The organism is Pseudoalteromonas sp. SS15 (assembly GCF_049257195.1).
Taxonomy (GTDB): domain Bacteria; phylum Pseudomonadota; class Gammaproteobacteria; order Enterobacterales; family Alteromonadaceae; genus Pseudoalteromonas.
In genome coordinates this window covers 346,029-403,699 of record NZ_JBMMUD010000004.1, presented here as the reverse complement: position 1 = coordinate 403,699, position 57,671 = coordinate 346,029, and the positions used below count along the sequence as shown (strand labels likewise).

At 38.6% G+C, this 57,671-nt stretch carries 46 protein-coding genes and 1 pseudogene (2 of these 47 cut by a window edge); 37 read left to right on the top strand and 10 right to left on the bottom strand.

The window, feature by feature from the left end:
• Positions 1 to 459, bottom strand: the beginning of a protein-coding gene (locus tag AAEU28_RS11015; RefSeq protein WP_421964153.1) for an ATP-binding protein. Its footprint begins 1,524 nt before the window's first position; the window shows 459 of its 1,983 coding nt (coding positions 1-459); the start codon lies at positions 457 to 459; its stop codon lies beyond the left edge, outside the window.
• A 112-nt stretch (positions 460 to 571) separates the two neighbouring features.
• Complete coding sequence (locus AAEU28_RS11010; RefSeq protein ID WP_421964152.1) at positions 572 to 1,465, bottom strand: LysR substrate-binding domain-containing protein; 894 nt, start codon at positions 1,463 to 1,465, stop codon at positions 572 to 574.
• 157 nt (positions 1,466 to 1,622) lie between these two features.
• On the opposite strand from AAEU28_RS11010, the gene AAEU28_RS11005 reads away from it, so the two are divergent.
• The 8 genes and pseudogenes from AAEU28_RS11005 to AAEU28_RS10970 all read left to right on the top strand — a co-directional run bounded on the left by AAEU28_RS11005 (position 1,623) and on the right by AAEU28_RS10970 (position 12,672).
• A complete protein-coding gene (locus AAEU28_RS11005; RefSeq protein ID WP_421964151.1) occupies positions 1,623 to 2,105 on the top strand; it encodes a DoxX family protein in 483 nt (160 codons plus the stop codon).
• Positions 2,106 to 2,217: 112 nt separating this feature from the next.
• Positions 2,218 to 3,165 carry a glutathione S-transferase family protein gene (locus AAEU28_RS11000; protein ID WP_421964150.1) on the top strand — a complete coding sequence of 316 codons (948 nt, stop codon included), beginning with the start codon at positions 2,218 to 2,220 and terminating at the stop codon, positions 3,163 to 3,165.
• A gap of 313 nt (positions 3,166 to 3,478) precedes the next feature.
• Positions 3,479 to 5,365, top strand: a pseudogene (locus tag AAEU28_RS10995) (M6 family metalloprotease domain-containing protein).
• 217 nt (positions 5,366 to 5,582) lie between these two features.
• On the top strand, positions 5,583 to 6,791 hold the full coding sequence (locus tag AAEU28_RS10990; protein WP_421964149.1) for an NYN domain-containing protein: 1,209 nt from the start codon (positions 5,583 to 5,585) through the stop codon (positions 6,789 to 6,791).
• Positions 6,792 to 7,021: 230 nt separating this feature from the next.
• The gene (locus AAEU28_RS10985; RefSeq protein ID WP_421964148.1) at positions 7,022 to 7,573 is read left to right on the top strand and encodes a hypothetical protein; all 552 of its coding nucleotides are present in this window, start codon (positions 7,022 to 7,024) and stop codon (positions 7,571 to 7,573) included.
• Positions 7,570 to 8,808 carry a hypothetical protein gene (locus AAEU28_RS10980; RefSeq protein ID WP_421964147.1) on the top strand — a complete coding sequence of 413 codons (1,239 nt, stop codon included), beginning with the start codon at positions 7,570 to 7,572 and terminating at the stop codon, positions 8,806 to 8,808. The genes AAEU28_RS10985 and AAEU28_RS10980 overlap by 4 nt, the downstream gene beginning before the upstream one ends.
• A gap of 304 nt (positions 8,809 to 9,112) precedes the next feature.
• Complete coding sequence (locus AAEU28_RS10975) at positions 9,113 to 9,727, top strand: class I SAM-dependent methyltransferase (protein WP_421964146.1); 615 nt, start codon at positions 9,113 to 9,115, stop codon at positions 9,725 to 9,727.
• A gap of 14 nt (positions 9,728 to 9,741) precedes the next feature.
• Complete coding sequence (locus AAEU28_RS10970) at positions 9,742 to 12,672, top strand: DEAD/DEAH box helicase family protein (protein ID WP_421964145.1); 2,931 nt, start codon at positions 9,742 to 9,744, stop codon at positions 12,670 to 12,672.
• A 38-nt stretch (positions 12,673 to 12,710) separates the two neighbouring features.
• On the opposite strand, the gene AAEU28_RS10965 is transcribed toward AAEU28_RS10970, so the two are convergent.
• Positions 12,711 to 13,118: a hypothetical protein gene (locus AAEU28_RS10965; RefSeq protein ID WP_421964144.1), complete on the bottom strand. Its 408-nt coding sequence runs from the start codon at positions 13,116 to 13,118 to the stop codon at positions 12,711 to 12,713.
• A gap of 141 nt (positions 13,119 to 13,259) precedes the next feature.
• Here AAEU28_RS10965 and AAEU28_RS10960 point away from each other — a divergent pair, with 141 nt between their 5' ends.
• The 13 genes from AAEU28_RS10960 to AAEU28_RS10900 all read left to right on the top strand — a co-directional run bounded on the left by AAEU28_RS10960 (position 13,260) and on the right by AAEU28_RS10900 (position 29,020).
• Entirely contained in the window at positions 13,260 to 13,631 is a 372-nt protein-coding gene (locus tag AAEU28_RS10960; protein ID WP_421964143.1) for a helix-turn-helix domain-containing protein, read from the top strand.
• Positions 13,632 to 13,676: 45 nt separating this feature from the next.
• A complete protein-coding gene (locus AAEU28_RS10955) occupies positions 13,677 to 14,060 on the top strand; it encodes a hypothetical protein (protein WP_421964142.1) in 384 nt (127 codons plus the stop codon).
• Positions 14,061 to 14,198: 138 nt separating this feature from the next.
• Positions 14,199 to 15,413 carry a hypothetical protein gene (locus AAEU28_RS10950; RefSeq protein WP_421964141.1) on the top strand — a complete coding sequence of 405 codons (1,215 nt, stop codon included), beginning with the start codon at positions 14,199 to 14,201 and terminating at the stop codon, positions 15,411 to 15,413.
• A gap of 333 nt (positions 15,414 to 15,746) precedes the next feature.
• Entirely contained in the window at positions 15,747 to 16,043 is a 297-nt protein-coding gene (locus tag AAEU28_RS10945; RefSeq protein ID WP_349287656.1) for a hypothetical protein, read from the top strand.
• Entirely contained in the window at positions 16,040 to 17,623 is a 1,584-nt protein-coding gene (locus tag AAEU28_RS10940; protein ID WP_421964140.1) for a PepSY-associated TM helix domain-containing protein, read from the top strand. The genes AAEU28_RS10945 and AAEU28_RS10940 overlap by 4 nt, the downstream gene beginning before the upstream one ends.
• Entirely contained in the window at positions 17,620 to 18,012 is a 393-nt protein-coding gene (locus tag AAEU28_RS10935; protein ID WP_421964139.1) for a DUF3325 family protein, read from the top strand. The genes AAEU28_RS10940 and AAEU28_RS10935 overlap by 4 nt, the downstream gene beginning before the upstream one ends.
• Before the next feature lie 259 nt (positions 18,013 to 18,271).
• Positions 18,272 to 20,422, top strand: a complete 2,151-nt coding sequence (locus AAEU28_RS10930) for a winged helix-turn-helix domain-containing protein (protein WP_421964138.1) — start codon at positions 18,272 to 18,274, stop codon at positions 20,420 to 20,422.
• Between the two features lie 176 nt (positions 20,423 to 20,598).
• Positions 20,599 to 20,802: a hypothetical protein gene (locus AAEU28_RS10925; protein WP_421964137.1), complete on the top strand. Its 204-nt coding sequence runs from the start codon at positions 20,599 to 20,601 to the stop codon at positions 20,800 to 20,802.
• A gap of 1,047 nt (positions 20,803 to 21,849) precedes the next feature.
• Positions 21,850 to 22,767 (top strand): WD40 repeat domain-containing protein, encoded by a 918-nt coding sequence (locus AAEU28_RS10920; protein ID WP_421964136.1) that lies wholly within the window; start codon positions 21,850 to 21,852, stop codon positions 22,765 to 22,767.
• Between the two features lie 11 nt (positions 22,768 to 22,778).
• Entirely contained in the window at positions 22,779 to 23,765 is a 987-nt protein-coding gene (locus tag AAEU28_RS10915; RefSeq protein ID WP_421964135.1) for a WD40 repeat domain-containing protein, read from the top strand.
• Between the two features lie 91 nt (positions 23,766 to 23,856).
• Positions 23,857 to 25,188 carry a nuclease-related domain-containing protein gene (locus AAEU28_RS10910; protein ID WP_421964134.1) on the top strand — a complete coding sequence of 444 codons (1,332 nt, stop codon included), beginning with the start codon at positions 23,857 to 23,859 and terminating at the stop codon, positions 25,186 to 25,188.
• A gap of 103 nt (positions 25,189 to 25,291) precedes the next feature.
• The gene (locus AAEU28_RS10905; protein ID WP_421964133.1) at positions 25,292 to 26,182 is read left to right on the top strand and encodes a cation diffusion facilitator family transporter; all 891 of its coding nucleotides are present in this window, start codon (positions 25,292 to 25,294) and stop codon (positions 26,180 to 26,182) included.
• Positions 26,183 to 26,257: 75 nt separating this feature from the next.
• The gene (locus AAEU28_RS10900; RefSeq protein WP_421964132.1) at positions 26,258 to 29,020 is read left to right on the top strand and encodes an ATP-binding protein; all 2,763 of its coding nucleotides are present in this window, start codon (positions 26,258 to 26,260) and stop codon (positions 29,018 to 29,020) included.
• A gap of 85 nt (positions 29,021 to 29,105) precedes the next feature.
• Here AAEU28_RS10900 and AAEU28_RS10895 read toward each other — a convergent pair whose 3' ends face one another.
• Positions 29,106 to 33,602 (bottom strand): EAL domain-containing protein, encoded by a 4,497-nt coding sequence (locus tag AAEU28_RS10895; protein WP_421964131.1) that lies wholly within the window; start codon positions 33,600 to 33,602, stop codon positions 29,106 to 29,108.
• Positions 33,603 to 33,870: 268 nt separating this feature from the next.
• Here AAEU28_RS10895 and AAEU28_RS10890 point away from each other — a divergent pair, with 268 nt between their 5' ends.
• Together AAEU28_RS10890 and AAEU28_RS10885 are read left to right on the top strand one after the other, a co-directional pair.
• Positions 33,871 to 34,065, top strand: coding sequence for a bacterioferritin-associated ferredoxin (locus AAEU28_RS10890; RefSeq protein WP_349286917.1), 195 nt, complete (start codon positions 33,871 to 33,873; stop codon positions 34,063 to 34,065).
• 139 nt (positions 34,066 to 34,204) lie between these two features.
• On the top strand, positions 34,205 to 34,786 hold the full coding sequence (locus AAEU28_RS10885; RefSeq protein WP_421964130.1) for a thymidine kinase: 582 nt from the start codon (positions 34,205 to 34,207) through the stop codon (positions 34,784 to 34,786).
• A 9-nt stretch (positions 34,787 to 34,795) separates the two neighbouring features.
• Here the strand turns inward: AAEU28_RS10885 and rlmF are convergent, their stop codons facing one another.
• Positions 34,796 to 35,692: a 23S rRNA (adenine(1618)-N(6))-methyltransferase RlmF gene (gene rlmF / locus AAEU28_RS10880; protein WP_421964129.1), complete on the bottom strand. Its 897-nt coding sequence runs from the start codon at positions 35,690 to 35,692 to the stop codon at positions 34,796 to 34,798.
• Positions 35,693 to 35,813: 121 nt separating this feature from the next.
• Between rlmF and AAEU28_RS10875 the strand changes: the two genes are divergently transcribed.
• On the top strand, positions 35,814 to 36,719 hold the full coding sequence (locus tag AAEU28_RS10875; protein WP_421964200.1) for an alpha/beta fold hydrolase: 906 nt from the start codon (positions 35,814 to 35,816) through the stop codon (positions 36,717 to 36,719).
• On the opposite strand, the gene AAEU28_RS10870 is transcribed toward AAEU28_RS10875, so the two are convergent.
• The 3 genes from AAEU28_RS10870 to AAEU28_RS10860 form a co-directional block, all read right to left on the bottom strand.
• Positions 36,679 to 38,136: a tetratricopeptide repeat-containing sulfotransferase family protein gene (locus tag AAEU28_RS10870; protein ID WP_421964128.1), complete on the bottom strand. Its 1,458-nt coding sequence runs from the start codon at positions 38,134 to 38,136 to the stop codon at positions 36,679 to 36,681. The two genes, AAEU28_RS10875 and AAEU28_RS10870, sit on opposite strands and share 41 nt — an antisense overlap.
• A 93-nt stretch (positions 38,137 to 38,229) precedes the next feature.
• Positions 38,230 to 40,836 (bottom strand): TonB-dependent receptor plug domain-containing protein, encoded by a 2,607-nt coding sequence (locus tag AAEU28_RS10865; RefSeq protein ID WP_421964127.1) that lies wholly within the window; start codon positions 40,834 to 40,836, stop codon positions 38,230 to 38,232.
• Positions 40,837 to 41,112: 276 nt separating this feature from the next.
• The gene (locus AAEU28_RS10860; protein WP_421964126.1) at positions 41,113 to 41,274 is read right to left on the bottom strand and encodes an oxidoreductase-like domain-containing protein; all 162 of its coding nucleotides are present in this window, start codon (positions 41,272 to 41,274) and stop codon (positions 41,113 to 41,115) included.
• Positions 41,275 to 41,360: 86 nt separating this feature from the next.
• Between AAEU28_RS10860 and AAEU28_RS10855 the strand changes: the two genes are divergently transcribed.
• Together AAEU28_RS10855 and AAEU28_RS10850 are read left to right on the top strand one after the other, a co-directional pair.
• Entirely contained in the window at positions 41,361 to 41,732 is a 372-nt protein-coding gene (locus AAEU28_RS10855) for a hypothetical protein (RefSeq protein ID WP_421964125.1), read from the top strand.
• Between the two features lie 59 nt (positions 41,733 to 41,791).
• Positions 41,792 to 43,156, top strand: a complete 1,365-nt coding sequence (locus AAEU28_RS10850) for a leucyl aminopeptidase family protein (protein WP_421964124.1) — start codon at positions 41,792 to 41,794, stop codon at positions 43,154 to 43,156.
• 63 nt (positions 43,157 to 43,219) lie between these two features.
• Here AAEU28_RS10850 and AAEU28_RS10845 read toward each other — a convergent pair whose 3' ends face one another.
• A complete protein-coding gene (locus AAEU28_RS10845) occupies positions 43,220 to 44,689 on the bottom strand; it encodes an aminoacyl-histidine dipeptidase (RefSeq protein WP_421964199.1) in 1,470 nt (489 codons plus the stop codon).
• Positions 44,690 to 44,761: 72 nt separating this feature from the next.
• Complete coding sequence (locus AAEU28_RS10840) at positions 44,762 to 45,826, bottom strand: ketoacyl-ACP synthase III (protein ID WP_421964123.1); 1,065 nt, start codon at positions 45,824 to 45,826, stop codon at positions 44,762 to 44,764.
• A 130-nt stretch (positions 45,827 to 45,956) separates the two neighbouring features.
• Between AAEU28_RS10840 and AAEU28_RS10835 the strand changes: the two genes are divergently transcribed.
• From AAEU28_RS10835 to AAEU28_RS10785, 11 genes are all read left to right on the top strand, one after another.
• Positions 45,957 to 46,358, top strand: coding sequence for a DUF4440 domain-containing protein (locus AAEU28_RS10835; RefSeq protein ID WP_421964122.1), 402 nt, complete (start codon positions 45,957 to 45,959; stop codon positions 46,356 to 46,358).
• A 98-nt stretch (positions 46,359 to 46,456) separates the two neighbouring features.
• On the top strand, positions 46,457 to 47,686 hold the full coding sequence (locus AAEU28_RS10830) for an ATP-binding protein (RefSeq protein ID WP_421964121.1): 1,230 nt from the start codon (positions 46,457 to 46,459) through the stop codon (positions 47,684 to 47,686).
• Positions 47,683 to 48,210 carry a response regulator transcription factor gene (locus tag AAEU28_RS10825; RefSeq protein ID WP_421964120.1) on the top strand — a complete coding sequence of 176 codons (528 nt, stop codon included), beginning with the start codon at positions 47,683 to 47,685 and terminating at the stop codon, positions 48,208 to 48,210. Before AAEU28_RS10830 ends, AAEU28_RS10825 begins: the two co-directional genes overlap by 4 nt.
• 68 nt (positions 48,211 to 48,278) lie before the next feature.
• Entirely contained in the window at positions 48,279 to 48,683 is a 405-nt protein-coding gene (locus AAEU28_RS10820) for a DUF1761 domain-containing protein (RefSeq protein ID WP_421964119.1), read from the top strand.
• 217 nt (positions 48,684 to 48,900) lie between these two features.
• The gene (locus AAEU28_RS10815; protein WP_138479577.1) at positions 48,901 to 49,161 is read left to right on the top strand and encodes a CBU_0592 family membrane protein; all 261 of its coding nucleotides are present in this window, start codon (positions 48,901 to 48,903) and stop codon (positions 49,159 to 49,161) included.
• Positions 49,162 to 49,285: 124 nt separating this feature from the next.
• A complete protein-coding gene (locus AAEU28_RS10810) occupies positions 49,286 to 51,280 on the top strand; it encodes a TonB-dependent receptor plug domain-containing protein (RefSeq protein ID WP_421964118.1) in 1,995 nt (664 codons plus the stop codon).
• Between the two features lie 422 nt (positions 51,281 to 51,702).
• Positions 51,703 to 53,136 carry an imelysin family protein gene (locus AAEU28_RS10805; protein ID WP_421964117.1) on the top strand — a complete coding sequence of 478 codons (1,434 nt, stop codon included), beginning with the start codon at positions 51,703 to 51,705 and terminating at the stop codon, positions 53,134 to 53,136.
• 72 nt (positions 53,137 to 53,208) lie between these two features.
• On the top strand, positions 53,209 to 54,912 hold the full coding sequence (locus tag AAEU28_RS10800; RefSeq protein WP_421964116.1) for a di-heme oxidoredictase family protein: 1,704 nt from the start codon (positions 53,209 to 53,211) through the stop codon (positions 54,910 to 54,912).
• A 53-nt stretch (positions 54,913 to 54,965) separates the two neighbouring features.
• Positions 54,966 to 56,315, top strand: a complete 1,350-nt coding sequence (locus tag AAEU28_RS10795) for a di-heme oxidoredictase family protein (RefSeq protein WP_421964115.1) — start codon at positions 54,966 to 54,968, stop codon at positions 56,313 to 56,315.
• A gap of 12 nt (positions 56,316 to 56,327) precedes the next feature.
• The gene (locus AAEU28_RS10790) at positions 56,328 to 57,503 is read left to right on the top strand and encodes an imelysin family protein (RefSeq protein ID WP_421964114.1); all 1,176 of its coding nucleotides are present in this window, start codon (positions 56,328 to 56,330) and stop codon (positions 57,501 to 57,503) included.
• Between the two features lie 13 nt (positions 57,504 to 57,516).
• Positions 57,517 to 57,671, top strand: the start of a protein-coding gene (locus tag AAEU28_RS10785; RefSeq protein ID WP_421964113.1) for a DUF1513 domain-containing protein. Its footprint extends 940 nt past the window's final position; the window shows 155 of its 1,095 coding nt (coding positions 1-155); its start codon is at positions 57,517 to 57,519; its stop codon lies beyond the right edge, outside the window.

The following is a 57,671-nucleotide window of genomic DNA, read 5'->3' as shown; positions in this document are numbered from 1 at the left end:
AAAGTGTAGAAACTGAGATTCAATACCACCTCGCATTACCGCTTGGCTTTCATTTAAAAGTTGCCACTCAAATTTAATATTTTCAATCTGAGTTTGTATATTTATACTTGCTGGTTGTTGATGAAAAAGGTTATTCGATAACTGTTCGATTTGTGTGCTGATAAAGTGCTTTTCATCTGAAATGAATTTTATTAGTTCGCTATCTAAATTAACTTCTTGTAAAACAGCATGGTCTCGGAAGTCTTGTATTCTATAAATAGTGGATATGAGCATTTCGAGAGATTGAATGCCCTGTATTTCTTTTTGGGTTTTCTGTATTGAACTATTGGTGTCAATTAAAAGTACAACCAAGAGAAACAGTAAAGGGATAGAGAGCATGGCAATAATAGCCATAAACTTTTGAGCAAATGACATTTGCTTACTGACATTAATTGCAATATCAAAGAAGCGTTTGTTCAAAATTAAGTCATGTAAATTTATTCACTATAGCTAAAGCATAGGCTAGTTCTTCATAGTTACAATGCTGCTTTTGTAATGATTTAAGCCATACAGCGTTCTGAATAAAAGGCAATTAGCTAAACTCGGTTTCAATACACTCCACCAAGGCTCTTAACCCTTTTCCTTTATTCACTACTTTCCAGGCAATGTTTAATGGTTGTGGTGTTGAAGGCTCGACCAAGGTTAATGCTTTTAATGTACCAGATTGAATCTGAGCACTTATCTGATCAACTGGTAAAAAACCAACACCGACACCGGCCTCTATGGCGAAGATTTTCTGCTGTAAATTGCTTACATATAAATGCTTTGAACCTTCAATGATGTTTGACGACTTCGCAATGGCATTTCGACTTGAGTCATGAACAACTACAGTACGATATTTCAAAATATCAGATGCTTCTATGTCTCTGTTCAGTTTTAGAAGCGGGTGTTCTGGCGCTGCAACAAAGACGCTACGGTATTCGGTCAGGGTTTTTGCGCGTATGCCTTGCTGCGCAGGGATAGGATCTGATGCACCGATCACCAAATCAACCTCGTCTTCTATTAATGCTTCCCATGTACCATTTAATACTTCTTCTTTAAAGTCGAGTTCGATGTTTTCGTGTACAGCTAAAAATGCATGGCAGGCTTTAAAAACTTTGCGCTCGTCCACAATGGTATCAATGGCGATACGTATTTTGGGCTCCCAACCGTGGGCGATTGTTTGCGTCTGCTCAGTCAATTTGCCAACAGCGAGTAAAACTTTGCGGCCTTCTTCAAGAAGATGCAAACCTGCTGGAGTTAGCACTGAGCGTCGACCTTGGCGCACAAATAAGGTCACACCCAGTTGTTCTTCGAGTTTCTGCACAATATACGAAATAGCTGATGGAACTTTATTAAGCTGCTCAGCGGCACTGGCAAAACTACCACGTTGGTCAATGGCATCGAGTACCAGTAAAGCTTCTAATGTTAAAGGAGAGTGCTGCATATCTCTTAAAAACATGTCCAAAGTAATTGTTCAAATATTTTGAACTAACTTGTCAAATTCTGCCAGTTATTTGTTTTCTCATGCTTACCTATAATGAACTCACTTCTTCAGAGAAACACTGAAAAACACAATTAACTAAATTTAAGAGAGCAGCAAAATGAACACATCAACTTTACTAAACGTACTAAAAACTGACGAGCAACTATCAGCCTTACCACTTCGCGTAGTCGCAGGTATTTTATTTATTGCCCATGGCGCACAAAAGTTATTTGCTTGGTTCGGTGGCTATGGCCTTGAAGGCACTGGCCAATGGATGGAGTCAATCGGCTTAGCGCCGGGCTATTTAATGGCACTTATGGCGGGAAGCGCAGAGTTCTTCGGCGGAATTTTTTTATTAGTCGGCTTACTTATTAGACCAACCGCCGTCGCACTTGCTTTTACTATGCTGGTGGCCATTTTTGCAGTGCATTTCCAAAACGGTTTATTTATGTCGAACAATGGGTATGAATTTGCGTTGTCACTGTTTGCTATCAGCGTTGCTTTGGTATTTCAAGGTGGTGGTAAGTTTTCGCTAGACCGTGTTTTAACGTCTAAGTTGAGTAGCCAAAGTAACGCGCAGCTTCAAACTGCCAGTAACTAAAATCGAAATATAAGTTCGAAAGTTATTAAATTGTAGAAATTAAAGTAAAGAAGTCACAGCTCATACGTGACTTCTTTCAAGCAAAATATTTAAAGCATTAAGAGGATTTATTATGGGTTTATTGCAAAACGGCAAATGGGTTGATAAGTGGTACGACACCAAAGAAAGCAAAGGCGCATTTAAACGCCAAGATAGCAAATTTAGAAACAGGATTAGCACAGACAGTGATAACCCTTATCAACCTGAAGTTGGCCGCTATCACCTTTATGTTTCTTTAGCGTGTCCTTGGGCACATCGAACACTGATTTTTAGAGCACTGAAAGGGCTTGAATCTTTCATTGATGTCACAGTTGTGCAAGCTCAAATGCTAGAAAATGGCTGGGAGTTTGATGATGAAAAAGACCCGCTTTATGGCTTTAAATATGCTTATGAGCTGTATTTAAAATCAGATCCAAGTTATGAAGGTCGCGTGACGGTGCCAATTCTGTGGGATAAAAAGACCCAAACCATAGTCAATAATGAATCGGCGGAGATCATTCGTATTTTTAATACCGCGTTTAATGAACTCACTGGCAACACAGATGACTATAGCCCAGAAGCTTTGCTACCTGAAATTGACCAGATGAACACTCGCATTTATGACACCATTAACAACGGTGTTTATAAAGCGGGTTTTGCAACGACACAAGAAGCGTATAACGCAGCGTATGATGCTTTATTTGAAAGTCTAGATTGGCTGGAAGATCATTTAAGCAAAAATCGTTATTTAGTTGGCGAGCAAATTACCGAAGCCGATTGGCGTTTATTCACGACGCTTATCCGCTTTGATGCTGTGTACTTTGGTCATTTTAAATGTAATCGTACTCAGCTGAAAGACTTCGACAATATCAGCAATTATGTTCGAGAGCTGTATCAGGTGCCGGGAGTAAGCGATACGGTTGATATCGAATATACTAAAGAGCATTACTACGCGAGTCACAAGACCATTAACCCAACTGGGGTGATCCCAAATGGTCCAGAGCTAGATTTTAACGCGCCACACAATCGCGAAACTCTTTGAAACACTCACAGGCGCCACCGACTTGAGTTAACTCGGTAGCACCGACTTTACGTCGGGTAAAAGTTTCAAAAAAGACGCGAAATGAATTCACTGCTACCGGGTGTTTAGCACGGTAGCACCGACTTTACGTCGGGTAATAGTTTCAAAAAAGACGCGAAATGAATTCGTTGCTACCGAGTATTTAGCGCGGTAGCACCGACTTTACGTCGGGTAAAATTCTCAATTCCTTTCACAAAAAATTTGCCAAATGTAAATTTTAGGTTAATAGTTTATTTGTCCGATTTGGGGGACAAATAAACTGAAAGGAATAATCATGAACTTAAAACACACCGCAATAGCAACCTTGCTATGCAGCAGCACGGCATTTGCAGCTATTCCATACAAGAATGAGCAATACCAGTTCACTCAACCTAATGGTGAAGTGATCACCCTAACACTCAATGGTAATAGCTATTACGCAGAGCAAAGAACGGCTGATGGTCGCCTTGTTATTTTTGACAATGCACTTAAAGGCATGGCGTATGCCAAATTAAATGACGATGGGAGCGAGTTAATCTCAACTGGCGTTTTAGTCAATGCTAAAAATCAGTTGGGCATTCAAAGTGCTCAGCTTCGAACTCAACAAGCAGGGCTAAGTACCGAAGCCAAACAACGCTTAGTTGAAGCACAGCAGCAGCGTATGTTGGGCGAGCACGATATACATACTCACTCAGTACAGTCACGCTTGCAATCCACACAGGTCGATGCACAAATATCAGGGCAGGTGAAAGGCCTTACTATCATTATCGACTTTCCTGATGAGCGAGGCACGATCAGTAAGGCGCAAATTGAGCGCTTTTTAAATAACGACACTTATACTGAATTTGGCAATGCACAGTCGGTAAGAGGCTATTTCAAATCAGTCTCGGGTGGCAAGCTTGATTACACCAACACAGTCACTCAGTACTACACGGCGAAAAAGAACAAAGCTTACTATGCCGACTCAAGTTTGAGCTCTACGGTTCGCTCACAAGAGTTGATCAAAGAAGCGTTAGATTGGCTTGAGTATCAACAAGGTTTCGACTTCTCAACTCTCACTACCAACAGCAACAAACAGATTCGCGGTTTAAATATCTTTTATGCAGGTAACTCCGACAGTAGTTGGTCGAAAGGCTTATGGCCACATATGGCGCGTCTCAGTCCAAGATTTTGTGCCGACGGTGTGTGTACCGACCGCTACCAAATCACCGACATGCGCAGTAGCTTATCAATCGGCACCTTTGTGCATGAGTCTGGTCACTTAATTACCAATTGGCCCGACTTATACGATTACGACGGCAGCTCAGAAGGCTCGGTCGCCAGTTTTGGTGTAATGGGATATGGCGCAATCGGGCAAACAAATCGCTTTAAGCCCACCCCGCCAGTCGCGCATTTTAGGGCAATTGCAGGGTGGGACACCGTTACTGAATTAAACCCAGCAATCAATGCAAACGCACCAAAAGGCACGCTCAGTCATACTTCAGGTTCTAATGCGTCATATAAATGGACAAACCCAAGTAATCGCAATGAAGCGTTTTATATAGAGGCCATTCATCAAAGTGGCCAAAATTCAGAGCAGCCAGATCAAGGCCTAGCAATTTGGCACGTTGACAGCTCGGGCAGTAACTCAAATGAATGGAAACCCTATATTCAAATGGAACACGCAGATGGCAATCGCGATCCTGAGTACAAACGCAATCGTGGCGATGGCTAAGATTTATTTGATTATGCAGGAGAGTTTTCAAACACCTTGCCTAATGCGCAAGCTTCACGCGGCACCAATGCATTATGGTGGAATGGTAGCGATTCGGGATTAAGTATTTCGAATATCAGCAGCCCAGCACAAACAATTAGCTTTACTGTTAACGACCAAATTATCGACCCACCTAAAGGCACCATTTACACAGGCAACTTAGCTGATAAACAACAAGCCATAGAGCCAAATGGCAGTTGGTTTCAGTATGGTGGTGGTTCAATAAGCTTAAAGCTAACTGGCCCAAGCGATGCTGATTTTGACTTGAAAATAGAGCGTTGGCAGGGCGGAAGCTGGCAGCAAGTGGCTATTTCTGAAACGCCAACATCAACAGAGTCAATTAGCTACCAAGCAAGCTCAGGCTATTATCGATATATTGTTTATTCATACTCTGGCGCAGGCGATTATCGTTTAGAAGAGATTAGATAACCATAACCAGTAATGGTGCTACTAAGCTCGGTAGCACCGACTTTATGTCGGGTAAAACCTAAACAATAAAATCAAAATAACCTTTTAGCAAACCCTCCCTGTAAACACTCAAAAACAAAACTCACTAGTCTGATGAGTAATTCATTTGTACCCGCTTCCTTGCGAAAGCCATTTTTATAAACAACATTTATATTAATGAGCTGTAGAGGAGAATTTTATGCTAAGCGCTGCATTTATAGATTTTGACAACCTTTACGGTTGCTATATTAATGAATTTTCACGTAATTTCTCTTCAGAATTACTCATCGAAGTTTTTAAAAAGCTTGAGTTTAGCGCGCCTATTTCGATAAAGCGGGTTTATATTAACTGCGCTATGTTTAGCAAATATGCTAAAGAGCTCAAAAAAGCAGGCTTTGAAATAATAGATTGTCCTCCGCTCACATACCACGGAAAAACCGCAGCTGATCAAAAACTTGTCATTGATGCTATGAAAGTGCTTTTATCCGATGCTCCATTGAGTGAACTTTATGTTTTAAGCGCTGATGCTGATTTTACCCCGTTGGTAAATGAAGCAAGTGACAAAGGTGTAAAAAGCACAATTGGCTACTTTGGAAGAAAAGTGAGTGAATGCTATCTGTTATCTGCTAGTCGAAGTCTAAAGCTAGACAAATTACTGAATGATTCTGCGCCAAAAGTAGATGTCATTCATAGTCAGCATCTCGGAGATGCGCTGGCATACATTACTCAGTTAATCGAGCAAGGTAAGCCTGTTCACATTAACGAGTTTATGCACACTCCTTTATTCAAAGGGATCTCAAATAACCTTCCTCGGTATGGTTTCAAAAAGTTTGGTGATTTTATAAAAGCACTCCCGCTCGACGACATTAAGTATCACAGTGGCTACTTATATGATCCAAGCGAATATAGTTTAAAGGGTAGCTATCCAAACGTTGTGATTAGCAAGACGACCCCAGCAATGCAGACAGTGCAAAGCAACCTTCAATGTGGCACCAAAAAAATAAAACCAAAATTAACGACGCCTGTAAAAAAGTCGGTGAGTTTAATCAGAACCTTATTCAAAAAGCTTAAATCAATTACAGGTTTACCTACAACCAATTTGCCATTGATGAACCGCTTGTTTACCTCACTTGAGAAGGGCTTAAAGAAGCAATGTTTTAAAACCCGACGACTTGTGCAGTTCGTAGCACAAAGACTTGATAGCGAGCTGACATTTAATCAAATCGAAAGTGTGATCATACGGATCAGAACGTCAGGGCATCAGCTCTCATACAATGACGATGCGCACAGCTTAGCAATTGCATTTAGCCAATTTGTATTTAAGAAATGCCAACTAAGAGCTGTGAGTTTAACTTCAAAAGAAAGAAGTTTAATTCAGCGCTGGATCAACCATTTGTCGACGCGTTAATTAAGGGAGCTTCTATAATGTTTAAGCGATCCAGAAAGCCGCATGATTATTTAACGCGCTCGCAAAATCGCTGGCAGTCAAACCAAGTTTATAAACCGCGCACGAATAAAAGGCGCCTTTTTAACCTTTTAAAGAGGCTCCTTAAATACAGAGTAGTATTTTTTCTATTCACAATAGTCATTACTTTTGCAACTTACACCGTGTTTCACAAAATTGACCAGTCGCCGTTTTTGAAAGATTTACTCGGCGAGCAGATCGTTGAAAAGATAAAACAGCAGCAAAAATATCTGAGTAAATTACAAAAAAGTTTTGATTTACACAGTTATTTTGGTGAAACCGTCTTTTCTTTAGTGAATGAGGATAAGCCCGCCGAAGAGATTGTTACTGACAACTTAAAGGGGAGCATTTCAGATACATTAGAAGAAATTGATGCGGTGATCGGAATTACTGTTCAACTAACCAAAGTAAGTGAATTACTTCTTTTAGAGCAAGCCAATGGCGAACACAAAGACTCAATCGCGATGTTCAAAGAAGGTGCTGGTAAATTACGAGAAGTGTTACCCAAGATAAAGCCAATCGCCAATCATTATATTGATAGTGGTCAGGAAAAATTCAACAGTTTAGAACTGCAAACACATCTTCAGCAGCTGAAAAATTCAACAGTACCTGTTACCAAAGCGTATATCGCTGCAGTCGACGAGCAGTTGCAGGCGTATCTACTAGAACTAGAAAATTTACGAACGAAGTTAAGCATTGCATTGAAAGCAAAGGAGTCGAAATGAGTAAAACAACATTGAAGCTTGAATCAATCATATTAACTTCAGTTATTACGTCTTGTATCACGATATTTGTAATGGGCAACCTAGTCACTTTTATTAACGTTGAGCAAAATGTGTCGAAGCAAAACAAACTTCGACCTTTTCTTTTAAATTTGCAACATCATTTTAGCCATCATGGACTGACAAATTTAGGTGCAAAATTACGTCATTATATTGATGAAAAAGAAGAACTTGTAACTGATGTTCAAAGTACTAAGCATACAGCGCCAACAGAATTGTATAGCGATTACAGTGTTACTTTTAAACATAAAAACTTCAATAGCAGTAATGATGAATTAAAAGCAGACATCACGAGCAAAGAAGGTAATGACGCTATTAATAAATTAGACGATAACAGTCGAGCTGATACAGAGTTTTCAGTTAAAGACAGTGTTTATGTAAAAGGTTATGTAGATGGCTGTGATATTACAAACAGAGTGCGGATAGCAGAAAACGATGGCGAGATATTGAAACCCACGTATTACTTTAATGGTGACATACTAACTCCTCAAAAAGCCTTTATTGTAAAAGGGAATGTCGAGAACATTCTGCGAATTTATAACAATATGCGTCTCTATGGTGTAAAACTAAAATACACTACGTTTATGAGTATTTATTTTTATGCTGAAAAAAGTAGATATTTAAACGTTGTTAATAACATAAGCTCTGGCAACACAACTAATAGTGTCGGTGTTTACTTCCATAGTCTAAAAGAAGCTTATGTATTAGCAAGAGTCGATGATAACGAAACGTTAAAAACTACGACTCATGAAGTGGTACACGGTATGGTTGCCCAAAATATGGGGGTTTTACCAGTCGCATTAAATGAAGGTTTGGCGACTTATTTAAGCGCAATACGCAGGAATGATAATCAACCAACCGAAGTTAATGCGATTAATTGGTATGAATTTTCATCCAAGAATTATCAGCCTCTCAAGTTTTATGAAGTTTTTAGCAAAGATAGAAAGCAATGGAGGGCACATGGCGTTCGCCACAACTATGCAAGCAGTTGGGTGTGGGTTGCTTATTTATTTGAAAACCCAAAGACAAGAACCATATTAGCAAACGCGCTTAATCAAAAAATAGCGAACCCTTGTATGCAGCTAGACATAGACGCATTGGCATTAGATTTTCTGCATGTAAGCCCATTTATTGAATACGATTTTGAGCAATGGTTTAAGGCTAGAACAAAAAGATAAGCTAGCTATCAACGACTTTACGTTGGGTAAAGTTTAACTCGGTAGCACCGACTTTATGTCGGGTAAAAAATAACTCGACAACATCCACTATATTTCGGGTTATCTGCTTATATTAAAAGCAATTTAAAATAATCAGACCAAACATGAATAACTTATTGATTCTTATCACTACTCATCTACAAAAAATTAAGCTAAATTAGCAAACAACTAAGTTACAAAGAAACTTGGCGAGCAGCAGCTATATTAAAACTGCACAGGCGTGAAACCCAACGTCACCACTCTCACACTGGTAAAGAATAAACACATGACACAACAAACGCTCGACTACTACGCTCAGAACGCCAGCGCATTCGCCAACAGCACGCTCCATATAGATATGGGCGAGTTTTACAACGCATTCTTACCGCATATACCTTCAGCCGAAGGTTGCCCGAATGGCTTAAAACCGCATATTCTAGACGCAGGCTGTGGCTCGGGCCGAGACGCTCTGCATTTTAAAAAGCTCGGTTACAAGGTCACTGCATTTGATGCGGTTGCCGAACTGGCAGAAATCGCCAGCTTTCACCTAGAGCAGCCCGTTTACGTCAAAACATTTCGCCAAATTAACGACCAAAACCAATATGACGGTATTTGGTGCTGTGCAAGCTTACTTCACGTTGCACACAGCGAATTACCCGATCGTTTCACCAAACTTGCCAATGCCTTAAAACCAAACGGTGTGTTGTACGTTAGCTTTAAGTACGGTGAAGGTGAGCGAGACATAAATGGCCGTCACTTCACAGACTTAACCGAAGAAAGCTTAAAAGCATTGATAGACGCAGAGCCACAGTTAACCCTTGAAAAAACATGGCAAAGTGAAGATCAAAGACCAGAACGCAAAGGCGAGATTTGGCTGAATGCACTAATAATTAAAAAATAAAAATCATAAGTAGTATGGAAAAATTTAAGGATAATAATTTTCTTCAATTAAATGGAGAAAAACTGACTATTGGCGGCGAAAATCCGTTATTGCCTCATCTTATTCACGCAATTAATCATGCAACAGAAATTGAAATAACAGTTTCATTTATTCAGCCTAGTGGTTTAGCGTTGTTATTTGATCCACTGGCCGAAGCGCTCAAAAGTGGCGCATCAATTCGTTTATTAACTTCAGATTATCTAGATATAACTCATCCGACAGCATTGCGTGAATTAATGGCTTTGGTCGATAGAGGAGCACAAGTCAAAATTTTTGACTCCAAGCAATATGTTAGCTTTCACATGAAGTCATATATCTTTGTAAAAACGACTAAAAATAAAATAACGCAAGGCTGTGCATTTATTGGTTCAAGCAATATTAGTAAAAGTGCGCTTACTGTAGGTTTGGAATGGAATTATCGGCATGATTTTAGAGCTCCAGACACAAGTGAAGACGCAATGCAGTTTTTTAAAATCAAACAGGCGTTTAAAACACTATTCACCGATGAGGCCGCTAAACAACTTACTCATGAATGGATTAATGCTTATTGTAAAAGACGAAAAGTTCATAAGCTAGTAACTGTTCCGCAGAATGATATTGAACAATTACAAGAAATTGCGCCAAGAGAAGATCAACTATTGGCATTAAATGCGCTAAGAAACACCAGAGCTGAGGGTTATAAACGAGGCCTTGTTGTACTCGCAACAGGAATGGGGAAAACTTGGCTAAGCGCTTTTGATGTGAAACAGTTTGCAGCCAAGAAAATATTATTTGTTGCACATAGAGAAGAAATATTACTCCAAGCTCAGCGCACTTACGCTCAAATATTGCCTCATTCAACAGGGTTTTATAATGGCTCAATAAAATCAAAAGATGCGGATTGTGTTTTTGCGTCAGTTCAAACTATTGGCAGGGCAGAGAACATAACTCAGTTTGATGTAGATTCTTTTGATTACATTATTGTTGATGAATTTCATCATGCCAGTGCTCCAAGTTATCGATTAATTCTAAATTATTTCCAGCCTAGATTTTTGCTTGGACTCACAGCAACTCCAGAAAGAACTGACCAATCTGATATTTTAGGTTTATGTGATAATAATTTGGTATTTGAAAGAACATTGACCCAAGGGATAGAGTCAAATGCGCTAGTGCCATTTCATTACTACGGCATTTGGGATGAAAATGTTGATTATGAGGCAATCCCTTGGAGAAATGGTCGCTTTGATCCTACTGAATTAGAGAATAAGTTTGCTACAGAAAAACGCGCAAAACATGCAATCAAGCAGTGGAAACAATACAAGCAAAGAAGAACACTCGCATTTTGTATTTCTACAAAGCATGCGGACTACATGGCAGACTATTTTAATAAAGCGGGAATAAAGGCATTAGCAGTTCATAGTCAATCAGAAGTGCGTCGAAATGAGGCTTTAAAACAGTTAGATGAACAAAAAATAGAGATACTATTCACGGTAGATCTATTTAATGAGGGCACTGACTTGCCAAGTATTGATACGGTGATGATGTTAAGACCGAGTGAATCTAAAATTCTCTTTTTACAACAACTAGGACGAGGTTTAAGGTTATTTGAAGATAAAACCCATTTGGTGGTGCTTGATTTCATCGGAAACCATCATAGTTTCTTAAATAAACCGTTTGCATTACTGAACTCAGATTCAATTAAGTCTTTAATAAGTAAAGTGAATAATCTAACTTTAGCCGAGGGGTGTTTCGTAAACTATGACATTCAACTTCTTGATTTTTGGAAAAAGTTAAGTAGGTTACAAAAAGCAAGTGTCATGGATGATGTAAAGGAATTAGCAGAATTATTAGGGCATTTACCTACTGCGAGTGAATATTTTTATCACTTTGGCGATATTAAAAAGGTAAATAAAAAATACAATGGATGGTTTGACCTAATCAGCAAAATATCTGAGATTGACGAAGAAAAGCAAAATAGTGCAATCTCAATTAGTGGATTTCATAGTTTTCTTAACAAGGGCATACAAAGTACAAGTATGACTAAGAGCTTTAAAGCTATTTTGCTTGAAGCTTTTATAAAATTAGATGGCTTTCGAACACCGCCTAAGTTATTAAACTTAGCACGAGAAAGTGCTTTGATCTTGAAGCGTTACCCGCATATCCAACAGCACGATCTTAAAAAAGAATTAATCGATTCTGAACCGACTTCGTCAAAATGGCTGAAATATTGGAAAGATAACCCAATCAAAGCCTACACGACAAAGAATAAGGATGGTACTCAATGGTTCATTGTTGATGGAGATACACTTAAATTTAATGATGTTGTTGAGCCAAATTTGATACCAGCTTTAGAACATGCAGTTCTGGAACTTACGGAATTAGCTTTAGCTAAATATTCACAACGTATTAAGGCTCAAAGCGATAATTTGACTGTTCCAACTGAACCTATTGATACGGTGGATTCTGCTAACAACAACTTAATAAGTATTGAGCAGAATAAACCGCAACTACTTTACTTCCCTAATTTAAAAATTGCCTGCGGACACTTCAAGACTGGTGATGAAAGTGATGCTGAGTACATGGATATACCCGATGGGATCGGTAAAGTAGATTCTAATAAGCATTTTTTTGCTAGAGCCAGCGGTAATTCGATGAATGGTGGCAAGAACCCCATTGTTGATGGTGATTTATTGTTGCTGGAATTTATTACGCCTGAAAGTGCTGGGTCTTTACAAAACCAAACAGTAGCGATTGAAAGACTGGATGACGCAGGCGACAGCCAATATTTGTTGCGAGATATTAAAAAAGCAATGGATGAAAATGGAGACTCGTACTATCAGCTTATTGCGAAAAATCCTGACTACAGCATTTTGGTCGCAGATGAAAGTATGAAAACCTTTGCAAGGCTTAAACAGCGAATTCAATAAATCAGTTATGGGCTAGGTTTTAGCCTAGCCCATAATTTTTAATAATTTAAACCTTCGCACAGGTACTTTCTAGTTGTTTCAACCTCATGGCCACTATTAGTTTGGAAGTTTACTGAGGTTATAGTCCCTGTGTTGTAGTGACCTAAGAAAACTTTTGTTTGATCATACGTATTTTCATGAGTACCTAAGTCTTTCAATCTATATATATTCCCATAGTTGTCGTCATTTATTTCTACTTTAAGATCCAAGTGGTGAACATAGCCAGGCTTATTGTTTGAAGTCCAACCTTGATGTCTTACGGTAAGAAAGTTTTTTGAACCTTCTTGACTGACAGAGCATGATTTAATTTCAACTTTAGCAGCAGGTAAGTATGAACTCGTAGCATGAGCAGTGAATCCAATTGTTGAAAGTAATAATAGTGAAGCTAATTTAAGCTGTAATTTCATTTTTCATTCCTTTAAAAGTTTCTAAATCATCTGCCCGATTGCAGATGTTTCAATATGTTAACCTTGAGTTTCTAAAAGTAAATTTGTACTATCCATAGCGCTCTATCTAACTCTACTTTACTGAATATAAAGGATATTATTTTGAAAAGTGCAATTGAGATACGGATAAAGGAATACATTGAGGCTCAAGGACTGACCAATCGGAGATTTGCTAAAGACGTGGGAATGGGGGAGTCAACCCTGTATAAAAAATGGCGTGAACCACAGAGTTTTACTGAATTTGAGCTACGACGTATAGCCAATGTACTCGGCATTAGTTACGAACAAGTCAATGCATTGTGTGTCGAAGTAAAAAATAGAGACTCTATTCACGCAGAGCAGCAAATAGAGAGTGTAAAAGGCTTTCATGGCCGCTCTGGCATTTTGTTGGTAATTGTCGTTTTGGGGGTTGTGCTGTTAAGCGTTGTACTGCACTTATTATCTGAAATCAGACTAGCTAGTGGTGAGCCGTAATATCTACCTGAATATAGGGCGCGTTATATTGGCGCAGGGGTTGATTTGGCTCCAAGTGATTTAGGTGAAGAAACGGCATTTCATTCTTCTTTATACGATTATGAGTTTTTAGACATTACTGTTGAAACGCTCGGTGAAGATATAAGTTTAACCGGCAAAATGCGTTGGACGCTCAAGCGAGATAAGCAGCTTACAAGGTTGAGTGAGTTTTCAGCCCAAGGTAAACATTTGGGCGATACTGCGGCCTTGGTTTACACGGTTAAAGATCCGGTTGATTCTGACGTATGGATTGGTACGGCGATGATGCATATGCCTCGCTCTGGTGATTCAAAAGGGTATTGGATGACCATTCACAACGATAAAGACCCTGCGGGAACCGGGCCATTTGCAATAGGAACGATCGATCTGATACGCCGAGAAATAAATTAGTTTTACTGAATGATATGCCTGTATTTTGGCTAACTTATTAGCATTAATTTAGCCATTTACAACTCTGATGTGTTTTTAGTTGTTGAAAATATTCAGCCGTGTAATGCTTGATTTAAGAAGTATTTATGAGGTTGGTAGATGGCTGATTCTAATGTTAAGGCTGGGTTTTCGAAAGCATATATATTTATAGCTGTTCTACTTATCAGTAGCATTGGCATTGTTATATTCGTAACAACTTATAAACCAAAGAAAGTTAAAATTGACGTTGAAACTCAAGAGTTAGTGCTTTCTCCAGAAAGGCCAGAACCTGTTGAGTATGAAGAGCCTAAACCCGTTGTAATTAAAGAAGCACCAACGCTTAAGAGATATGATGCTGAAGCCAAAAAGCCGAAATTAGATCCTCACGCGCCTCATCCTTGGTTAAGAGTGACCCCTTCAAGTGATGATATTAAAGCATGTATGGCAATTGAACGTAAAAAGCTGCCATATACAGAAGTGTATAATCCTGAATCTGAACAAATTGAAAAATACTATGATTTTGAATTACCTGTACGTATTCTCGTAGTTGAAGATGGAATTTTTAAAAATTTAAATGCACATTTTGAACAAGATATTGCTGAACAAATAGAATCAGTAGTCAATAAGACTATTCAACGTATGTTCATAGACTATATCAGGGTACTTGGAGGTCATAGTTTATATGTTGCTGAGATCAAACTTTGGATTGCTGCAACTGATTCAGACTATGCAGATATTCTGACTAAAATAGGTGCAGAAGATCATATTGAAACTAGTGCAGGCTTGTATTCACCAACAAAGCATCTAGCCATTTCACGGACTCGTCTTGATTATCGAGGTCAAATTGATCTAACGTCATTCCTGGGAACTATAGCGCATGAAACTGCACATGCATTTAACTTTATTCAATTTGGTTATATGAATAGGTGGTCAACTGAGGGTATTGCTGAATATTATGAGTATCAGTTTAAAACGAGATATCCTGGCTATTTTATGAGTCAAAAAGAGTGGGATGATGCAACTGGTTTAGTTTATTATCCATTAGAATTTGACAAATTACTTACTGAAAACGAAAGTTGGAAAGATGAAAATAGAGGGTTACTCTATGCTTCAGCTCATGCTTATATCGATTACTTTCAGAAAGATAGGCCTGATTTATTAAAACAAATCTTAGATTTTGAACAGCGACAGCTATGCCGACCTGCCCGACGAGAGAAAGTTGCTGAGATTGTCGATCCGCATAATATGCTATTTTCTGATATTCAAACAAGGCATGAACGTTTGATGAGGGATTACGAAATTATGATAGAACAAAGAAAACTTAATAATCAGTAGTAAATTAAGTTTTCTTTGCATTGGGCTAATAAAAAAGCCTTACCAAACTAGGTTTGGTAAGGCTATAACTAAGTAGCTTATCTGCTCTAAGAGCACAGTTGTTGTAATACAACATCAACTTAGTGGGTGAACGACAGTGTTCCCCGCTTTTATTCATCCATTCACAAAAGCCACACTAGTGTGACTAATAATGTCTTACTAAGCAATTACACAACCTTACAGCTGTTACATTTGTAAAAGTTGCGCTTATTCAAGATTATTGCAAATAAATTATTGATATAAAAACTGAGAATTATTATCATTTTGCTTCTTGTGTTTTTTCCTTGGATTGTCATGCGCTTAGTTTTTGATACCCATAAAATAGAAGTAATGAATAGAACGTTACTTGCTGTGATTGGTGGCTCTGCTTTTTCGATTTTGTTGTGTTTATGCGTGTCGTTTTTACTCCCAATTGAGAAAATGCATGCAGTTGCGTGGTCGACCATGCTGGTTTTTATTGTTTTTCCAGCTGTGGTTATGTGGTCTTTCGGGGTGAATAATCTTAAAAAAGCCGCGAGTTTTCTATCTATCTTAATTCTCTTTTTAGGCGCTATTTGTTGGTTGCTTTTAAATTTCGGTGAAGTTTTATGAAAAGCGCATTTAGACAATCAATGGCCTGGTTGCATACTTGGGTTGGACTGTTATTAAGTTGGGTGCTGTTTTTTATCTTTTTAACTGGCACAGTTGGCTATTTTGATGACGAACTCGACGACTGGATGACGCCCCAAACACCTACATTTTTTGCAACTGCTGATGATTCGTTGCCAGTACTTGAACAGTTTTTAGCTGCTAAGGGCGCAGATTTAAAAAACTATTCAGTCAGCTTTCCTGTTGATAGAACGCAGCCGTTTTTGACGATTTCATACCGTGATGCAGATAATAAGCGCCAACGCATAAAGTTAAACCCTTATACTGGTGAGGAGTTAAACCCACGTGCGACGGCTGGTGGGCAAACACTGTATAGAATGCATTATCGACTTAGATATATTCCCACAAAAATTGCTTATTATATTGTCGGTGTTGCAACTATGTTTATGTTTTTGGCTTTGATCACAGGTGTGGTGATCCACAAGAAAATCTTTAAAGAATTCTTCACTTTCAGACGTGGTAAAAAGCCAACAGCATGGTTAGATGGGCATAATTTGATGAGTGTTATGTCTTTACCTTTTCATTTCATGATCACTTTTACCGGCTTTTTACTGCTTCTTTATACTTTAATGCCACTCATAATGAACGCGCATTATGGCGAGGGTAAAGAAGGCAGAGATGCGTTTTTTAAAGAGTATTTCAATCGTACAAGTGTTAAAGCGTCAGGTATTAGTGAGCCCTCGTTAGAGTTAAAAACGTTATTAGAACGTGCTGATGCAGAGATGGCTGGTAAGCCTATAGCCTGGCTTTCTGTGTCGAATGTAGGCGATAAAAATGCCATTTTCGAAGCTGGAAGTATTCACAAAAATTTAAGTGACAGCAGAGATAAATGGGTATTTGATGCAAATACTGGTGAACTCATCAAAGCGAAAGTAGGTCATGAGTCTTCAAAGTCGTTTTATTACGTACTTCGTTCTTTGCATGAAGGCTTGTTTGCGTCAACGTCTCTAAGGTGGTTGTACTTTTTAACAGGGTTATTGGGTACAGGCATGATTGCATCTGGCATGGTACTTTGGACCGTGAAAAGAAGAGCTAAAGCGATAAAAAGTGGCGGTGGAAGTTTTGGTTATCGCTTTACGGAAGGACTAAATTTAGCTTGTTTGCTAGGCTTGCCAGCTGGTATCGCTATGTATTTGATAGCAAATAGGGTACTGCCAACCGAGTTATCTGAACGTGCGTTGTGGGAAGTGAACTCGCTATTTATTACTTTCACAGCGTTTATTTTAGTTGCCGTTGCAAAGGCTATTGCCAAAAAAGCTGATAGCGCTTGGGTAAGCTTAACTTTCTTGACGGGCTTTTTGTACTCCTTAGTGCCAATAGTGAATGCTATTACTACGGAACACAATTTACTGTTTAGTCTACTTAATCAAAATTGGGTATTTGTTGGGGTAGATGCAGTTTGTATTGCCGTTGCAATGGCATGTTTTGTCTTAGGTAACTATCTAAATAAAATATTCAATGTAAAAGTTAACCAACAAGAACACTCAGCAGGCCGTGATTTTAAAAGAGGTCATGCATCATGATTATACTTTTATCGATGTTAATTATGTTTCATGCGTTGCTTTGTTTATTGCTTGCAATGCCGAAGTACAATAAAAAAATCTCAAATTTTCCTAAAAGAAACAATAAACTTGAATCTCGTTTTAGACATGTTGGTTACGCATTGCTGGCTATGTGTATTGCACTATTAATTTTTGATAATGGAGTCGGTGTTGGTATTGCATGGGTGTGCGCCTTACTCACATTTTTAGGTAGTCTCGTGAGTGTGATGTTTGCATTTAACCCGACAAATACTGTGGCTAGTTTAATTTGGTTACCAAAAATGATTTTTGGTGTGATTTCATCTAGCTCGGCTTATTTCTACTTAGTAGGTTATGCGCTGTTAGTAGCAAGTTTTACTCTGTTCTTATAAAGCTTATCCTAAGATTTAACTAACGTTATTGATAGTTTTTGGTGAGAGCGCTATGAAATTATTAATAATGCACTCAATTTAACATAATTTGTTTTTTGGGGGTGTTCTAGTGTTTATGTTTTCCTGAGTGATTGTTGAGTAAGCTACATAATTCATTTACATAGATTTGCTTTTGAGTGTATCAAAGTATGAATAACTGATTGATATGCAATATTTTAAATTTATAATAATGCTGCTTAGTTAAAAAGGTGGTGTGATTTTGTTAGATGCTAATATTACTCAGGTTAAATTTGCAGACTGGTTGCTTTTAACAAGAAGTTGTAGCTTAGTCAGCGATGGTACAACACAAGAGCTAACGCCACTTAACTATAAAATTCTCTGTTATTTCATTTTGAATCCTAATCGTATCGTTTCACGAGATGAGTTCATCAGTAGTGTCTGGGAGAACCACTATGTGGATGATAACGCAATTAATAAAGCTATATCAGACTTAAGAAGGATCCTAAAATCTTCTGATAGTGCACAAATTTTAATTAAAACGCATTACAAAAAAGGGTATAGCTTTGTTGGAGATGTGGAGTTTGTCAGAGAAACAAAAGTCGATGATGAAGATAAACGTTTAAATCAGGTATTAGAAGAAAATGCGCAACAAGATCATCATATTGAACCCATTTTAACTTCATACGAACAAGAAAAGAGTGCAAGCGCGCAAATAAAGTTTTTTCAAATTTTTTCCACTCAGTTTTTTCTATCAATTCTAGTAATTTTTATATGTGTTTCAGCAGGCAGTTATTGGTATCTAAAAGAACCTGAGCCTATTCAGTTCGAATCAAAAAAACTCTCCATTTCGGATGATAGTATTTATTTTTCTCTTAGCCCTTCACCTTCAAATGAAAAATTAGCGGTAACAAAAGAAAATGTGAAAACGGGGATTGATGAAATATTTCTCATTGATTTAGATACGCATAAAAACACCAAAATCATTTCTGAGCAACACGACAGCTATCCAATTGGTTGGGCTTCAAATAGTAATAGTATCTACTATCAAATTATCAATAACGCTATGAAAGTTTGTGAAATTTGGCGAGCTGATTTTAAAGTAAGTAATGAAGTTTCTTTTAAAGAAAAGGTTTTAGACTGTGACTCACAATATATCTTGAGCATGGTAACGGATGAGCAGCACAATAGAATAATTTATACAAAATTTAGTTATCGAAATGTACCTAGTTTGTCAGCTCTCGTTGCCAGAGACTTAGAAACTGGCGAAGAGTTTCAAGTTACCTCACCAAATATTGATTCTTATGGAGATAGATTTGTGTCACTTTCTCCCAACAAAGAAAAAATTGCATTCGTAAGAAGGCAAACAGGGATTAGTCAAATACACATTGCCAACCCAGATGGAAGCATGCAAAGAAAAGTACATGAGTCTAATGAAAGTATAAATAGGGTTGAGTGGGATGAAGGCTCACAATTACTCTTATGGTACGAGACAAAATCACGACAATTGTTTTCTTATGATGTGAATTTAGCTTCTTTGAGCAAAACAGCAGTTTCATCGAGAAACTACAGCAATATTGTTGTGAGCAGTGATTCGTTTATTGCAACTACTAAGTCTTCAGACGCTGATATTTATACTTATAACACGATTGCTAACACATTTGAGCAGATAACCGATACGAGAAATAATGAATTTTCACCTATGTCTAGTGATAACGGGTTCTATTTTTTCAGTGAAAATGAAGGTTTAAAACTAAACTCTTATTCCAGTGGAGAATTAACGGTATTAGCAGACGCTTTGGATATGGATAGTCTCGTAGGAGGGGATTTTAATAAGAGTAATGGGTTAATGGCTTTGCATCAAAGCGATCAAGTTGTTCTATTTAGACCTGAAGATAAGAAAGAGGTAGATAGGTTTAAACTAGACAATCAAGTTGTGCACTTAGCATGGTTAAATATGACAAAACTTTTACTCATATTGGAAGGCAACCAAAGTGAACAACATATTTGGACATTAGATTTAGAGACCGAAAAGCTTCAAAAAATTATTCATCATGATGCTCGTCGGGTTTTTAAATCATCTTCTAATAAAATCATTTATCAAGATTTTTACAATAACCTTCACATATTTGATCCTACCGAGGGAACTTCACAAATTCTACTTTCTTTGAAAGGTTATCCGTATATAAACTGGCGTTATTTGGATAATCATATCTACTATTCAACGGGAAAAAACCTTATGAAATACTCTTTAGAGACACAACAGGAGACAGTTGTGTTCAGTGAGTTTTCAGAAAAGGATAGTTTTATTTTTGATTTTTCGATTGTGAAAAAGTCAGATTTTGAAAATATTATCCTTCAAATTCATAGGTTAATGAGTAATGAGGTTGTTTTACTTGAGCGTGCGAAATAGTTACTGAAATGTGAGTTTGCTCTATCAGGTATTTGTAACTAATCCCTCATGACAATTTTCATAATCCCTCGCTATTATGTACACAGCTTCTAAAGCTAGCTCGTGTTTGAATGCAGTTATATTTAAACATTTTAAATAAACTTAATTCTTCATTTTTATCAATAATGAGGCGAACCATGTTCTTAGCCATTAATAAGAAAAAACTCAAAGAGCTCTCTAATACCAAGCTTACTTATTCACAAACGGCTGTAATAAACGGCGGTGAAGTTGCTAACTCAAACCAAGACACGCTTGTTCCTTCTCGACCTACTACTGGTATTAAGTGTGTTGTTGAGCCATTACCAGGCAAAGCCGCTCCCAATACTTCAGTATGCTTTTAGTTTATTGAGTTGACGAAAGGTTAGAGTAATCAAGGAAAGGTTAGAGTAATCAAGGACAGGTTAAAGCAATCAAGGAAAGGTTAGAGTAATCAAGGAAGGGTTAGAGTAATCAAGGAAGGGTTAGAGTAATCAAGGAAAGGTTAGAGTAATCAAGGAAAGGTTAGAGTAATCAAGGAAAGGTTAGAGTAATCAAGGAAAGGTTAGAGTAATCAAGGAAAGGTTAGAGTAATCAAGGAAAGGTTGAAGTAATCAAGGACTGGTTGAAGTAATCAAGGAATGGTTAAGGTAATCAAGGAATGGTTAAGGTAATCAAGGACTGGTTGAAGTAATCAAGGACTGGTTGAAGTAATCAAGGAATGGTTAAGGTAATCAAGGAATGGTTAAGGTAATCAAGGACTGGTTGAAGTAATCAAGGAGTGGTTGAAGTAATCAAGGAATGGTTTAGGTAATCAAGGAATGGTTTAGGTAATCAAGGAATGGTTTAGGTAATCAAGGAATGGTCTAGGTAATCAAGGAATGGTCTAGGTAATCAAGGAATGGTCTAGGTAATCAAGGAATGGTCTAGGTAATCAAGGAATGGCCACTACTCGCAACTTCGCAAGGATGGTAATCGCGATTTATTGACAAGGATTGACCAAGGAGACTATATGGCAAGGACGCATAATGTTTGCAGTTGAATTCGATTAAAGTTTGCATAGATTGAGTCATAAACATTGTTGTTCCTAACTATAATATTAATCTACAAAAGTTAGGCGCATAACCGTAACAATAAATGGTGCTAACTTTATTAATGCTAGAGTCATTAATCTTTGCCAGTCTCATAGATTGGCTTTCTTCGTTTAATTTACCAATTGTTTAAACTCTAGCTATTTTTATCTCTTCATAAAACATACAATCACATCATTCATATTTAATTTTATTTTCAGCACTAAAATTGCATATCTGTGTCGGGTTTTCGGCTTTGTCTTGAGGTTTGTTTTGCATTATTTCACTATTTTCTGCATTTTTATCATCATTACTTTATCTGGTTGTGATAGAGAGGTTGTCTTGCAACAAGGTGTCATATCAGATCTCAATAAGCGGCAGTTACTCCATGCTCAATTTGCAAAGCACGGTGGGTTGTTAATGACATTAGATTTTGATGGCCAAGTGGTTGTTTTAAATGCTAATGATTTTTCAATAGAGTTTCAGATCGCTAAAAAGGAGCAATTGGAGAACACCAGACTTGCAAGACTTTCTTCAGACGGAACTATACTGATTGTTGCCAATGAAAATGAAGTTGCAATATGGTCGGTTGTTGGAAAAGCGTTAATTGGGAAAACAAATTTCGCAGGTCTGCAAACTCTTGCCACTATATCGTCTATTGCAATTTCGGATGACAACGACAAATTAATTGTAGGTATGTCTGATGGCGCAATTAATATGGCGACTATTTCTACAAGATTAAATAACCGCTTTAAACCTCACACCAGGCCTGTCACGCATATTGTGTTCACAGATAATGATCATTATTGGTCAGCATCACAAGATGGTTTGTTGGCTCATCGTGTTTTTGCTTCTCCCGAACCATTAACAGAGCAGGAGTTCTCACATAGGATCACAACACTTGCTATGGACGAACAAAAAGAGCGTTTATTTGTTTCTGATGCATTAAAAACACAGTTCATCAAATCTAAGAAAGGCGAAAATGCGCATGTTCAGCTTAAATATATGGCGCGTTTTATGGTCTTTAGACAGGCTTACTTTATTAATTATGCCAACATACTCGCTACTTCATCATCTAAAAATCACTTAACATTTTGGGATACAGTAACGGGTGAAGAACTAGGGACTTGGACGAGTGAAGTACAAACTCCTTCAGCTACAATTTTGGCAATGTACAGCAACGATAGAGGGGAATTGCTGACAGTTAACTCTGATGCAATGGTTGAAAAGTGGGATCTAACTCAGTTGAATAAACTGTAATGGGAGGTTACATGATAAAACCTACAGGGGTTGTAATCACGATATTGATATTACTTTTAGCTGGATGTGAAGACTCTAACCAGTATGAGGTAAAGCAGTTAAATAATCATCGTTTCAGTCAAAGCCTTGTTTACAAAGCACAATTTTCTGATGACTTAGAGCAGTTATTGGTGATTGATGAAAAGAGACTGGTCAATATATGGCAAGTTAATAGCAAGCAAAAGATATTTACTTTACCTCCTTCAAAAACACCTGAAGACTTAAGGGCTACTTTTTTCAAAAAATCCGAAAACCTTCTGCTTCTTAGTGGCGCAAATCATGTAGATTTTTGGGATTTAGAACAAGGTGTTCAGATTGGTACTTTAAAAGTACAAAGCGACGAGCCCCTAGCAAAAATCTCTTCAATAAACTTGTCACGTTATGGTGGGATTATTGCTGTTGGCATGACAGATGGGACCGTTTTTCTTTATAACAAAGCAAGTAACTCATCGATTAAGAAAAAAATACATGAAGGTACGGTTAACCATATTTATTTCAATAGCGCTGATAGTTATGTTGTAACGAGTGGAACAGATGGTAAAGTCGTTAAGTCGTCAGTGAATAACCTAGAAAAACGCTACTCAAAACAATTGAATACAAGAATAAGTTCACTCATTATTGATGAGCAGAGTAACAAGCTATTTGTTTCGGATGTTTTAGACAACCAACAAGTTCACAAGCTAGATAATGGAGAATTATTATCTAAACTAAGTTATACCGCTAGATTCAGGTGGTTTAGAAGTGGTCAATTTTATGATGGTGCGCGACTATTGATAACGACCACTCCGAAAACCGATATATCTTTGTGGGATACGTCTTCTGGAAAAGAGATATTTACATGGCATAGTGAAACTTTATCTCTGGGGAGCACAAATTTGGATATTAAAGCGTTGGATAATAAGATTGTCACTATGACAAGTGAGGGCGTTTATCAGGAGTGGGCTCTTAGGAAAAAATAATTAAACTACTAAAATTAATAATTTGGTTCTAAAATGAAGTTGTAGTTTAAGGTTTCAAGGGTAAGTAGGCTAAACAAGTTGAAGGACAAACATGTCAAATAGAATCGCGTTGTTTTTTTTGGTTGTTATTTCGTTTACCTCAACCGCTTTTCAATCAAATTTATCTTATGAGCAATGCGCTCGCTTTTATAAAGAATATCAAAGTATTGCTGTGAAGATGGGCACTGCCACAGGTGTTGAGCTTCAATCTCTAGGGAATCGTTATGGCCGATTGCAAGAGAGGCTCGAAGCATTCTGTCAACACACTGAATTCTCAGATTCTGCAAAAAGCAAAACAAGTCAAGAGATTCAAACTCAGCCACAAACACAACGGTTATTTTCAGATGACATGAAACAACAAGCATGGGAAGCATTTTATACTGCTCCTAGCTATTGCTTGTCTAATCCGCTCAGCTCAATCAACAAACTCCGCTGTAATAACGAATTAACCAGATTTAAGGAGTTGTTTGAGCAGCAGTGGCAACAAAACAAAGATATAAGCCTTACTCAGTTGGACACAGAGCCAAATGGGGCTTTGGAGCTTGAACAACAAGGTGCAAGCTCAAAAGGCTCTGAGCCAAACAAGTCGCCTGAAATAAATGACACAAGCACACAAGTCAATCTCGCTGATCAGTCAAATGAAAACTCAAAACCTAAAACCGAGCAAATTGCTACGGTTACTCACTTAGCCACAGAGCAAGAATATCAAACTCCAACGACAGGGTTAGATACGCTTTTTTACTATGTTGATGATTACTTGTATTTGCTCATTTTATTGTTACTACTCTTACTTTCTATTAAATATATTGTTCCAAGCGCGAAGAAACTGTTTACTAGACATTTTAGTTACGTGGCGGTTAATAAGTATTTGATGAAACATTTATCAGTTGATGACTATACACTGTATAGCAAAATCAGTTTACCAATCCCGAGTGGTATGGCAGACATTGATGAGCTTGTTTTATCTCCTTATGGTATTTTTGTGATTAGTTGCCAGTCACAAACAGGCCGAATTTATGCTGATACGACATCAGAAGTTTGGTCAGAGCAAGTTGGAAAAGATAGAAACAATTTTCCAAATCCAAGCAGGCAATTACCAATGAAGCTTGCCGGTGTAAAACAACTCTTTGGTATTGAAGAGCACATTCATGGCTTGATAGTGTTTGACCAAGAGGCAGACTTCAGAACGAATATGCCAAATAATGTGTTTCATACTGGTCAGTTGCTTGCCAAAATTGAGCATTATGAAGAAAAAGTATTTACGGAAGAGCAAATTTCACATTTTGTTCTTTTATTGAGTGAATATAAACCGAGTAATCCTTTTAAGGATATTTTGAGCAAAATAGGGGATAAGACTTCTCAAAATTCTGAGTGGGAAAGTTAAGATATCTAAGTTTTGTATCTATATTTTTGTGCACAACGACTGCATTTTAAGATACAATTGCGACTGTATATCATTTCTCTTTGCTCAGGTACTCGCTTCTTAAATGACTGACATCACTACTCACCAGGCTTCCAGAAGACGTCTTTTAATCGCTCTGTCTATTACCTGTACTTTCATGTTGATCCAACTGGCAGGCGCGTATTATTCAAATTCTCTTGCTGTATTGGCGGATGCCGGCCATTTGTTTGTTCATAATAGCTCTCTTTTTATTGCGCTCATCGCATCTTCTGTCGCTGTTCACTTAGCTAAAAACTACAGCGATGGTTACAAAAAAGCGGAATTCACCGGTGGCTTGATTAATGGCATGCTTTATTTGATGATTTCTGTCGTGATTTTGTATGAAGGCAGTGAAAGATTAAGTCATCACCATGACGGAAATGGTGATGTTGTAAATACTTATCTTATGTCAGTGATAGCTGCGTTAGGGTTTTTATTTCACGGTTTGTCTGCTTGGGTACTTTATAAAGGCCGAAAAGAAAGCATCAATGTTTATGCTGTATTTCTTCATTCATTCTTCGATTTGTTATCGACGGTCTCAACATTTATTGCAAGCATCTTAATTTACCTCACAGGTTTTCAGGTGATTGATATTATATCTAGCATGCTAATTTCTTTGTTTGTGATGTTTACGGGTTTTAAAGTAGTTAAAACTTGCTTAAAAGGTATTTTAACTAAAGAAATGCATCTTCCCACTTCTGATCAAATAGAAGAGAAAATCTTAACGACAGATCATGTTGAAAGTGTACATAGTGTCACGATTTCGCGAGTCGATGACGAGATTGCTGTTGGTGCGCATATTGTTTTAAAGCATCACTGTACAATTGATTTGCATGATCAATCCTGTCGAGAGCAGGTCGAGCAAGTATTAAATGATACTTTTGGTGTATCTCAGTGTGTACTTCAAGTAGAAAGTCATAATTGCCCTGAACATTAACTTAATGAATGCTTGGCAGAGAATGATTTTTATTTTACTTTATTGATACATAGAAAAAACAAGTCTTGATTTGCTTTGAATAAAACTACTTCACCTATTTTACTTGCATTTGTGTTGGGTATCTTGGGTGGTGCTATCAATCTATTACCCCTATGGTTCTTAGATAACTCTGAGTTTCTATTTGGGCAAGCGTTTGTGCTTGGCGCATTGGTAACGATTGGTTTTAGATATAGCTTATTGGTGCTGACAATTGTTACTGCATTTATTTTCTATCGGTGGGGCCACTCTTGGCCGACAATTGTTTTTCTTCTTGAAATCATTTGGTTGAATCAGTTTGCTTTATCAAAAGGCAAAATGGTGTTTATCCGAGGCATATTATTTTGGCTTATATGCGGATTGCCTTTATTGTATTTTCTTGGCCATTTCCAATTACAGCTTCCAAACTTAGTCATCTTCACTGCGTTATCAAAATACTTGGTGAATGCGATAGTCTGTTTAGCAATCGTTGATTTAGTCAGTCTATTTGTAAATAAAGCTAGGTGGCAAGAAATGCCGCTTTACTCCATTCTCAATCGAACAGTTAATTTGCTGGTTATACTTATTATTGTAACGACTTCGATTGTCTTGACGAATAATCACTACAACAGAGTAGAGTCTGAAGTGAAATCTAAGTTGTTAGACTCTGCTGAAAACATTAATAAGCAAATTGATGATTATTTACAAAGCTACCTTAGAGCTGTGCGTATAAGTGGACATAGTATTTCTCAAGGTGTCGATATCAACTTAACCCTAGAGCAGTTGGTTGAAATGCATGAGGGTTTCAGAACTAGTATCTATATTTCACCTGAAGCTGAAGTATTGAATTATTATCCTCAATTGTTGGGAGATAGTTTTGTAGGTGACTTTCCTAGCGTAGCAGACCGTGAGTACTTCATTGAAGCACCCAAACACCCTGAAGGTTATATTTCAAGCGTGTTTAAAGGGCGAGGCTTTGGTGATGAGCCTATTGTGGCCTTGTCGGTGCCTGTTTATGAGTATGATAGTTTAGTTGGCGTACTTGAGGCATCGCTTAAATTTGAGTCTTTTGAGCAGTTTATTCCAACTTTATTATCTCATCACGGTGAATTAGTGGTACTAGATACTAAACATCAGGTTGTTTATAGCTCTTTAGAAAACGAGTTTAGCACTTTAGATGTGCTTGACTCGACAACTTACGCTTCAATAGCCAATTCGCAGCAGGATATTTATACAGACAAACAGGGAACAGTTTTTTATCAAAAAGTATTTGAGTCTGATAAGTTAGGTTGGACAGTCGTCACTTTTTTAGACAGAGCGCACGTTAATATTACAACGATAAATTCTTTACTTACTCCTTTATTCCTTACGCTCATTATTATCATTATTTGTCGTTTCATCATTGGTATTTTAACAAGACAACTGGTTGCGCCTATTACAGCACTGAGTTCTGCAATCAATAAATTTGATCCTAGTAAGCAAAGTGATAATGGGTACAAGAATGGCAATGACTTTTTAGAAATTTTGACATTACAACAACAATTCAATCAATTAACGAAGAAGTTGACGCTCAGCTTTACTAAAATTGATAAAGCAAATTCGGAAAACCAAAAACTGAATGAACGCCTCACTGAATTTAATCTAAGATTAGAGCAGCAGGTTAACGAAAAAACCAAAAAACTGACAGAGGCTGTCGCGGATGCTAAAAATGCCAGTAAGGCAAAAAGTCAATTTTTGGCAAATATGAGCCATGAAATAAGAACACCGTTAAATGGCATTATAGGTCTAACAGAGTTACTAATTAATGAGCGCGAAGGTAACTCAGATGATGTAAAGCAGTTAGGAATCATTCAAACATCAGCTAAAAACTTGCTTCTAATATTAAATGACATTTTAGATTATTCCAAGATTGAAGCTGGGGCTTTAAAGTTGGACATTCGTGCAATTAGCCCAATAAAAATATTTGATGATTTATCAGCAATTCACCGCTCTTACGTGTCTCAAAAGCAAGTGAACTTCAATTATCAGATCAAATCTGTTCTACCAGAGTTTTTAGAATTAGATTCACTTCGAGTGACGCAGATCACTAACAACTTGTTAAGTAATGCAATTAAATTCACTGAAGAAGGTGAGGTAAGTTTGTTAGTTGAGTACCGAGACAATCATTTAGTCATTTCTGTAAAAGATACTGGCATCGGTATCTCTAAGCAACAGCAACAGTTACTATTTAGTGAATTTACTCAGGCAGATGTGTCAACAACTAGAAAGTATGGTGGCACAGGCTTAGGCTTAACAATTTGCAAGCGTTTAGCTGAACGCATGGGCGGAACAATTGAGCTTGAAAGCAATGAAGGGGTTGGGAGTACTTTTGTTGTAAGTATTCCTGCCAATGTATCTACACCAAAAAATAATACCGAAGAAGCGACGAAGCTTGCAGATCTTAATGGTCAGGATGTGTTGTTAGTTGAAGACAATTTGGTAAATCAGATTGTCGCCACAAAGATGCTAGCAAAGTTTAATTGCCAAGTTTTTACTGCTGCTAATGGCGAAGAAGCACTGCAAAGGTTAGCTGATAAACCTTTCTCTTTAATCTTTATGGACTGCCAAATGCCAGTTTTAGATGGCTTTGACTGCACGATTAGAATTAGAGAGCAAGTTTTAAATTATGGCACGCCTTATATCATTGCAATTACTGCAAATGCTTATAACGAAGACCGAAAGCGTTGCTTAGAGGTGGGGATGAATGATTTTGTAGCTAAACCAATTGAGTTTGAACTACTTAACAAAGCCATTTCTAAATACATATCAAAAGCTTGTTCATGACTTAATATTCAGAATAAAAGTGATAACCTAAAGGCTATTAGTTCTTTTCAGTGTAACTAGCAATTAACAGCTGGAGAATGGTAGATTACCTCCAGCTTGTTGTATTCTCATCCCTCTCTAATAGTGCTTCAATAGGCTGCGGTTTTGAGAAGAAGTAGCCTTGCATATAGTGACAGCCTAAGTCAGTTAAGAATTTTAATTGAGTTTGTGTTTCTACCCCTTCCGCAATACAAAACATATTTAAATTGCGGGCCAGTGAGTGGATAGTTTTTACAATCGACTTATTTGTGTGCTGCTCATCCATTTTTCTCACAAAAGATTGGTCAATTTTTATAATATCAATTGGAAATTGATTTAAGTAAGTAAGTGAAGAGTAGCCTGTACCAAAGTCATCAAGCAAAAGTTTAAAGCCTGCATCTTTCAACATATTAAGAGAAGCCTTGGCTTTTTCTTTATCTTCCATTAACGAGGTTTCTGTAATTTCAAGCCTTAGCCTTGATGTTGGTAACTGGTAAGAAGTCAAAATATTACACAAGTTTTCAGCCGTTTCAGCTCTAATGATGTGAATCGGAGATAAGTTCAACGATAGATAAAACTGGTCATTCTTATCAAATAAAGGCTTAAGCTCAACAAGCGCTCGTTTTAGGGCTTGCTCTGTCATTAGTTCAATTAATCCGGTTTCTTCGGCAATCGGAATGAAATCTGCTGGCGAAATATTTTCGCCATCTAACTGCCACCTTAATAGCAATTCAACGCCTATCATTTTACCACTGGAGGTATTAACGATTGGTTGATAGTGGTTATAGAAAGCGCTGTCTTTATATGCCGTTTTTAGGGCGGTTTCTAACACCATTTTACGGTTATACTGTTCGATCATAGAGGTTGTGAAGTATTTATAACCATTACGTCCCAGTTGTTTAGCTTGAAACATGGCTATATCAGCATGTCGAATTAGCTCTTCAGATGATTTTGCATCAAATGGGTAAAGTGCCACGCCGATACTGGCTGAAACACTCACAGATATACCGTCTAAATCAATCTTCTCTGGTAACACAGAAATAAGGTTTGATGTTAAAGCGGTTAAGCTTTCTGGGGTCATCACATCTTTGACTAATACCAGAAATTCATCTCCGCTTTGTCTACCCAAAATGCAATGCTCAGGTAATAGCTCGTTTATTCTTTCAGAAATCTTAATTAATAATTTATCACCAGCTTGATGTCCATAGGCATCATTAATCGGTTTAAACTTGTCTAAGTCAATGAATAATAGTGCACACGTCGAGCTACTATTTTGCGCATCAAATATCGCAAATTCAATGTGTTGCAACATTAAATTACGGTTAGGAAGATTAGTTAAGCTGTCATAATTTGCTAAATATCGCAGCTCGTTTTCAGCTTTCTTTTGCTCAGTCAGATCTGACATAACAATAACATAATGCTCAATCACGCCTGCATCATTGGCAATGGCGTTCACACTGACATGAATTGGTTTAACGAGGTGATTTTTCGTTTCAACCGTTAATTCCATCTTAAAGTTCTGATTCGCATTTAATGTTTTAATTTTATTGATAAGCTGCCTAAGTTTCTTTTTTCCTAATATCTTGGCAAACGTCATAAAGGTTAAGTCATTTAACGCATTTTCTTCGTTTAAGCTAAATGCATCGCAAAAACTGTGGTTTACTGAAATAGGGGTGAGCCGAGTATCGAGAATGAGGAGCCATTCATCAATTTGTGAAAACGCTTGCCCTAATATGCTTGCTTGTAAGTTAGTTGCTTTACTGTCGGTAATATTTGAATAAATACCCGATACAATGCGCGGGTTTCCTTCATTATCCCACTCTGTTACCTGACCAATATCTTGAAACCATAACCATTCTCCGATTAAGTTCTGCAATCGATACGTTAAATTGATATTTGGATTTTTAGATGCTGATAAAGCCCCCCATTGTGAAGATACCTTTTGTCTATCTTCTGGATGCACCAATTCGATAAACCGATTGAGTGGCAACTCATTTTGTTGTCCTGATTCTCTTGTTGACGTTTTATTTCTGTACTGATAAATCAACTCTTTGTTTAAATCGACCTTCCATGTGCCACTTTTAGTAGACTTTAGCGCCATCTCTGTTTGCTGCTTAGAGGTTGTTACGGCTAAAAGAGCTTTTTGAATGGTTGTTTGTCTATTTTTTCCTTGCCTATATGAAAGCAATAATACTGATGCCACGACAATAAAATAGATCAGCCATGATGTTGGAGAGTTTAAAAAGTAGTATTCGACCTCTATCGGAATGGTCAAACTATCTATAACGCTGTTACCGTCTAAACTTGTTTCGCTTATGGTTAAGATGTAATTGCCTGGTGCTAACTTTGGGAAGAATAACTTAGTTTTGTCTAAGTTGTTTAATACAACATCTTCAGCACCACTTATACGAGCATTAAATTTGCTTATACGTTGCTGAGTAAAATCAAAATTCGTGAACTTTATTTCTAGCCCAGCATCGTCATGGGACAACTTGAGCGGATTTTCTAATAAAAATGAGGGGCTATAATTAAGCGTTGAAGACATGAGTTTGATGTCTGTCACACTTAAAGGGGTTTTGATCATGTTACTGTAATCAATAAAGTCTTCTGTATTTAACCAAGTTAAACCTGAGACTGTACCAAACACAAAGGTTTGATTATTCAGCTTTAAACTGGCGCCTGCATTAAACTCATTATTTGGTAAGCCGTTTTTAATCGTGTATTTCTCGAGGGAACCAGTGTTTAACTCGTAGCGAAACAATCCTGATTGTGCCGTAAACCAAAGAAAGCCATAAGGATCAGACATTACTTCATACAAAGCTTGTTTATCTAAGCCATAGTCTTCGTTCAGTGATTTAATTACTTGAAAAGTGGCTAAGTCTAATTCAATTAAGCCATGGTGAGATGAAGTTAACCAAAGACTTTCGTTTACAATCTCCCAGTCATCAATAACTTGGAAAACTTTGTCGTTTGCATTGTCAAATTCAAAAATTGGGGTTAAGGCCTTCGAATCGACTGAATAAGCATATAAGCCTTTAATCGTGCTTATAATTATATCGTCTGGCCTAGTAGGTAGAGGAGCAAGGAAGCGATAAGCAGACGAAATTGGTAACAGTTCAGCCAAACCTTCTATGGCTACTACAGTTTGGTTTGACGTATCGTATATGTAGTAATCGCTTTCAGTTAAAAAAGCGATTTGTTTAGTATTAATGCGTTGTGCAGCACTATTTAAAGAGTCAAACGGTTCATCTATGCTGCTTTTGACAACCGATGGGTTCGTTACTGTTTTAGTTTCTAGATCTAGTAACTTTAATCCTTGAAATGTATCCAAATACACAAGCTGAGAATCTATGTCAGTTTGAAAAATCTCGTATACCGCATTAGCGCCATATACATCCTTTTTATTTTGAGATTGGAAGTAAAATTTTGGCTCAGAAGGGTCACTTAAAGACGATATATGCACAACACCATTATCGGTACCATATAAAATCGAACCGTCGGAAAGCTGATAAATAGACCAGACGTTATTGTTTATAAACTCAGAACCTGTTTGGCTGACTGTATTAAACATTAATGAAGATAAGGGCCAATAATATGTCCCATTATGCGTTGCCATCCAAAGCACATTATTGGCGTCTAGTTCAAGCGCCAGAATGTTTGGTTGATTCAGCTTAAATTTGGTTTTATCTAGGGATAGCGCTTTTGTCAGCTCTTTTGTCTTTCGATTAAATTTATACAGGCCAAACTCTGTAGCGATAAACTCACCTGCGGGGGTTAATTCATGATCCCAGATATTCAACGACGCGATCAGGTTTGTAGTTTGTTCATAATCAAAACCCACATCAAGTATTGGTGTGGCATATAAGCCCTCTACTGTGCCAATAAGTAAGCCAAGCTCTTCATCTAACTTCAATAATTTTACATTCTGATTGAGTTCATTGGCTTCTTGTTCATTTAAAAAAGTATGCTTAGTTAAAACTTCTGCATCGGCAGATAGAGAATAAAGGCCATCAGTGGCGCCTACTAATAAATGTTTGCCATGATACAAGAATGTTCTAATGGATTGCCCTGTTTCAACGGAGCCTATGAGTTGAGATTCATAGCTGACAAGACTAATTTTATATACATGATTATTAATTGCAGCGTATAAATGTTTATCAACCTTGAGTATGGCATTAATTGGAGATGTAAAGCTCTGGCTGTCAGACAACCTACCAGAGTAAATTTTTTTCTTTTCTAAAGTGTGAACATTAATCAGGTAGCTGCCATCAAAGCTGGTAGACACAAACAAAAAAGTGTCATCTACCATTTTGATATGAAAGATTTGTTCATGGAGAAAGTTTTTTATTTGTTTCGGTAGGGAGACGTCTATACCATCATATCGGTTTAAGCCTTGCTCAGTTGCAATCCAAATATAGCCAAGTGGGTCCTGAACTATGTTGTTTACATTTGCTTGAGAGAGGCCTTCTTCTGTAGATAGGCGATAGATTTGCTGATTTGAAAGCGTATTAAAGCTTATAAAAAATAAGGAAATTATAAAAAAAAAGTAAGGCTTTAAATGCATTAAACTCTACCAAGCAAATATTCATAGTTTTAAATTATGAATTTTGTCGAAAACAATAGTTAACATTATGGTCATAAATTTAGCATAGTCATTTAAGCAGAGCTAGATTAATACACTTTTACATCATTAACTGCTTATATATACACCACATACCTGAGCAATAGTTGCAACAATAAAAATAATTCTTATTAAATACCTGGTTTGTTATTGATAATTGTTTTTGTTTAGAATAAAATTCACGTAGTTTTTAAAGTAAAGAGTAGCTCTAATGTATATTTGTATTTGCCACGGTGTGACTGATTCAAAAATTGAACAGGCGATTGAGTCTGGTTCTACAAGTATGCGTGATTTGAGTAAAGAGCTTGGTGTTGGTACACAATGTGGCAAGTGTACAAATTGCACAAAAAAAATTCTTAACCAGAAGCTGATTGAAATTGTCGATATAACAGAACAAGTTGCCTAATTAGCCTTAGCATACCTATTTTTTGGGCATCAGAGACAGTTTCTTTCAGTGTCTTACATACCATAGAAACCTATCCCTCGTAGTATTCAAGTCGAGTTTTATGTAGACTCTCATCCTCATTTATTTTCAGTGTTCTATTATGGCTCAGCTTTATTTCTATTACTCGGCGATGAATGCCGGAAAATCAACAACACTTTTACAATCTGCATTTAACTACAGAGAAAGAGGTATGACACCACTCATACTAACCGCTGCCATAGACAACAGAGCTGGAGTTGGGAAAGTGGCCTCTAGGATTGGCCTTGAAGCTGATGCGCATATCTATGACAGAGAAACAGAAGTATTTACTTTAGTTGAGCGGTTAAACGATGAAAATAAGCTAGATTGTTTATTAGTAGATGAATGCCAATTCTTGAGCAAAGCGCAAGTTAACGCCTTAACAGATGTTGTCGATAAGTTGAATATCCCTGTGTTGTGCTACGGATTACGCACTGATTTTAAAGGTGAGTTATTTGAAGGGGCTCAGTACTTGTTGGCTTGGGCCGATAAGTTAGTTGAGCTTAAAACTATATGCCATTGTGGTAGAAAAGCGAACCGTGTTTTACGAACGGATGAACATGGTAACGCTATTCATGACGGTAACCAGGTTGAAATTGGCGGCAACGATAGATATGTTTCAGTTTGCCGCACCCATTATAAAGAAGCCTTGTCTCTATTATAAATAATATCTTTATTTAGGATCGTACATTGCTTGTCGCTCGGAGTGAGTTTGAAAGCTCCAAGCGATGAATCGGCTTGTTTTTTGACCTTGCGTCATTTTTACAACCTTCACTTCAACAGCGCCAATTTTCTTTAGTGAAAGCTTTAAACTACTTAGTGAGTCTTTTTTAGATACCAAAGAAGTAAACCACGCACATTGCTTGGCATAATGCTTACTTTCCTTAATCATTCTTTTGATGAACAACACCTCACCACCTTTACACCATAGCTCAGGTGAATGGCCGCCGAAATTAAGTGTATTTTTGGGTTTTTTACCTAACTTTTGCCATTTGCTCTGTGTTGCTTTATTTGCTGAGTGCTCACTGTCATGGAAAGGAGGATTACATAGCGTCACATGTAATGTTTGGTCTTTTTCAATCACACCATGAAAGTATTTTTCATTGTCTTTTTGTAAAACGAGTTTGGTACTTAACGCATTTTCGATGCGAATTTTGTCGGCGTTTTGCAATGCTTTAGGGTTTATATCTGATGCTGTGAATGACCATTTATAAACTCTTTCTCCAAGAATAGGGTAGATCAGGTTTGCACCTGTGCCGATATCTAGTGCCCTAACATTGTTGACTATCTTATTTTGGTTATCGCTTTTTAATAGATCTGCCAACGCGTGAATATAATCGACTCGGCCTGGTACTGGCGGACATAAAAACTCTTCGGATATGTCCCAGTAATTAAGTTTGTAATGATGTTTAAGTAGCGCTTGATTTAAGCTCTTGACAGCAACCGCATTACTAAAGTCTATGCTCTTTTTACCTGCAGGTGTTCTTATGAGGAATTTTTTCAATGAAGGCGTTACATTGATGAGCTTATCGAAGTCATAGCCTTGTTTGTGCGCGTTTCTTGGGTGCATATCATTACTTTTATTGAATTTAAGTGTGGATTATACCTATTTCTTGAAACTGCTTAAATAGTGTTGAAATGACAATTGCTATCAAATACAGTAACTGGTAAGACAAGTTAAAATAACTTAAATCATGATCACGCAAAATTCACACTTTATTCCCTTTGAAAATGACCAAGTTCTTCATCTGAGACACATTTATAATCCTGAAAATAAAGGGGATGCTGTTTTTTTCCTGCATGGTGCTGTCGAAAATGGCAAGATTTTCTACACAGAGTCAAATAAGGGCTTAGCGCCGTTTTTAGCGGCGCAAGGTTATCAATGTTTTGTCGCTGATTTACGTGGTCGTGGACAAAGTTTGCCTAAAATATCTTCTTCCTCTCAATACGGCCAAACAGAAGCCATCCTTGAAGATATACCCACTATGCTCAATTTTGTTAAAGCGCAAACAGGTCACTTTCCGAAGTTTTGGGTTGCGCACTCTTGGGGGGGAGTTTTACTTAATAGCTATTTAGCGCGTTATCCTGAGCATAAAGAGTATGTTTCAGCATGTGGCTATTTTGGAACAAAAAGAAGTTTATTTAACAATCACCCAAGCAAGCTCTTACAAGCCAATTTAATTTGGTACACGTTGGCGCCACTATTGAGTAAACGCAAAGGTTATTTAGATGCGCGCAAATTGAAATGGGGCAGTGATAACGAGACTGTTAAGTCACATTATCAAAGCATGCAGTGGGCGAAAAAGAAGCCTTGGATAGACAGTGATGATGGTTTTGATTACGCAAGCGCAATAGAAAATATATCGTTACCACCTATCTTACATATTGCAGGTACAAAGGATAAAGCCCTCGCACAGCCAATTGATATTCAGGCTTTTATAGAAGAGTCAGGAAAAGGCATACAAGATTTGAGAATATATGGAAAAAAATATGGTCATAAAATTGATTATGACCATATTAATATGCTGACAAGTCCGCATGCTCACAGCGACCAGTTTAAGGAGTTGTTAGATTGGTTTGCTCAGCATCGAGCATAGCCATCATTTCTTTTTCATAAACATGCCAGTTTGATCTTGGGCCTTGATCTAAAGGCCTTCTAACTTGAGCTTTGCTAAGTGTCGATACTGGGCGCTTAGATTTATAAAACTCCAAGCATTCAGGCTCAAATTTTTGATATAGGAAATTAAGTAATTTATTCAGCTCTTTTGGGGTCTCATCTAATAAATCTTCATAACTGAGGGTATAAATGTTTCTAGGTAGGTAGCGCTTAAAATGTGCCATCATTTCTTCTTGAAAATCAGCATACTGCTTATATTCTGTCAATGAGCAAAAGTAGGGTTCGTTTTCAGCGAAATGATTACTATAAACAGACCAAGCATTGGCATTAAACGAGCGGGTCAAATGGATGATCCTTGCATCGGGAAATATCTTTTGAATTAGTCCTATATTTTGAAAGTTGGCTGGTAATTTATTAATGACAACTTCTTCGCCAACGCGATGTTTCTTAATTTCATCTACATACAAGCTACGGCAATGGTCAAGCATGGATGTGTTTAATGTATGAAGGCATTGTGGAAATGGCGCTTCATTACGCATCTGTAAATAAGGTACAATTTTGTCGCTGATGACTGTACTTTCTCCCATGCTGCCAATGTTACTATGCTGAACGAGCATTTGTTCTAGCAATGTAGAACCTGTTCTTGGCAGTCCAACTATAAAAGTAGGGGTGAATGTTGCCTTTACTTTATCATTGGGTTGGCTAAAGAATGCTTCTGAACACTGTTCTTTTAGTTCGTCAAAAAAAGACCTCATATCAGCAGTTTTAAACTCACACAGACTGAGTTGTAGTTCGTTAGCAAGTCTAAAATAGTCAAATGCTTGAGTGTGATCTTGTAACCTGTGATTACATCTTGCTAAGGAATAATAAACAACAATTTTTAAGCGTTTGTTGTCATATTCAGTTAACAGTGTATGGAGTTTTTCAATATGCGCTTCTAATTTATTTGTGGCTGAAATCTGAGAGAGTTCATGTAACATGAAGGCGGTAACCGCACTAGGCGGGCACGCTAAGCCAGCTTCAAAGGTGCGCTCTGCATTTTCAATAAAACCGTGGTCTAAATAGAATAACCCTAATTTATAATGTGCTTGTGCATTATGCTTAGCAACGCTTAAGGTGTATTCGAGTACAGTCTTAGCATCAACAGAAGATCCAACAGCCATAAATGCATCAGCGAGCGCAAACAGGGGATCGAGCATTTTAGGTAGGTGTTCACAGGCACGTTTTAAATAATAAATGGCGCTGTCGTAATCTTCTAAACGCATACAAATTCGGCCAAGACCGAATAATGCAGGACCAATTTTATTATTTTCCTTTAATACTGCTTTAAACATAAACTCAGCTTCTCTGAGTTTCCCTTGCTCTAATAATTCGTTGGCTCTTTTAAGTAATAGCATTTTTGTTTTAAGTTATTGCTTTGTACTAATCATAAAAATAAAAAGGCGAAATAGCTATTGCCATTTCGCCTTTTGCTGCTGGGTTACAGTAATCTAGAAAGTGTAGGTTGCTTTTACGTAGTAGAAGCCACCGTTAATACCGTATGGAGAGGTCTCATAGTACTTACCACCCCAGTTATTATTAGGAATACCCGTTGCTCTCTCAAAGTCTAGCTTTTCAGGCTCTTGGTCAAACAGGTTGTTTGCACCTGCTGTAAAACTTAAAGACTCTGTAGCATAGTAAGTTACTTCTGCGTCGATCGTGAATGATGGATCTGCCATGATAGCGGTTGCATCATAGTCTACGTGAACGCCTTGGTATTCACCGAAGTAGTTGTAACGAATAAAGCCTGAGAAATCTTCCCACTGTTGTGACCAAGTATAAGTTGCACGGTGTTGAGGCAAATCTTCCTCAAGGCGTTTAACTTTAAAATCACCAGTAATGGCAGAGAATCTGTCTACTGTCGTTTCATTCCAGTTATAAGCCATACTGAAGGTTGCATAGCCACCTAGTAGATCCATAGAGTAGTTAGCAACTAAATCAACACCTTGAGTTGTTGTATCGAAGTCGTTCGTGAAGAAACTTACCTGCGCGATACTATCAACGTTAGGTACGCCATCAGCTTTTAATGCCACTTTTTGAGCGTCAGTTAAATCAATCTTGTCTGATTGACTGATACGGTCTTCTACTTTGATGTTGTAGTAATCAACAGTCAGGAATAAATCGCCAGATTGATATACCGCACCAAACGTGTAGCTTTCAGACTCTTCAGGCTGTAACTCTGTACCACCAAGAATTTGCGACACAGGGTTTGTAGGAGGAAGTAATGCTGAATCAACAAGGACACCGCTACTTAAGTTTGTTTGTACGTTACTTACGTTTGCCTGACCTACTGTTGGTGCTCTGAAACCAGTACTCATTGAGCCACGCAGTGATAGATCATCAGTTAATTGATACTGACCTGTAACTTTGTAGTTTGTTGTAGAGCCAAATGAGTCATAATCTTCATAACGCAATGCCCAACCCATTAAGAACTCATCTGTAAATGGTGTCTCGATATCAACATACGCTGCGTAGTTACGGCGAGTGAATTCACCTGCAGCTGACGGTTTGAAACCTGGGAAACCATTCGAACCAATGCCGAAGCCTTGTTGAGTAAGTGGGCCTGCAATGAATGAGGCTTCATCACCAGCAATAACTTCGAAAGTCTCTTCGTGCCATTCTAAGCCTGCTGCGACATTAACGTCATACGCAAGACCGAAATCGTAGCCTTTTGAAATATCAGCATTAAAGTTCTTTTCTAATTGAATATATTTACCAGGGCTGAAATCCATTGGTGTTTCAGCACCAAGCGACGCATTTACAGTATTGGTGATGAAATAGCGTGATTCATTACGGCCTACTGAACCGCTTAAGTCATAGTATGCACCGGCAAATGTACCACTTTCGATTTCGCCTTTAGTACCAACTGTGAACGACGTATCTGTGATATTACCACCGAAGAATGGCGTGAAGCCTGCTGGTAATATTTCATTGAATGCAAAACAGTTCTGGCCAATGTCAGAGTTTGAAGCAATTTGTTGATACGCTGCAATTTGCGTAACATCTAAAATACGGTTGCCGTCAGCATCTTTAAGGTTAACTGTTGGACAAGATATGCCAGTATCAAGGCCATCTAAATCCGCTACTAGTAATGTATCACCGCCATCGTTTGAATAAACTTGAGGACGAGTTTGCGGGTTACGATAGTAGAAACCACCTTTCACATCTCGCTCTGAATAGTTACCAAACATGTAGAACTCAGAGCTGTTTGACAGTTCTAATCCGACATTACCAAAAAGAGTGAAATCATCTTTAATTTCAGGTGCACCCCAAACTTGCGCTGGGTTTCTTACACCAGGTACACCAGCTGCATCGTATGCTGCAGCATCAGGACGCTGCAAGCTTCGGCTAGTTGCATCTGCGTTTTTGTATTGGAAGCTTAAGTTGGCAAAACCGTCATCAGAAAATGGCAAGCCCACATTACCTTCGATGGTCGTTGTGTCGCCGTCGCCTTCAAAGTATTGACCTTGTTTTACTGCAAATGAACCCCCTTCAGAGGCATCTTTTAAAACAAAGTTAATAACGCCTGCAATTGCATCTGAACCATATTGCGCGGCAGCACCGTCACGAAGTACTTCAACTTGTTTTAATGCAATACTTGGGATAACTGAGATATCGGGGCCTTGCGCACCATCATTAATACCACCGCCAAGGAAAGCGATAACCGATGAACGATGGCGGCGCTTACCATTTAAAAGGATTAATGTACTGTCTGCAGGCAAACCTCGTAAGTTTGCAGGGCGGACTAATGAGGCAGCATCACTGATAGGGTTTTGGTGAACATTAAGTGACGGAACTGAGCCTTTTAATAGCTCTAGCATATCGTCACCCCCAGCTTTTGAAAGCTCATCACCGCCGATAATATCAACCGGTACGGGCGAGTCACCGACTGAACGTGGTGCCGCACGAGAACCTACAACTGCAATCTTTTCGATATTCTTTTTTGCACCTTCATCAGTTTCTTCTGCGTAGGCTGTTGTACTTAACATGCCAATTGTAGCAGTAGATGCTAATGCGTAAGTGATTGCACGGCTTACGTTTGATAATTTTAACTTCATCCTGTTTCCCCAGATTAATGTTGTCATTAAGGTTTCTTATAAATTTTTAACAAGCACGTTGATTTCTTGCAGAAAGCAAATTTAACCTGTTAATTATTGATACATTTAGTTAACACATAATGCAAATAAAATTTGCATTAAAGTTAAAAGTAGACATGACAATGAGAAAGCGCAAATTGAAAACGTAACTTTTTGTTAAATATGAAATAGTTTTCTAAAATAGGTAAGGCAAGGAATGCATGTGCATTCCTACTAAAGTTTATGCTTTGGTCTAATTTATGTCTTGTTAAGTTTTTCGTTAACCTCTAACCATGCTTTTCTTTGCACTCTGTAGGTATCCCAAACGCATGGGCAGCAACTCCCCCCGCCGCAGCATTCATCAGGCTTGGGTTTTTGCGGTTCTTTTATCAGTTGTTGTGTTTCTGAGTTTTTTAACATAAGTAGTGAGAGAATGTTTAAATACTTGGTAAGAGTTTATCAAGTTTTGCTAAACTATCAGAGTGATTAATAAATTATGGTGAATGATGCGCCTAATTAAAGTTGTACACAAAGCCCCCATTAGAGTTGCCAGGATCAGCAAGAGACGGCAGCAGGTTAGGCTCAGACGCTCCATGCTTGCTTTGAAAATTGCACTTGCGCAAGAAAAACAAGAAACCAAAGAAATGTTGGATATTTACAAACGTTATAGCTTTGGTGAGGCGCATAAATCTGAGCTAAAAGTTGCTAATGAACAGCTCGTAGACATTCTAAAAGGATTAGGTTTAGGCGTATTTGCTATACTACCTTTCGCTCCCATTACTATTCCGCTTATTGTTAAGCTGGGTCAGTGGGTTGGTGTTGATGTATTACCAAGTTCATTTTCATTATCTAACAAATCTTCTAAATCTCGTAAATAAGTGATCTCTTTACGCTAAATTGTTATTCTCTAAATAGACGCAAAAACACAGAGAATAATATGCAACTTCCAATCATTCATGCCGATACAGGTACACCGATTAAATTTATTGAAGAATCAAATTTTGATACTTGGCTTTCATCGCAAGAAAGCTTTGTAAAAAGTTATGTTGATGCAACGCGCTCTGCTAATAGCAACATAATTTTGGTACCTAAACAAAACGCAACCGGACTTGAATTCGTTGTTGTAACTGTTACTGATGTAACAGATATGTGGAATGCCGGTGATTTAGCAAAACAATTACCTAAGGGTCAGTATACGCTAGATGTTAATGGTGACTCTTTACTTGGTTATGCGCTTAGTTTTGTATTAGGTGCTTATCAATTTGCCGTCTATAAGTCTCTACCAGCTATTGAATCGAAAATCGCGATTGCAGATGAAGAAGTCTTTAATAAAGTAAACCAGCAAGCAGAAGCCATTTATTTGGTTCGTGACTTGGTTAACATGCCTGCAGCAGACATGATGCCTCAGCATCTTGCTGAGACTATGGAAGAATTGGCCGCTCGTTTTGATGGTCAGTTTAGTCAAATTATTGGTGATGAATTACTAGAACAAAACTACCCAACGATTCACATGGTGGGTCGTGCTAGTGACAACAAACCAAGATTACTCGATTTAGTATGGGGTGATGAGAATGCCCCGAAGCTGACACTTGTTGGTAAAGGTGTCTGTTTTGACTCTGGTGGTTTAGATTTAAAACCTGCTGCAGGTATGCGTAATATGAAGAAAGATATGGGCGGGGCTGCTCATGTTATCGGTCTTGCGCAAATGATCATGGCTGCAAATCTACCTGTTAGACTTCGTGTACTTGTGCCTGCCGTTGAAAATGCAGTGTCGCGTAATGCTTTTAGACCTGGCGATGTTATTAAAACACGTAAGGGCATCACGGTTGAGATTGATAACACCGATGCAGAAGGTCGCCTAGTATTGTGTGATGCATTAGCGGAAGCACAAACTGAAAATCCAGATTTACTTATCGACTTTGCAACCTTAACAGGCGCTTGTCGCATTGCATTAGGTACAGAACTTCCAGGTTTTTATTCGACTGACCAAGCAATTGCAAGTGACATCATGGCTCAAGGTTTACAAAACCAAGATCCAGTTTGGCAGCTTCCTCTTTTCGATCAATATAAAGCTTTGTTTAAGAGTGATGTTGCAGACATTGCTAACTGTGGTTCAACGCCATTTGGTGGGTCAATTACTGCAGCGTTATATCTTAAAGAGTTTGTTGAGCCAGCAACTACGCCTTGGCTGCATTTCGACGTGATGGCATATAACATCAGACCATTACCGGGTCGCCCAGTAGGTGGTGAAGGCTTAGGCTTGCGTGCTACTTTCGAGTATTTAGCTGCTCGCTATAAATAGCCCTGAGTAAATTCATAAAATCAAAATGCGAACCAATGGGTTCGCATTTTTTATTTTAGAACATTACTTAGCTGGAATGTTCTCTAAGATAGCTTTCATTTGTTGCCAATATAAACCTACAGATTCAATGTTAACTTTTTCATCTGGTGAGTGAGGGAACTTGATAGTCGGGCCAAATGAAATCATGTCCATTTCCGGGTATGGCTCTTTGAAAAGACCACACTCTAGGCCAGCATGAATAACCATGATATGTGGCTTGTGGCCATAAATATCTTCATATACGTCACGGAAAGTATGCAAAATTTGAGAGTCAGGATCTGGTTTCCATCCCGGATATGCACCACTGAATTCAATCGTTGCGCCAGCTAGGCTTGCTAGCGAAGCAAGTGTGCCTTCTACGTCAGTACGACCAGAATCAATTAAAGAGCGGATCAAACACAGCACTTCGATACTGTCTTCGTTTGTTTCAATGACACCCATATTTAGTGATGTTTCAACCACACCTTGAATGTCATCACTCATGCGTACTACACCATTAGGACAGGCATTGAGTAGTGACAACACAGTACTTTGGCTGCTTGCGCTTAATGGCAAGGCATCACTTTCAAATGTTTGCGCTTTTAAAGATAAGTTTGCTTCAATGGCGCTTAGTTCGGTTTTTGTAAGTGTTTCAAACTCAGAGATTAAGTTATGAAATGCCTCAAGTTGTGCATTTTCAACTAACACTTCAGCATACGCTTCACGAGGAATCGCGTTTCTTAGTGAACCACCATTAAAGCTAATTAACTGAACGTTTAAGTCGGCTGTGTGATTTTTCAAAAAACGTGCAAGGAGTTTATTAGCATTAGCGCGGCCAGTATGAATGTCTACGCCAGAATGACCACCTCTTAACCCATTTAGAACAAGTTTTAAGCGTGTTGTATCTTCATTGATGGCTTGGCGTTCTAGTTGCAATGTTAGACTTGCATCAACACCACCGGCACAGCCCATGTAAATCTCACCTTCTTGCTCAGAATCAGTGTTTAGGAGAATCTCACCTTCTAACCAGCCAGCTTCTAAACCGAATGCGCCAGTCATACCTGCTTCTTCATCAATGGTTAGAAGTACTTCGAGTGGACCGTGTTTAATGTCATCAGCGGCTAATACAGCAAGGCACGACGCCATACCAATGCCGTTGTCAGCACCTAAAGTAGTGTCTGTTGCAGTAACCCATTCACCGTCGATGTAAGGTTTAATAGCATCAGTTACAAAGTCATGATCAGTGCCGTCATTCTTTTGCGGTACCATATCAATATGAGCTTGAAGCACAACTGGCTTTTTATTTTCCATGCCCGGGTATGCAGGCTTTTTGATAAATACGTTGCCCGTTTCATCTCTTTTAACTTCTAGAGATTGGCTTTTTGCCCACTCAATAATGAACTGTGCAAGAGCTTCTTCATGCTTCGATGGATGAGGAAAAGAACAAATTTGATCAAAGAATTGCCAAATTTCTTTTGGTTCTAATTGGCTAATTTCAGAATGTGGAGTGAACAATGTTTTCAATGTGTTGCCCTTATTTGAATGTAACAAGTGAATATTACCATTCAAATAAGGGCCGAAGATAGCTTACTTGCAGTAGTTAATCGCGTCGGCCATGAGCTCTAACCCAGTTTGTTTACACTCTGGCAGCTCTGCTTTACTGTCAATGATTGGCGTAACACGCTCACCCCATTTAATGTAACTGGCAGCCCAAGTTAATCCTGCACCAAATGCAGCACTCATTATATGACTATGCGGTTTGATTTTGCCTTGCTCTAGCGCTTCACACAGTGCAATTGGGATCGTAGCTGCAGAGGTGTTGCCATAATGCTGGATATTGACCATCACTTTGTCATCGCTAAGCTGCAATTGTTTGGCAATGGCTTGAATAATTCTTAGATTTGCCTGATGAGGGATAAGCATATCGATGTCTTCGAGTGCTAAATTTGCTTGTGACAGCACATCATCACAGGCCTCGCTCATACCTTTCACTGCGCGCTTAAAGATATCTTTACCTTGGAACAAAATATCAGAAGGTTGTGCTGAATCGTGTTTATCGATGTCTGTGCCGAAGTTTCTGATATGAAGGATTTCTCTGTCTTCTGAATCACAGCCAGTTTTTGTTGCTAACAAGCCTAGTTCTTCACTTGATGCTTCAAGCACAACTGCACCTGCACCATCACCGAATAAAACCGCACTGTCACGCTTTGCCCAGTTTACATGCCAGAGCATTCTTTCAGCAGCAATAACAACTGCGCGCTTTACCATACCGGCGCGTATTTGTGCGGTTGCATTTTGTAATGCATATAAGAAACCAGAACAGGCTGCGTTGACGTCACATGCGGCAGCACCAGTTGCCCCAATTTGTTGTTGTACGTATGAGGCGGTATTGGCCACTAATGTAGAAGGCGTGCAAGTTGCAAGTAGAACAAGGTCAATGTCTTCTCCTGCAATACCAGCACAATCCAATGCACGTTTAGCTGCGACAGTCGCCAATTCCCCAGTGCCAACATGACTGACTCTTCTCGATTTGATGCCTGTGCGAGTTGAAATCCACTCATCTGTGGTGTCGACTACTGTGCTTATATCTTTGTTTGAAAGTGTTGCTGGTGGTGTACATTTACCCCAGCCAATGATTTTGGCGTATTGCATAGTTTCTTATCTCATCTGACCAGACGGGAGTTTATAACAAACTTCTTTTTGTAATTCTAGTCAAGGATAGTTTATGAAGCGCGAAGAAGTAGTCTAAGCTTAGATTAAAGTCTTTGAATTTGGGGTGATTATGGCAAAAAAAATGACAACTTCGCTATTAAGCCACCTTATTGAATTAGAGAGGCGGTTACTGGACCCAGCTGTAAGAGCATCGAAAAACCAATTAAGCCATTTACTTCATGAGGACTTTTATGAAATTTCGGCAAATGGCTTAATGTTTAACAAGCAGCATGTGATTGGTCGGTTACCGCTCGAAAAAATTCCACAGATCTATAACCAAGACTTTAAGGGACAAGTATTGAGCGACACGCTTGCCCAACTGACCTATCATGCAGCCTATCGAATGAATGTGCATCATGCCTTGAATTTTTCAATTCGAATGTCAATTTGGGCTAAAACAGAAAAAGGGTGGCAGTTATTCTTCCATCAAGGCACGCCTTGTCCTGAGTTCACCTTGCGCTATGAAGAGTAGCTGCAATTTTTGTTTTATATCAACGAAACTGAGGTTTAGTTTTACCCGTTAAGCAGAGTCCGTTAAAGTGTTGCTCAAATTTTTTATGAGCATGTAAAATGATCAGCTTTTCGCCTCAGTCAGCCATTGGTCGCTTATTATTACTTAGAACTATCGCCATTTTGATGCAATTGCTTTTGGTATTAGCTTCGGCATTTTGGTTTGATAAGTCCATTGAGCTATTACCAGTATTGATTGTTATTGCAATTGAATCTTGCTTTCAATTGATCAGTGTGTTCGCTTATAGAAAAACCAGTGAAGCAGCACCTTCGGGCATGATGTTGCAATTACTAGCTGATATCATGTTTATGACGGTTCTACTGAGCTTGTCAGGTGGTGCGAGTAATGCGTTTGTGTCAATGTTGATTATCCCAATCGTTATTGCTGCTGTGACCTTGCCTAGCCAGTTTGTAATAATTATCTCGTTCTGTTCATTAGTCGCATATGGTTATTTATTTGTGACTATGGGTGGTCATCACATGCATCACATGGACATGGAATTACATTTTAAAGGCATGTGGGCAAATTTTGTATTAAGCGTATTTATTGTTGTCATGGTGGTCATGGCAATGGCGAAGCAATTAAGGGTTAAAGACCAGTCTTTAGCAAAGGTAAGAGAGAAACAACTTAAAAATGAGCAGCTTATTGCTCTGGGGAGTGCCGCTGCGCAGGCTACACATCAACTGGCAACACCACTGGGTAACATTAATTTATTGTTTGAAGAGTTGAAAGAAGACTATCCTGAGCACCCTGCATTAGTTGATATGGGTAAAGCCATTAACACTTGTAAAGAGCAGCTTGAGTTATTTAGAGCACAAACCGAAAAATTCAAATCTTCAGATAGCTTTGGTGCACAAAGCACACTGGCGATTATAAAAGAACTTGAAACCTTGATGGCTTTACAATTTCCAGAACAGCGCTTAATTATGGACGAAATAGATGATACTTTCGTCAGTGATGATCCCATGCTGATCCCTGCTTTATTGAATGTACTTGCAAATGCCGCACAGGCCAATACTAAAACCAATGCAAAAGACATAATTCTAGAAAGTTCAATTGAAAAAAACACTTGGGTGTTATCGATAACGGATCATGGCCCGGGGATCGACCCTAAAAAGATGGAGCGTTTGGGTCATACAATAGTAAAAAGTGAATCAGGTCTTGGTATGGCCTTGGTTTTATCTCATGCATCAATAGAGCGATTAAAAGGGACTATTCGATTAGAAAACCAATGTAAATATGGCGCTAAAACAACAATCACTTTGCCAATTAAAGAAAATGAGTTATGAAGTTACTTATCATTGAAGACGATGAAGCATTCGCAAGGGCACTTGCTAGACGGCTTAAAAAGCATGGATTTGATAGCCATGTTGAAAACAACGAAGTGAATGTCATGCCTGCAGTTGAGATGATCTCCCCTGATTTTGTGCTCCTAGATATGAAACTGCAGACTAAATCTGGATTACATTTTATTGAACCGATTAAGGCATATAAACCAAGTATCAAACTTGTGTTGTTAACAGGGTTTGCAAGTATCGCCACGGCAGTTGAAGCAGTTAAACTGGGCGCTGACGATTATTTAACTAAACCGGCTGACACTTTGTTAATAGTTCAAACGTTATTAGGGACTGAGGGTGCTCAAAAAGCTGAATTGCAATCAGAAACGAGAATGTCAGCAGAGCGTTTAGAGTGGGAACATATTCAGCAAGTGCTAAAAGCGAACCATGGTAATGTGTCTGAAACTGCAAGACAGCTAAACATGCATCGAAGAACGCTACAACGTAAATTACAGAAAAAACCTGTACAAAAATAGTCAATAATTGCGAGTTTGAAGTTTATTAACTAGATTTGAATTTACGAATGGTTTGATGCTTCATTATTATGCAGTTGGCAGAACTTAATTATTGGGCAATTTTACTTGCCGCGTTATCTTCATTTATGTTGGGTGGTTTATGGTACTCCCCGGTTTTATTTGGCAAAACTTGGTTAGAGGGGTGTGGGTTAACTGAACTTGACTTACAAAACAGCGATCCGAAATTGATTTATGGTTTAGCATTTTTACTGTCATTGTTGGCTGCGTTTGTTTTGGCATTTATATTAGGACCTGATCCTAATATTACACAATCAATCATCATTGGTGCGGCCGTAGGCATTGGTTTAGCGTCAAGCTCATTGGGGATTTCTTATATTTTTGAACAAAGACCGCTTAGTTTGTTTTTAGTGAATGGGGGTTACCATACCTTCCAGTTTATTCTTATGGCAGTGATACTGAGTGTCACAGGCTAGTAATAACAACTCAGAATTGTTGGAATACTTATCATCGGGGCGGACATTTGCCCTGTTTTCATTTTTCTCTCTCATTTAATTTAGATACGTTTTGCTGTTTCAATGAGTGAAAGTAACCCTTCCCATGGAATGGGCCAGTATTTCCGGGTTAACTAATCTTATATTGCTTCAAACTCTGCTAATGAGGGCAGGTAGCAATTGATAGTGGATACAAAACGTGATCGATATTCTTTTTGATGTCATTGGTATGACAGGAACTGCGCTTGTGGTTGGTGCTTTCTTTATGCTTCAACTAGGCAAAGCTGAGCCTACCGGTATTGTTTATAACTTAATGAATTTAAGTGGCGCAATACTCTTGCTAATCAGTCTTTGCTACAACTTTAACCTTGCTAGTTTTGTTATTGAATTATTCTGGATAGCCGCATCTTTAATTGGTTTATACAAATATTTCAAAGGAAAACGTACTCAACTCGCATAATGTTCTCAAAATAGAAATATAAAACTTGCACAGTCTGTTAACATTAGTATTATTAAAACAATGTAAATAGGCTGTGCATGGAATTGCATTTAGCTGCTCTATCGCTGAAATAATGAGCCAAGCTATGAGAATAATAATACCTACGATTTCTTTACTTTCAATTTTGTATTCTGGTCATGCGTTATCAAATATTGAAAGTGATGAGGATCTATTTGACTTATCATTTGAGCAACTTTTAGACGTCAATATTTCTCTTGCCACAAAAACGGATGAAACTCGCTCGTCTGTTCCTTCGAGTATTACTGTATTTAATCAACAACATATTGCACTGTTAGGCGTATCGAATGCCTATGAGTTAATGAACTTTGTGCCTGGCTTTCAGTCGACTCGAGGTGATTGGGTGGGAGCTGTGCCGAAAGAGCATACGCGAGGCATCTATCTAGATAGTGGTAATGTACTGGTCATGATCAATGGCCAAAGACTGAATGACCCTTCTTTTGGTAAGGCATCAGTTTATATGCCTTTTATTCCTGTTGAACTGATTGAACGTGTTGAGTTTATTCGTGGTCCAGGTTCTGCGCTATACGGCAGTAATGCATTCTTGGGCGTTATGAATGTTGTGACCACTTCTGAACGTACTCAACTCAGTGCCTCAATCGGTGAGCATGGAGAACTACAAGCTGGCTTTTCATTCAATAAAGAATTGCACGATGGATTAAAGATTTACAGTAATTTATCGCTCAATAAACGTGATGGTGAAACCTACTCTTTTGGTACGAAAGACCCCTTAGAGTCCTACTTTTTTGAGCTAGGTGCTCAATGGCATAGTCTAGACATTAATGTCAGGAAAAACGCGACACAATTAGATGAATTCATCAATCTTGCGGGTGCGTCAAAAGGAAACCATCATCACAGTGAAAACACTGCATTGCAGGCGACTTATACCTGGTTGGACGATGATTTATGGCATTTATCTACTTCATTCGATTTTATCCGTCATGAAATTGAAAGTAAGGGGTTAATTGTCTCTGCACAAGACACCAACTTGGCTGGTGACTTTTTTGTTGGTCCTGCATGGTCAACCAAAGATCTGGCTTTGAAAGTTGATGGCAGTTATCAATTTAGTGAGTCCTTACAAGTCAATTTCGGTGCAGAATATTCGGAAGAAGAGCAATTTAAAGCTGGCGTGATCAGTAGTTATTATGACTATCAGTCGGGCAATACCTTAGTTGAAAACCGATATTATTTAGGCGAGACGCGGACGATTGAATCTCATCCTCCGTTTAAAAATTTGTTGGCCTCGTTTGATTCTTATGCTTTGTATACTCAGGCTAAGTATGTAGCGTCAGAACAATTAACAATGTTTGTTGGCGCACGTTTTGATGAAGTGAAGAGCATAGATAGCAAGCTATCGCCCAGGCTTGCTCTCATTTATGACCTAAATGAAAAGCATACTTTAAAGCTGCAATATGGCGAATCTTTTAGAACACCCGTCAGTAATGAACTTTACTCAAATGACGATGTGACTGTAGGTAACCCTGATCTGAAATCAGAGTATGTTAAAACGACGGAATTGGTCTGGCACACTGAACACCAAAATTGGCAGATGGATGTGGTGTTTTTCAATAATGAGTTGAAAGATTTCATAAACTTAGTGGCTACAGATCAAGCTCAAACTCGTTTTACTTTTGACAATGTATTTGAAGCAAGTATGCAAGGGGTTGAAGTTAATAGTAACTTTAACCTTACAGAAAGTACTTGGTTTGAAGCTGGCTTTACTCAATTGTTTGATGAACCCATTAACCCGAGCTTTAAGCGATTTGCTGCAGCAGCCATTACTCATCAATTCGACGCATTACAGTTGAGTGTAAATACAATTTGGCGTGATGAGGTATTTGTTGCTTCGCAAGACAAAAACGTTTCAGGAGATTTTAAGCAATCAGATTATTTTCTGTTAGGTCTCACTGCCAGTTGGAATATTGATAGTGATAGTTCGATAATTCTTAAGGCTCAAAATCTACTCGATAAGCAATACAAAGTTTTTGATCCAAGAATGACAGACGGCATTGTGCCGACTCAATCAAGAAAGTTATTACTTCAGTATCGCCAAACATTCTAAATATCAAAATTCATCAAAAGCGCCGATATATCGGCGCTTTTTTGTTTTTTGCCTAATAATACCAATCCGCAATAACACTTAATCATTTTGAGGGATTAAACCTGATGATAGCTGCGTTAAAGATTTCTCATTTAGAACAACTAAATAACGAAATATTTGCCTAGCTACCAACAAGGTTTTCTTGCCTCAAAATAGACCACTTAGTTAAGCTGATTGGTATAAAAAGTTTTTAAATTCTCTCTAACATCCTTCAATTGTATTTCTCATTAAATAATCGCATTCAAGCAGAGCTGATCATATTTGATCTACATCAAAAATAAACACTACAATAATGCAAATGGAAATAATTCTTGAATGCATTTGCGTGGTTCGTTAATATTTGCTGAATAATAAACTATAAACTGATAATTAAAGGGATAAGAGTGAAAAACTTTAAGAAATTTGCGCTTACGCTAGTTTGTACAGCGGTATTATCTGCATGTAATGGTGACGACGGTAAAGACGGTGCTATAGGTGCAGCTGGCCCTCAAGGCGAGCAAGGTGTTGCTGGACAAAATGGTGTAGCCAATTATGTAACAGTAGAAGATGTGGTTAAAACAAATGCGCAACACGCCTACGCCGTATTTGCAGATTCACTTATTGCAGCCAAAGCAATGCAAAAAGCGATTGATGAATTTGTTGCTGATCCTAGTGAAGCAAACTTCACTGCTGCAAAACAAGCTTGGCTTTTTGCACGTGAACCATATGGTCAAACTGAAGTTTATCGTTTCCGTGAAGGCCCAATCGACGCACTTACAGAAGTTGATGGTCAACCAACATTAGTTGATGGCGAAGGCCCAGAAGGCGCAATTAATGCTTGGCCTCTAGCTGAAGCGTTGATCGACTACACGATTGATATGGACGGCCATCAAGCTCGTGGCACTGCTGCAGTTTATCAAGCGGGTGGTAACATCATTTCAGATCAAGAAAACTTCCCAGAAATTACTAAGCAGTTATTACAAGATAAGTTTGAATTAGACGGTGAAGAAGCCAATGTAACGTCAGGTTATCACGCCATTGAATTCTTATTATGGGGTCAAGATTTAAACCAAGATCTTACTTACACAGCTGCACGTGATTATACAGCAGGTCACCGTAAAGCCTCTGATTTTTATACTATTGACAATATGCCAACAGATTCAAATGGTGCAACTTGTACATCTGGCGAGCAAGGTGCAATTGACGCAATTTGTGCACGTCGTGGTCAATACTTAAAAGCAGCCGCAGAGTTATTAGTTGATGACTTGCAAGCAGTGACTGAAGCATGGACACCTGGCACAGGCTTCCATTATTTAGAATATGTAAAACCAGAAAATGCAAAGAAAAACTTAGGTGCAATGCTTGAGAGTATGGGACGTTTGAGTTTCGGTGAGCTTGCAGGTGAACGTATGAGTATTGCTGTTCGCACCGATAGTCAAGAAGACGAACACTCGTGTTTTTCAGATAACACACACCGTGATATCTACCTCAATGCCAAAGGTGTTCAAAACCATTATTTAGGCAAATATACACGTATTAATGGAGAAGAGTTAGTCGGCGCAAGTATCCATGACCTATTAGTAAAAGAGGGTAAACCTGAGCTTGCAAACGAGCTGCGCGCTGCCCTTGAAGCGTCAATGGCAAGTGCCTCGGTTATTGATACGAATGCCAAGCTAGGTGTGTCTTTTGACGTTCAAATTCAAAATGAAGACCGTAAGAAAGAAGTGTATGCGACTATCTCTGCACTTGCTACACAAACAGATCTGATCCAAAAAGCCATCGATGAGCTTGGCGTTTCAGCTGAAGACTTAAAACAAGATACAGAAGAAGATATCTAACTTAATATGGCTGGCCTTTTGGTCGGCCTTTTCAGTTTCTGGTTACAGTAGTAAGCAGTTCAGGGGCACTGAATGAATAATAAAAAATCAATGTTAGCTCTAATCATCGCGCTTATTTCTCTTCAAGGCTGTGGTGGTAGTAGCAAGCAAGATACAAACTCTCCAACAAATTCAAACAATAATGGCGACAATAATTCCGAAGGCAATCAAGGCAGTAAAGATAATCTGGCTTTTCCTGATCTCACCTTAAATGATGGCCTACCTGTTTTACGCAAAGATGCACCTGACGAGTTTGAGCACTTAGCAGCAGGGGAAGCATCGGTTAATACGTTCAATGAAGATGCATTTAGCCAAGCACTGCCTGCAATCCTTGATACGCCTAGACTTGATGCCGTTTTCAAAGCGGGCGACCATGTTTTTCGTTCTAACCATGATGGTCAAGGCCCTATTTTCAATAACACCACTTGCCAAGGGTGTCACATCAAAGACGGAAGAGGCGTTGTGCCTAAATCTGCTAATGAGCCAATGATCAGTATGTTTTTGAGAGTAGGTGATAGTATGGGTAATGTAGACCCTGTTTATGGCGATCAAATTCAAGTTTTTGGCACCATAGATGGTCAAACGGATGTGTTAGCAAAACACAACGGAGCCATAGAAGAAGGCCTGGCTTACGGCGAGGCATACACTTGGGTCGAATATGAAGAAGTGACTGGTCAATTCACAGATGGCGAAAGTTACTCCTTAAGAAAACCGATTTATAAAGTAAAAGATCTTGCATATGGTGAGTTTAATCAAGATGTGCAGTTTTCTGCCCGCGTATCTCCCCATGTTTATGGCTCAGGTTTATTAGAGAGTATTCCTGTACAGAGTATTTTAGCTTATGCCGATCCAGATGATACAAACAATGATGGCATATCTGGTAAAGCAGCTTACACAACTCACCCGATCAATAATGAAAAGATGCTCGCACGTTTCGGTCAAAAAGCGGTAACAGCATCTGTATTACAACAAATTTCAGGCGCATACCGAGGTGATATGGGGGTGACGAATACGGTTGAAACAGGCGAGCCTTGTACAGAAGCTCAATCTGCGTGCCTTGCTCAAGCTGAAAAAGAACAAAACAAGCACCACGATGGCGTTGATTTAAACAACGTCGATTTGGCTCAAGTCGAATTTTATAACCGCACATTAGCAGTACCAAATCGCCGTGGTTTTGATACTGAAAATAACCTTTGGAATGATGATGTATTAAAAGGTAGAAGACAGTTTTTTGCTGCAAATTGCCACAGTTGTCATGTGCCAAGATACAAAACAGGTCAGGCGAAAGGGAGCTTACTTGGTGATGTAGATTTAGTGCAAGTGTCTACAGACACACGAACCAACATTTCAGCTTTACAAAATTTAGTAATTTATCCATATACCGATTTACTTCTCCATGACATGGGCGGCAGTTGCAAAGTAACTCGTGAGTTGGCAAGTGGTGAAGCGTGTGACAGCGGTGAAAGTTGTTATTACGTGCAGCGATGTGAGGGTCTTGCTGATGGCCGCCCTGAAGGTGATGCATCTGGCACTGAATGGAAAACGCCAGCTTTATGGGGGGTGGGTTTAGTGCAAACGGTGACGCCAAAAGCAACATTTTTGCATGATGGCCGTGCACGCACTTTATCTGAAGCGATCCTTTGGCATGGCGGTGAAGCCGAATCTGCAAAGCAAGCTTATTTAAATATGGATAAACCAGCACGTGATGCGCTATTGGCTTTCTTGAATTCACTATGATGTTAAATCTACAAAAAAACAGTTTGCGAGCTGCCGCTCTTATTTGTTTGTCTATGTCTGTCAATGCATCAGGATCAAACGAGCAAGCGGCTAAGCCTGGCGGGGATGCAACAGGGCGATTGAATTATCGCTCTTTTATTGAACCCGCTAAAAATCTACCTCGCATGGAGCAGTTGGATTTTTGGGATGGCTTTTCATTTTTTCGCGATCCTTGGGTTGCTTCACCTTCGATTACCAGAGACAGAGATGGGCTCGGGCCGCTGTTTAACGCACGCTCATGCAAAACTTGCCATGCCGATGGTGGACGAGGCAGACCGTCAAAACATGGAGAGATAGCAGAGCCTGCATTGCTGTTTAGGTTTCTACAGGCTAATGCAAGCAAAGGTGATAGCCGATATGGCGGGCAACTTCAGCCTCTGGCGATTCGTTTATCTCATGAAAAGCTTACTAAACCTGTTCAAGGTGAGGCACAAGTACGCGTATTTTATGAAGAAATAACAGGGCACTATGATGACGGTGAAACTTATACGCTCAGAAAGCCTAGTTACGAAATTGAAAATCTCGCCTACGGACCACTTGATAAAGGCACTTATCTATCTGCCCGCTACGCACCAGCTGTATATGGTATGGGCTTATTGGATGCAATTAAGGAGAAAGATTTACTTAACCTTGAAGATATTAACGACGCCAATAAAGATGGTATTAGTGGTAAATATAACCAAGTTATTGATGCGGTAAGTGGTGAAAAGCGTATAGGTCGGTTTGGATTTAAGGGCTTACATAGCACACTAGAACAACAAGTGGCAGGTGCATTTGTCAATGATATTGGTATTACTAACCCTATCTTCAAGGATGAAACCTGCTTAGTTCACCAAGTTGCTTGTAAACAAGCTGCAAGTGTCGACCCTGACAATGTGCTAGACATTCCAAAAAAACTGCATGATTTAACTGTGTACATGAGCCAACTGATTGCTCCCCCTCCTGCAAGAGATTTACAAAGTAGTAAGTCAAAGCAAGGGCAAACTCTATTTTACAAATTGCAGTGCCAGCAATGTCATACCCCCAGTTTTACTACAGATACCTCTTACGAGGTAAAAGCATTGGCAGGGCAAACTATTTGGCCTTATACCGATTTAGCCTTACACGATATGGGCGAGGGTTTAGCAGATAAAGGAGTTGAAAACCTGGCATCAGGGAGCGAATGGCGAACCCCGCCTCTTTGGGGGATAGGTTTACAGCATAGAGTTCAGGGCTTTTCTGCATTTTTACATGATGGTCGTGCACGCACGATTGAAGAAGCGGTGCTTTGGCATGGCGGTGAAGCTCAGCCGCATCAACGTAAATTCAAATCCTTAACGAAGCAACAACGAGCAGCACTGTTGTACTTCTTAAAACAAATTTAATTCGGATAAACAATGAAAACAATCAACACTTTAATGCCAACAACAATTGCAGTCGTGCTAAGCCTTTTCTTATCAGGTTGTGGTGGTGGCGGCTCTAACGAGCAAACACCTACGACATCGCCAACAACAGATCAAGGAAGTGGGTCAACAGATAATTCGAATAGTTTGACTGAAGCACAAGCGCTTGAAAAAATTACAACAGTGTTAGTTGATGATGTGATCTTACCGAGTTATCAACTTATGCTGACTGAAAGCGAAGCCCTGCAAAATACAACAAGTGAAGTGTGTGAGAAATCAGAATTTACAGAAGCAGACTTAACTCGTTTGCAAAACGCTTGGAACAAAGCCAATAGTGCTTGGCAGGTAGCGCGTACCATTAAGTTTGGGCCTATATCTGACACCTATATTTACTCACAAATCCAATATATGCCAATCGAAGCAACTAAATTAGCCAATGATGTTGAGTCGATTTTGATTGAGGGAGAAACATTTACAGATGGCTTTCCAAGTTCAAAGCACCAACTCCAAGGTTTGCCTGCATTTGAATATGTTGTCTTTAATCAAGATGAAGCCAATGCATTTCTTTCATCTCAAAACCAAGGGCAACGCTGTGCATATTTAAATGTGATTGCAAATAACACTGTAACACTGATGGATGAAGTGGTTACACAGTGGCAAGGTGAGTATGGCGAACAATTCAAGGCTGGAACCGGTAGTTTTAGTGGGCATAAAGGCGCTATCGAAAAATATTTAACTTTTTGGTTTGAATACCTTGAAATTATCAATGATGAAAAGCTAAAAGCAACGCTAGATACATCATCACCTGGTAACCCAGAATTACTAGAAAGTCCGTTCGCACATGTGTCTGTGAATAACATTAAAACCAATATGGCTGCTTTAGAGCAACAGTTTAATGGTGCAACTGAGTTTGGTTTTGATGACTTATTGGTTGAGTTATATGACCGAGAAGACGTCAAAAATGAAATAACACTACACTTCAAAGCGGTTCATTCGGCCCTTGATGCACTCGAAAGCGCAACTTTAGCTGATTTAATCGCAACTGAGGCTGGCAGAGCAAAACTGACAGCTGTTCGTACTTCGATCACAGAACTGCGTGCGCTCATGGCATCTGATTTTGTGCAAGTAACCGACTTAGCGCCCGGTTTTAATACCAACGATGGTGACTAATAGGGTAACGATTATGAATCGACGTAGTTTTATTAAGGGCGCGATAGCATTAAGTGCATGTTCGACTCTAATGCCATGGTTATCGGCGTGTTCTGTATCGGCAAAAACCTTGTTTGCGAGTGCTTTCACAGATAAAGCAAACCGACATTATGTTGGTTGGTTTGACGA

Coding starts and splice junctions, on each gene's coding strand:
- AAEU28_RS10810 (WP_421964118.1), top strand. CDS start 49,286: ATGAGAATAATAATACCTACGATTTCTTTACTTTCAATTTTGTATTCT.
- AAEU28_RS10965 (WP_421964144.1), bottom strand. CDS start 13,118: ATGAAATTACAGCTTAAATTAGCTTCACTATTATTACTTTCAACAATT.
- AAEU28_RS10980 (WP_421964147.1), top strand. CDS start 7,570: ATGAGTAAAACAACATTGAAGCTTGAATCAATCATATTAACTTCAGTT.
- AAEU28_RS10800 (WP_421964116.1), top strand. CDS start 53,209: ATGAATAATAAAAAATCAATGTTAGCTCTAATCATCGCGCTTATTTCT.
- rlmF (WP_421964129.1), bottom strand. CDS start 35,692: ATGCACCCAAGAAACGCGCACAAACAAGGCTATGACTTCGATAAGCTC.
- AAEU28_RS10940 (WP_421964140.1), top strand. CDS start 16,040: ATGAAAAGCGCATTTAGACAATCAATGGCCTGGTTGCATACTTGGGTT.
- AAEU28_RS10945 (WP_349287656.1), top strand. CDS start 15,747: ATGCGCTTAGTTTTTGATACCCATAAAATAGAAGTAATGAATAGAACG.
- AAEU28_RS10790 (WP_421964114.1), top strand. CDS start 56,328: ATGAAAACAATCAACACTTTAATGCCAACAACAATTGCAGTCGTGCTA.
- AAEU28_RS10890 (WP_349286917.1), top strand. CDS start 33,871: ATGTATATTTGTATTTGCCACGGTGTGACTGATTCAAAAATTGAACAG.
- AAEU28_RS10850 (WP_421964124.1), top strand. CDS start 41,792: ATGCAACTTCCAATCATTCATGCCGATACAGGTACACCGATTAAATTT.
- AAEU28_RS10935 (WP_421964139.1), top strand. CDS start 17,620: ATGATTATACTTTTATCGATGTTAATTATGTTTCATGCGTTGCTTTGT.
- AAEU28_RS10925 (WP_421964137.1), top strand. CDS start 20,599: ATGTTCTTAGCCATTAATAAGAAAAAACTCAAAGAGCTCTCTAATACC.
- AAEU28_RS10795 (WP_421964115.1), top strand. CDS start 54,966: ATGTCTGTCAATGCATCAGGATCAAACGAGCAAGCGGCTAAGCCTGGC.
- AAEU28_RS10840 (WP_421964123.1), bottom strand. CDS start 45,826: ATGCAATACGCCAAAATCATTGGCTGGGGTAAATGTACACCACCAGCA.
- AAEU28_RS10970 (WP_421964145.1), top strand. CDS start 9,742: ATGGAAAAATTTAAGGATAATAATTTTCTTCAATTAAATGGAGAAAAA.
- AAEU28_RS10825 (WP_421964120.1), top strand. CDS start 47,683: ATGAAGTTACTTATCATTGAAGACGATGAAGCATTCGCAAGGGCACTT.
- AAEU28_RS10820 (WP_421964119.1), top strand. CDS start 48,279: ATGCAGTTGGCAGAACTTAATTATTGGGCAATTTTACTTGCCGCGTTA.
- AAEU28_RS11010 (WP_421964152.1), bottom strand. CDS start 1,465: ATGCAGCACTCTCCTTTAACATTAGAAGCTTTACTGGTACTCGATGCC.
- AAEU28_RS10975 (WP_421964146.1), top strand. CDS start 9,113: ATGACACAACAAACGCTCGACTACTACGCTCAGAACGCCAGCGCATTC.
- AAEU28_RS10910 (WP_421964134.1), top strand. CDS start 23,857: ATGTCAAATAGAATCGCGTTGTTTTTTTTGGTTGTTATTTCGTTTACC.
- AAEU28_RS10855 (WP_421964125.1), top strand. CDS start 41,361: ATGCGCCTAATTAAAGTTGTACACAAAGCCCCCATTAGAGTTGCCAGG.
- AAEU28_RS11005 (WP_421964151.1), top strand. CDS start 1,623: ATGAACACATCAACTTTACTAAACGTACTAAAAACTGACGAGCAACTA.
- AAEU28_RS10915 (WP_421964135.1), top strand. CDS start 22,779: ATGATAAAACCTACAGGGGTTGTAATCACGATATTGATATTACTTTTA.
- AAEU28_RS10830 (WP_421964121.1), top strand. CDS start 46,457: ATGATCAGCTTTTCGCCTCAGTCAGCCATTGGTCGCTTATTATTACTT.
- AAEU28_RS11000 (WP_421964150.1), top strand. CDS start 2,218: ATGGGTTTATTGCAAAACGGCAAATGGGTTGATAAGTGGTACGACACC.
- AAEU28_RS10835 (WP_421964122.1), top strand. CDS start 45,957: ATGGCAAAAAAAATGACAACTTCGCTATTAAGCCACCTTATTGAATTA.
- AAEU28_RS10990 (WP_421964149.1), top strand. CDS start 5,583: ATGCTAAGCGCTGCATTTATAGATTTTGACAACCTTTACGGTTGCTAT.
- AAEU28_RS10870 (WP_421964128.1), bottom strand. CDS start 38,136: ATGCTATTACTTAAAAGAGCCAACGAATTATTAGAGCAAGGGAAACTC.
- AAEU28_RS10865 (WP_421964127.1), bottom strand. CDS start 40,836: ATGAAGTTAAAATTATCAAACGTAAGCCGTGCAATCACTTACGCATTA.
- AAEU28_RS10950 (WP_421964141.1), top strand. CDS start 14,199: ATGGCTGATTCTAATGTTAAGGCTGGGTTTTCGAAAGCATATATATTT.
- AAEU28_RS10895 (WP_421964131.1), bottom strand. CDS start 33,602: ATGCATTTAAAGCCTTACTTTTTTTTTATAATTTCCTTATTTTTTATA.
- AAEU28_RS10905 (WP_421964133.1), top strand. CDS start 25,292: ATGACTGACATCACTACTCACCAGGCTTCCAGAAGACGTCTTTTAATC.
- AAEU28_RS10885 (WP_421964130.1), top strand. CDS start 34,205: ATGGCTCAGCTTTATTTCTATTACTCGGCGATGAATGCCGGAAAATCA.
- AAEU28_RS10860 (WP_421964126.1), bottom strand. CDS start 41,274: ATGTTAAAAAACTCAGAAACACAACAACTGATAAAAGAACCGCAAAAA.